21 protein-coding genes (1 of these 21 running past the window's edge) are annotated in these 57,671 nt (G+C 50.8%); 2 read left to right on the top strand and 19 right to left on the bottom strand.

Going from position 1 to position 57,671, the window contains the following annotated elements; translation table 11 throughout:
- The 3 genes from J7439_RS08510 to J7439_RS08500 form a co-directional block, all read right to left on the bottom strand.
- Positions 1-1,372, bottom strand: the 5' portion of a protein-coding gene (locus J7439_RS08510; protein ID WP_209201404.1) for a DUF1601 domain-containing protein. Its footprint begins 1,355 nt before the window's first position; 1,372 of the gene's 2,727 nt are visible here — the first part of the coding sequence; it begins with the start codon at positions 1,370-1,372; its stop codon lies beyond the left edge, outside the window.
- A 156-nt stretch (positions 1,373-1,528) separates the two neighbouring features.
- Entirely contained in the window at positions 1,529-4,264 is a 2,736-nt protein-coding gene (locus J7439_RS08505) for an RAP domain-containing protein (RefSeq protein WP_209201403.1), read from the bottom strand.
- Positions 4,171-4,386 (bottom strand): hypothetical protein, encoded by a 216-nt coding sequence (locus J7439_RS08500; RefSeq protein WP_209201402.1) that lies wholly within the window; start codon positions 4,384-4,386, stop codon positions 4,171-4,173. Before J7439_RS08500 ends, J7439_RS08505 begins: the two co-directional genes overlap by 94 nt.
- Before the next feature lie 186 nt (positions 4,387-4,572).
- On the opposite strand from J7439_RS08500, the gene J7439_RS27005 reads away from it, so the two are divergent.
- The gene (locus tag J7439_RS27005) at positions 4,573-4,797 is read left to right on the top strand and encodes a transposase family protein (RefSeq protein ID WP_353623023.1); all 225 of its coding nucleotides are present in this window, start codon (positions 4,573-4,575) and stop codon (positions 4,795-4,797) included.
- A 759-nt stretch (positions 4,798-5,556) separates the two neighbouring features.
- Here the strand turns inward: J7439_RS27005 and J7439_RS08490 are convergent.
- The 10 genes from J7439_RS08490 to J7439_RS08445 all read right to left on the bottom strand — a co-directional run bounded on the left by J7439_RS08490 (position 5,557) and on the right by J7439_RS08445 (position 39,338).
- Entirely contained in the window at positions 5,557-8,679 is a 3,123-nt protein-coding gene (locus tag J7439_RS08490) for an RAP domain-containing protein (protein ID WP_209201400.1), read from the bottom strand.
- Positions 8,680-8,835: 156 nt separating this feature from the next.
- Positions 8,836-11,955 (bottom strand): RAP domain-containing protein, encoded by a 3,120-nt coding sequence (locus J7439_RS08485; RefSeq protein WP_209201399.1) that lies wholly within the window; start codon positions 11,953-11,955, stop codon positions 8,836-8,838.
- 156 nt (positions 11,956-12,111) lie between these two features.
- Positions 12,112-15,498 (bottom strand): RAP domain-containing protein, encoded by a 3,387-nt coding sequence (locus J7439_RS08480; protein ID WP_209201398.1) that lies wholly within the window; start codon positions 15,496-15,498, stop codon positions 12,112-12,114.
- A 102-nt stretch (positions 15,499-15,600) separates the two neighbouring features.
- A complete protein-coding gene (locus tag J7439_RS08475; protein ID WP_209201397.1) occupies positions 15,601-19,023 on the bottom strand; it encodes an RAP domain-containing protein in 3,423 nt (1,140 codons plus the stop codon).
- A 106-nt stretch (positions 19,024-19,129) separates the two neighbouring features.
- Positions 19,130-22,678: an RAP domain-containing protein gene (locus J7439_RS08470; RefSeq protein WP_209201396.1), complete on the bottom strand. Its 3,549-nt coding sequence runs from the start codon at positions 22,676-22,678 to the stop codon at positions 19,130-19,132.
- Between the two features lie 106 nt (positions 22,679-22,784).
- Positions 22,785-25,253, bottom strand: coding sequence for an RAP domain-containing protein (locus tag J7439_RS08465; RefSeq protein WP_209201395.1), 2,469 nt, complete (start codon positions 25,251-25,253; stop codon positions 22,785-22,787).
- A 106-nt stretch (positions 25,254-25,359) separates the two neighbouring features.
- Complete coding sequence (locus J7439_RS08460; protein WP_209201394.1) at positions 25,360-28,521, bottom strand: RAP domain-containing protein; 3,162 nt, start codon at positions 28,519-28,521, stop codon at positions 25,360-25,362.
- A gap of 239 nt (positions 28,522-28,760) precedes the next feature.
- Positions 28,761-32,573: an RAP domain-containing protein gene (locus J7439_RS08455; protein WP_209201393.1), complete on the bottom strand. Its 3,813-nt coding sequence runs from the start codon at positions 32,571-32,573 to the stop codon at positions 28,761-28,763.
- Between the two features lie 212 nt (positions 32,574-32,785).
- Positions 32,786-35,695, bottom strand: coding sequence for an RAP domain-containing protein (locus J7439_RS08450; protein WP_209201392.1), 2,910 nt, complete (start codon positions 35,693-35,695; stop codon positions 32,786-32,788).
- A gap of 238 nt (positions 35,696-35,933) precedes the next feature.
- The gene (locus J7439_RS08445; protein ID WP_209201391.1) at positions 35,934-39,338 is read right to left on the bottom strand and encodes an RAP domain-containing protein; all 3,405 of its coding nucleotides are present in this window, start codon (positions 39,336-39,338) and stop codon (positions 35,934-35,936) included.
- Between J7439_RS08445 and J7439_RS08440 the strand changes: the two genes are divergently transcribed.
- Positions 39,333-39,551, top strand: coding sequence for a hypothetical protein (locus J7439_RS08440; RefSeq protein WP_209201390.1), 219 nt, complete (start codon positions 39,333-39,335; stop codon positions 39,549-39,551). The genes J7439_RS08445 and J7439_RS08440 overlap by 6 nt on opposite strands.
- Before the next feature lies 1 nt (position 39,552).
- Here the strand turns inward: J7439_RS08440 and J7439_RS27475 are convergent, their stop codons facing one another.
- The 6 genes from J7439_RS27475 to J7439_RS08410 form a co-directional block, all read right to left on the bottom strand.
- Positions 39,553-42,978, bottom strand: coding sequence for a DUF1601 domain-containing protein (locus tag J7439_RS27475; RefSeq protein WP_209201389.1), 3,426 nt, complete (start codon positions 42,976-42,978; stop codon positions 39,553-39,555).
- Between the two features lie 233 nt (positions 42,979-43,211).
- Positions 43,212-46,097, bottom strand: coding sequence for an RAP domain-containing protein (locus J7439_RS08430; RefSeq protein WP_209201388.1), 2,886 nt, complete (start codon positions 46,095-46,097; stop codon positions 43,212-43,214).
- Positions 46,098-46,148: 51 nt separating this feature from the next.
- Positions 46,149-48,797 (bottom strand): DUF1601 domain-containing protein, encoded by a 2,649-nt coding sequence (locus tag J7439_RS08425; protein ID WP_209201387.1) that lies wholly within the window; start codon positions 48,795-48,797, stop codon positions 46,149-46,151.
- A 76-nt stretch (positions 48,798-48,873) separates the two neighbouring features.
- A complete protein-coding gene (locus J7439_RS08420; protein ID WP_209201386.1) occupies positions 48,874-52,134 on the bottom strand; it encodes a DUF1601 domain-containing protein in 3,261 nt (1,086 codons plus the stop codon).
- 157 nt (positions 52,135-52,291) lie between these two features.
- On the bottom strand, positions 52,292-55,972 hold the full coding sequence (locus J7439_RS08415) for an RAP domain-containing protein (protein WP_209201385.1): 3,681 nt from the start codon (positions 55,970-55,972) through the stop codon (positions 52,292-52,294).
- Between the two features lie 500 nt (positions 55,973-56,472).
- Positions 56,473-57,671 (bottom strand): DUF1601 domain-containing protein (locus tag J7439_RS08410; RefSeq protein WP_209201384.1); only part of this gene is annotated, 1,199 nt, incomplete at its 5' end.

The raw sequence follows: 57,671 nt of genomic DNA, 5'->3' as shown, positions 1-57,671 counted from the left end.
CGTGGGGCAACAGCGCGGCCACGGCCACGTTGAGCCCTGGTGTCCGCTCCTGCCCGTTGTCCACCAGTTTCGCCATGGCCCACAGCAGGTTGGCGATACACTGGGCATTAAATTGGTCTTTCTGTGCGTTCACGTGGGGCAACAGCGCGGCTACGGTCTCTTTAAGCTTTGGCGTCTGCTCCTGGCCGTTATCCACCAGTTTCGCCATGGCCCACAGCAGGTTGCCGATATCCTGGGCATTAAATTGGTCTTTCCATGTGTTTACGTGGGGCAATAACGCGGCCACGGCCTCTTTGAGCCCTGGTGTCTGTTCGTGCCCGTGGTTCACCAGTTTCGCCATGGCCCACAGCAGGTTAGCGATACCCTGAGGAATAAATTGATCTTTTTGTGCGTTCACTTGGAGCAACAGCGCGGCCACTGCCTCTTTGAGCCCTGGTGTCCGCTCCAGCCCGTTGTTCACCAGTTTCGTAATGGCCCATAGCAGGTTGGAAATGTCCCGGGCGTTAAGTTGGTTTTTCTGTGTGTTCACGAGGGGCAACAGTGTGGCCACAGCCTCTTTGAGCCCTGGTGTCCACTCCCGCAAGTTGTCCACCAGTTTCGCCATGGCCCACAGCAGGTTGGCGATATGCAGAGGAATAAATTGGTCTTTCTTTGCGTTTACGTGGGGCAACAACGCGACCACGGCCTCTTTGAGCCCTGGTGTCTGCTCCTGCCCGTTGTCCACCAGTTTCGCCATGGCCCACAGCTGGTTGGCGATTCCCCGGGCATCAATGTCCCTGGCTTGAGGTTTTTGGTTGCACTTGAATATTATTGCGTCAAGCAGAGTGGACAATAAGGATGCTTGAGTTAGCTTGACACGCTCATCCATGGGGTTATGAGGGGTAAAAAAACCCGCTGAAGTCAATGAATGTAGTGTTGTCGTAAGGCTTCGCCAGTCCCAACGCCGTGTTACGGTAAAATTTTGCAGCAAACGTATCAGCTGGCTTTGTTCAGCTTGATTTAACGGTCTTTTAGCAGCTGATGTGTATCTTTTAATTGAATCAGTATACAGACCGTGATGTCTCCCATCATAGCGATCACCGAAACGATAAGATTTATTCACCAGATCATCCATTATTTCCTGTTTGATGAGCGCATTAAAATCTTGAGCAGGGTTTACTGAGCGGCGCTGTAGATGTTGAGAAGAGCGTGCGCCAGAAGAATGGTAAAATTCATTACGCCCCGGGGTAGTGCGGGGGGTACTATGCCGCTGTCTGACTGTACTCTGTCTATATCGCCCATGCCTTGAAGAAGTGGCATGGTTATCCGGTTGGGTGTAATCATTACCAGGTCTTGCGTATTTGCCACTGAAACCAACAGAGGTTCTATCCATAATTATATTTCATTAATTCATGAGAATATAAAAAGCAGACTGCGGTTCTGTTCAGAAGTTCATTTTGCTGAACGGCTTATAAACGCCAATGGTTGGAGAAGAACATCTACTCTGAATTGAGAAAACGGTTCTTGAGTCTTGATGGCAGGGAGACCATTACTGGCTGTTTGTTCTCCTCTTTATTTGATCAATAAATGGTTTCATTAAATCCAGGTTCCAAAGCCTGTTAACCGGGATTTCAATGACCTCAAATCCTGATTTCTGCAGCAGTGCGATTTTCAGCAGCGTCGAACCCTTCCTGGTTTTGAAATCACCACCCACGTAATGAGACGGTCCCTGAACTTCAATCACTATGTTGTGATCTGGCAGAAGCAGGTCAACCGGAGGTAATGAGTTCAAACTCTTTTCTTCTTCAATCTTCAAAGAGGGCATACATGATTGGAGCTGATCGCGGAAGCCGGATTGAGGCTTTGAAGTGATTGTCTGGTAATGGGGGACGACCGGACACGCTCTGCCAAGCCAACTGGCGGCCATGATCATGATGGATTGATCCTCTTCATTGTCTGGGGATGTATTTTTCAGGCGGGTAAACAGGTCATTAATATGCTTTTCAAGCCAGTTATTTTTGTTGGCATTGGAGACCAGAGACAACCTGGCACAGTATACCATTACTCCCCAGAGGGTCATCAATATGTCTTGCTGAGAGAGCCGGGGGGTTTCACTGATTTTGTAGACAAGCGATTCGAACGTAGAGGTAAGCACGTTCAGCTCAACAAGCTCACCCAGTTTCGCCAAGGCCCACAGCAGGTTGGCGATATGCTGAGGAATAAATTGGTCTTTCTGTGCATTCACGTGGGGCAACAGCGCGGCCACGGCCTCTTTGAGCCCTGGTGTTTGCTCCTGCCCGTTGTCCACCAGTTTCGCCATGGCCCACAGCAGGTTGGCGATACCCTGACCATTAAATTGGCCTTTATGTACGTTCACGAGGGGCAACAGCGCGGCCATGGCATCGTTGAGCCCTGGAGTCTGCTCCAGCCCGTTGTCCACCAGTTTCGCCATGGCCCACAGCAGGTTGGCGATTTCCTGAGGATTAAAGCTAGCTTTCTGTGTGTTTACGTGAGGCAATAGCGCGGCCATGGCCTCGTTGAGTTCTGGTGTCTGGTCATGCCCGTTGTCCACCAGTTTCGCCATGGCCCACAGCATGTTGGCGATACCTTGTGGTTTAAAGGTAGCTCTCTGTGCGTTCACGAGGGGCAACAGGGCGGCTAAGGCCTCTTTGAGCCCTGGTGTACGCTCCAGCCCGTTGTCCACCAGTTTCGCCATGGCCCACAGCAGGTTGGCGATATTCTGAGGAATAAATTGGTCTTTCTGTGCGTTCACATGGGGGAACAGCGCGACCATGGCCTCTTTAAGCCCTGGTGTACGCTCCAGCCCGTTGTCCACCAGTTTTGCCATGGCCCACAGCAGGTTGGCGATTCCCTGGGCAGTAAATTGGCCTTTCTGTGCGTTCACATGGGGTAACAGCGCCACCACCGCCTCTTTGAGCCCTGGTGTCCGCTCCAGCCCGTTTTCCACCAGTTTTGCCATAGCCCACAGCAGGTTGACAATGCCCTGGGGATTAACTTGGTTTTTCTGTGCGTTCACGAGGGGCAACAGGGCGGCCACGGCCTCTTTGAGCCCTGGTGTCTGCACCTGCCCGTTGTCCACCAGTTTCGCCATGGCCCACAGCAGGTTGGCGATACCCTGGACTTTAAACTGGGCTTTCTGTGCGTTCACGCGCGGTAACAGTGCGGCTACGGTCTCTTTGAGTTCTGGTGTCCGCTCCTGACCGTTGTCCACCAGTTTCGCCATGGCCCACAGCAGGTTGGCGATATGCTGAGGAATAAATTGGTCTTTCTGTGCGTTCACGTGGGGCAACAGCGCAGCCACGGCCTCGTTGAACTCTGGTGTCTGCTCCTGCTTGTTGTCCGCCAGTTTCGCCATGGCCCACAGCAGGTTGCCGATATGCTGAGGAATAAATTGGTCTTTCTGTGCTTTCACGTGGGGCAACAGCGCAGCCACGGCCTCGTTGAACTCTGGTGTTTGCTCCTGCTTGTTGTCCACCAGTTTCGCCATGGCCCACAGCAGGTTGGCGATTTCCTGTGGTTTAAAGTGAGCTTTTTGTGCGTTCACGTGGGGCAACAGCGCAGCCACGGCCTCTTTGAGCCCCGGTGTGTGCTCCTGTCCGTTGTCTACCATTTTTGCCATGGCCCACAGCAGGTTGGCGATAGCCTGAGGAATAAATTGATCTTTCTGTACGTTTACCTGGGGCAACAGCGCGGCCACGGCCTCGTTGAGCTCTTGCGTCCGCTCCTGCCCGCTGTCCAGCAGTTTCGCCATGGCCCACAGCAGGTTAGCGATTTCCTGAGCACCAATATTACTGGCTTCAGGTTTTAGGTTGCAGTTAAATATTATTGCATCAAGTAGCGTTGACAATAAGGCAGCTTGAGTGAGCTTAACATGCTCATTCATGGGTTTATGAGGGGTAAAAACACCTGCTGAAGTAAATGAGTGCAGTGTTGTCGTCAGGCTTCGCCAATTCCAGCTCCGTGTTGGGGTAAAATTTTGCAGCATACGTATCAGCTGGCTTTGTTCAGCTCGATTTAACGGCCTTTTAGCAGCTGACGTGTATTTTTTAATTAAACTGGCATATTGCCCGTGATTTCTCCCATCATAGCGATGACCGAAATGATCCGATTTACTCACCAGATCATCCATTATTTCCTGTTTGATGAGGGCATTAAAATCTTGAGCAGGGTTTACTGAACGGCCCTGGAGATGTTGAGAAGAACGTGTGCCAGAAGAATGGTAAAATTCATTGCGACCCGGGGCATTGCGGGGGGATGATCCCATTGTCTGACTGTGGCATATCTATATCGCCCACGCCTTGAAGAACGGGCATGGTCATTCGGTTGGTTGTAATCATTACCTGATCTTGTGTATTTACCACTGACACCAGCAGATCTGCTATCCATAATCATATTTCATTAATTCATGAGAATATAAAATGCAGACTGCTGTTCTGCTCAGAAGTTCATTTTGCTGAACGGTTTATAAACGCAAATGGTTGGACGAGAATATCTACGCTGAATTGTGAAAACAGGGCGGTAGCATGAGATGTACATATGTACTATTAACATACCTCAGATGTAACCCGAGGTATGACAATGTCCAGCTACACACCAATGGTCGTAAGGATTAAATCACTGGCTGAGCCTCGTAGCGAAGATCACGTTACGTATCCACTTCCGGAAGTCATATTTATCGTTTATGTCAGTATTTTGAATGGTTATACGACATGGCAAGGCATGGAGCGATTCGCCAAGTATAACCATTGCTGGTTTCGTATGTTTTTTCCTTACCAATTTGGTTTTCCTTCCCATTAAACTATTGCAACAGTGTGCAAACTGCTTGATCCAGAAGCTTTTACGCAGTTATTTGTTGATTGGGTAAGCGACACATTATCGGTGATAAATGCTCATAAAATGGGGCCTCATCCAGAAAAAAACGACAATGTTATAGCTATTGATGGCAGGCACTACGTGGCTCTCGCCCAGCTAAAGGCAAGAAGCTGGTTCATATGGTCAGTGCATACAGCTCAGAGCTTAAGCTTATATTAGGATTTACCCCCATTGATACTAAGTCCAATGAGATTACTGCTATCCCCGAAATTCTCGATGTGCTTTAAAGAAGACGCCTCTAAAATCCATACGAACAGCGGCAAAGAACGTTGCGACAGTAAGGCGGTGGTGTTTCAATGCCCACAAACAAAGTAACCGCTTTGAGAAAGAGAGTATGGCAGCCCGGATCCAACTGGCAGGATTAGATCAGGACTATCGAACTGAGCTGGTGCTGGAGAAATTTTATCCTGACTAAACAGTTGGTTTAAATCAAGATAACAGAAGCAACAAATGGTACAAGCTTTGTAAAAGGCCTGTAGATTTTTGTGCAAATTATCCAAGCGTTGGCTTCTTTTTTCAGAATTCGGCCTGAATTGTGTTCTGAATTGTCTGGGAATGTACGGTCAACAACGCTGGCAATCATGAGTAGAACAAAAATATAAACTATCGTACATCAGGTGCAACCGCCCTGCATCTACTCTGAATTGTAAAAACGGTTCTTGAGTCTTGATGGCAGGGAGACGATTACTGGCTGTTTGTTCTCTTCTTTATTCGATCAATAAATGGTTTCATTAAACTCTGGTTCCAAAGCCTGTTAACCGGGATTTCAATGACCTCAAATCCTGATTTCTGCAGCAGTGCGATTTTAAGCAGCGTCGAACCCTTCCTGGTTTTGAAATCACCATTGACGTAATGAGACGATCCCTGAACTTCAATCACCATGTTGTGATCTGGCAGTAGCAGGTCAACCGGAGGTAATGAGTTAAGACTCTTTTCTTCTTCAATCTTCAAAGAGGGTATGCATGATTGGAGTTGATTGCGGAAGTTGGCCTGATGTTTTGAAATGGTTGTCTGGTAATGGGGGTTGAACGGACACGCTCTGCCAAGCCAACTGGCGGCCATGGCCATGGTGGTTTGATCCTCTTCATTATCCGGTGATGTATTTTCCAGGCGAGTCAATAGGTCATCCATGTGCTTTTCAAGCACGTTATTTTTATTGGCATTGGAGTCTGGAGACAACCTGGCACAGCATACCATTACGCCCCATAGAGACATCGATATAACTTGCCTGGAGAGCTGAGGGTTTTCACTGATTCGGTAGACAAGCGATTCGAATGTAGAGGTAACCACATTCAGCTCAACGAGTTCACCCAGTTTCGCCATGGCCCACAGCAGGTTGGCGATACCCTGTGGTTTAAAGTTAGCTTTCTGTGCCCTCACGTGGGGTAACAACGCAGCCACGGCCGCTTGGAACTCTGGTGCCCACTCCTGCCCGTTATCCACCAGTTTCGCCATGGCCCACAGCAGGCTGGCGATGTGCTGAGGAATAAATTGGTCTTTCTGTGCGTTCACGTGAGGCAACAGCGTGGCCACAGCCTCGTTGAGCGCTGGTGTCTGTTCCTGCCCGTTGTCCACCAGTTTCGCCATGGCCCATAGCAGGTTGGCGATCTCTTGTGGTTTAAAGGTAGCTCTCTGTGCATTCACGTGGGGCAAAAGTGCGGTCACGGCCTCGTTGAGTTCTGGTGTCGACTCCTGCCCGTTGTCCACCAGTTTCGCCATGGCCCACAGCAGGTTGGCAATGGCCTGGGCATTAAGTTGGTTTTTCTGTGAGTTTACGAGGGGCAACAGCGCAGCTACGGCCTTGTTGAGTTCTGGTGACCTCTCATGCCCGTTGTCCACCAGTTTCGCCATGGCCCACAGCAGGTTGGTGATACCCTGTGGTTTAAAGTGAGCCTTTTGTGCGTTCACGTGGGGCAACAGGGCGGCCAAAGCCTCTTTGAGCACTGGTGTCTGCTTCTGCCCGCTGTCCACCAGTTTCGCCATGGCCCACAGCAGGTTGGCGATATCCCGGGCTTTAAATTGGTCTTTCTGTACGTTCACGTGGGTCAACAGTGCGGCCACGGCCTCGTTGAGCTCTGGTGTCCGATCCTGCCCGTTGTCCACCAGTTTCGCCATGGCCCACAGCAGGTTGGCGATTCCCTGGGCATTAAATTTATTTTTCTGTACGTTCACGTGGGGCAACAGCGCGGCCACGGCCTCTTTGAGTCCTGGTGTCCACTCCTGCTCGTTGTCCACCAGTTTCGCCATAGCCCACAGCAGGTTGGCGATACCTTGTGGTTTAAAGGTAGCTCTCAGTGCATTCACGTGGGGCAACAGGGCGGCTACGGCCTCGTTGAGTTCTGGTGTCGACTCCTGCCTGTTGTCAATCAGTTTCGCCATGGCCCACAGCAGGTTGGCGATTTGCTGAGGAATAAATTGGTCATTCTGCGCGTTCACGAGAGGCAACAGGGCGGCCACGGCCTCGTTGAGCCCTGGTGTCCGCTTCAGCCCGTTTTCCAGCAGTTTCGTAATGGCCCACAGCAGGTTGGTAATGTCCCGGGCATTAAGTTGGTTTTTCTGTGCGTTCACGAGGGGCAACAGGGCGGCCACGGCCTCGTTGAGCCCTGGTGTCCGCTCCAGCCCGTTGTCCACCAGTTTCGTAATGGCCCACAGCAGGTTGGTAATGCCCTGGGCATTAAGTTGGTCTTTCTGTGCGTTCACGAGGGGCAACAGTGCGGCCATGGCCTCGTTGAACCCTGGTGTCCGCTCCAGCCCGTTGTTCACCAGTTTCGTAATGGCCCACAGCAGGTTGGCAATGTCCCGGGCATTAAGTTGGTTTTTCTGTGCGTTCACGAGGGGCAACAGTGCGGCCACGGCCCCGTTGAGCCCTGGTGTTCGCTCCAGCCCGTTGTCCACCAGTTTCGTGATGGCCCACAGCAGGTTGGTAATGCCCTGGGCATTAAGTCGGTCTTTGTGTGCGTTCACGAGGGGCAACAGGGCGGCCACGGCCTCGTTGAGCCCTGATGTCTGCTCCAGCCCGTTGTCCACCAGTTTCGCAATGGCCCACAGCAGGTTGGCGATACCCTGAGGATTGAATTGGTCTTTCTGTACGTTCACGTGGGGCAGCACGGCGGCCAAGGCCTCGTTGAATTCTGGTGTCTGCTTCTGGCCGTTGTCCACCAGTTTCGCCAGGGCCCACAGCAGATTGGCGATACCCCAGGCATCAATATCCCGGGCTTCAGGTTTTTGGTTGCAGTTAAATATTATTGCATCAAGCAAAGTTGACAATAAGGCAGCTTGAGTCAGCTGAACACGTTCATGCATGGGTTTATAAGGGGTAAAAACACCCGCTGAAGTAAATGAATGAAGTGTTGTCGTCAGGCTTCGCCAATCCCAGCGCCGTGTTGGGGTGAAATTTTGCAGCATACGTATCAGCTGGGTTTGTTCCGCCCGGTTTAACGGTCTTTTAGCAGCTGACGTGTATTTTTTAATTGAAATGGCATATTGACTGTGATTTTTCCCATTATAGCGATGACCGAAACGATCCGATTTACTCAACAGATCATCCATTATTTCCTGTTTGATGAGGGCATTAAAATCCTGAGCAGGGTTTACTGAACGCCCCTGTAGATGTTGAGAAGAGCGTGTGCCTGAAGAATGGTAAAATTCATTGCGATCCGGTGCAGTACGGGGGGGATTATTCCATGGTCTGACTGTGGCATGTCTATATCGCCCACGCCCTGAAGAAGGGGGATGGTTATTCGGTTGGGTGTAATTATTACCTGATCTTGTGTATTTACCACTGATACCAGCAGATCTTCTATCCATAATTATATTTCATTAATTCATGAGAATTTAAAAAGCAGACTGCGGTTCTGTTCAGAAGTTCATTTTGCTGAACGGTTTATAAACGCAAGTGGTTGGCGAAGAGCATCTACTCTGAATTGTGAAAACGGTTCCTGAGTCACGATGGCAGGGAGGCGATTACTGGCTGTTTGTTCTCTTCTTTATTTGATCAATAAATGGTTTCATTAAATCCTGGTTCCAAAGCCGGTTAACCGGGATTTCAATGACCTCAAATCCTGATTTTTGCAGCAGCGCGATTTTAAGCAGCGTCGAACCCTTCCTGGTTTTGAAATCACCATTGACGTAATGAGACGATCCCTGAACTTCAATCACCATGTTGTGATCTGGCAGTAGCAGGTCAACCGGAGGTAATGAGTTCAGACTCTTTTCTTCTTCAATCTTCAAAGAGGGCATGCATGATTGGAGTTGATTGCGGAAGACGGCCTGATGTTTTGAAATGGTTGTCTGGTAATGGGGGTTGAACGGACTCGCTCTGCCAAGCCAACTTGCGGCCATGACAATGATGGTTTGATCCTCCTCATTATCTGGGAATGTATTTTCCAGGCGAGTCAACAGGATATCCATGTGCTTTTCAAGCACGTTATTTTTATTGGCATTGGAGTTTAGAGCCAACCTTGCACAGCATACCATTACGCCCCAGAGAGACATCGATATATCTTGCCTGCAGAGCTGAGGGTTTTCACTGATTCGGTAGACAAGCGATTCGAATGCAGAGGTAACCACATTCCGCTTAACGAGTTCACCCAGTTTCGCCATGGCCCACAGCAGGTTGGCGATACCCTGTGGTTTAAAGTTAGCTTTCTGTGCGCTCACGTTGGGTAACAGCGCGGCCACAGCCGCTTTGAACTCTGGTGTCCACGCCTGCCCGTTATCCACCAGTTTTGCCATGGCCCACAGCAGGTTGGCGATGTGTTGAGGAATAAATTGGTCTTTCTGTATTTTCACGTGGGGCAACAGAGCGACCACGGCCTTGTTAAGCGCTGGTATCTGCTCCTGCCCGTTGTGCGCCAGTTTCGCCATGGCCCACAGCAGGTTGGCGATCTCTTGTGGTTTAAAGGTAGCTCTCAGATCATTCACGTGGGGCAACAGTGCGGTCACGGCCTCGTTGAGTTCTGGTGTCGACTCCAGCCCGTTGTCCACCAGTTTCGCCATGGCCCACAGCAGGTTGGCAATGGTCTGGGCATTAAGTTGGTTTTTCTGTGAGTTCACGCGGGGCAACAGCGCAGCTACGGCCTTGTTGAGTTCTGGTGACCTCTCATGCCCGTTGTCTATCAGTTTCGCCATGGCCCACAGCAGGTTGGCGATACCTTGTGGTTTAAAGGCAGCTCTCTGTGCATTCACTTGGGGCAACAGTGCGGCCACGGCCTGGTTGAGTTCTGAGGTCGACTCCTGCCCGTTGTCCACCAGTTTTGCCATGGCCCATAGCAGGTTGGCAATACCCTGTGGTGTAAAGTTGGTTTTCTGTGCGCTTACTTGCGGCAACAACGCGGCCATGGCCCCGTTAAGCTCTGGTGTCCGCTTTTGCCCGTTGTCCACCAGTTTCGCCATGGCCCACAGCAGGTTGGTGATTTCCTGTGGTGTAAAGTTAGCTTTCTGTGCGATCACCTGGGGCAATAGCGCGGCCACGGCCTCGTTGAGTCCTGTTGTCCGCTCCAGCCCGTTGCCCACCAGTTTCGCCATGGTCCACAGCAGGTTGGTGATAACCTGGGCATGAAATTGGTTTTTCTGAGCTTTCACCTGGGGCAGCAGTGCGGCCACGGCCTCTTTGAGCCCTGGTGTCCACTTTTGCTCGTTGTCCTCCAGTTTCGCCATGGCCCACAGCAGGTTGGTGATATCCTGGACATTAAATTGGTCTTTCTGTGCGTTCACCCGGGGCAACAGTGCGACCAGGGCATCGTTGAGTCCTGGTGTCCGCTCCAGCCCGTTTTCAACCAGTTTCGCCATGGCCCACAGCAGGTTGGCGATATGCTGAGGAATAAATTGGTCTTTCTGCGCGTTCACGAGAGGCAACAGGACGGCCACGGTCTCGTTGAGCCCTGATGTCTGCTGCTTCGTATTTTCCACCAGTTTCGCCATGGCCCACAGCAGGTTGGCGATACCCTGTGGTTTAAAGTTAGCTTTCAGTGAGTTCACGAGGGGCAACAGGGCGGCTACGGCCTCGTTGAGCCCTGGTGTCCGCTCCAGCCCGTTTTCCAGCAGTTTCACCATTGCCCACAACAGGTTGGCAATGTCCCGGGCACTAAGTTGGTTTTTCTGTGTGTTCACGAGGGGCAACAGGGCGGTCAGGGCCTCGTTGAGTCCTGGTGTCTGCTCAAGCCTGTTGTCCACCAGTTTCGTAATGGCCCACAGCAGGTTGGTAATGCCCTGGTCAGTAAGTTGGTCTTTCTGTGCGTTCACGCGGGGCAACAGGGCGGCCACAGCTTCTTTGAGCTCTGGTGTCCACTCCCCGTTGTCCACCAGTTTCGCCATGGCCCACAGCAGGTTGGCGATAGCCTGGGCGTTGAATTGGTCTTTCAGTACGTTCACGTGGGGCAGCAGGGCGGCCATGGCCCCTTTGAACTCTGGTGTCTGCTTCTGCCCGCTGTGCACCAGTTTCGCCATGGCCCAAAGCAGGTTGGCGATTCCCTGGGCATCAATATCCCTGGCTTCAGGTTTTTGGTTGCAGTTAAATATTATTGCATCAAGCAGAGTTGACAATAGGGCAGCTTGAGTCGACTGAATACGCTCATGCATGGGTTTATAAGGGATGAAAGCACCCGCTGAAGTCAATGAATGAAGTGTTGTCGTCAGGCTTCGCCAATTCCAACTCCGTGTTGGGGTAAAGTTTTGCAGCATACGTATGAGCTGGCTTTGTTCCGCACGGTTTAACGATCTTTTTGCAGCTGACGTGTATTTTTTAATTGAACTGGCAAATTGACTGTGATTTTTTCCATTATAGCGATGACCGAAACGATCCGATCTTCTCACCAGATCATCCATTATTTCCTGTTTGATGAGGGCGTTAAAATCTTCAGCAGGGTTTACCGAACGGCGCTGTAGATGTTGAGAAGAGCGTGTGCCAGAAGAATGGTAACATTCATTGTGATCCGGTGCAGTGCGGGGGGGATGATCCCATTGTCTGACTGTGGCATGTCTGTATCGCCCACGCCCTGAAGAAGGGGCAGGGTTATTCGGTTGGTTGTAATCATTACCCGATCTTGTGTCATTACCACTGATACCAGCTGATCTTCTATCCATAATTATATTTCATTAATTCATGAGAATATAAAAAGCAGACTGCGGTTCTGTTCAGAAGTTCATTTTGCTGAACGGTTTATAAACGCAAGTGGTTGGAGAAGAACATCTACTCTGAATTGTGAAAACGGTTCCTGAGTCATGATGACAGGGAGACGATTACTGGCTGTTTGTTCTCTTCTTTACTTGATCAATAAATGGTTTCATTAAATCCTGGTTACAAAGCTGGTTAACCGGGATTTCAATGACTTCAAACCCTGCTTTTTGCAACAGTGCGATTTTCAGCAGAGTCGAACCTTTCCTGGTTTTGAAATCACCATTCACGTAATGAAACGGCCCCTGAACTTCAATAATAATGTTGTGATCTGGCAGTAGCAGGTCAACGGGAGGCAATGAGTTCAGGCACTTTTCTTCTTCAATCTTCAAAGAGGGCATGCATGACTGGAGTTGATCGCGGAAGAAAGTTTGAGGTTCTGAAATGGTTGTCCGGTAATGGGGGTTGAGCGGACACGCTCTGCCAAGCCAACTGGCGGCCATGATAACAATGTGTCGATCCTTTTCATTGTCCAGGGATGTATTTTCCAGGCGAGTCAACAGGTCATCCATGTGCTTTTCAAACACGTTATTTTTATTGGCATTGGAGACCAGAGACAACCTGGCACAGCATACCATTACGCCCCAGAGAGATATCAATATATCTTGCCTGGAGAACTGAGGATTTTCACTGATTCGGTAGACAAGCGATTCGAATGTAGAGGTAAACACATTCAGCTCAACCAGTTCACCCAGTCTCGCCATGGCCCACAGCAGGTTGGCGATGCCCTGTGGTTTAAAGTTAGCTTTCTGTGCGTTCACGTGGGGTAACAGCGCGGCCATGGCCGCTTTGAACTCGGGTGTCCACTCCAGCCCGTTGTCCACCAGTTTCGCCATGGCCCACAGCAGGTTGGCGATGTGCTGAGGAAGAAATTGGTCTTTCTGTGCGTTCACATGGGGCAACAGCGTGGCCACAGCCTCGTTGAGCGCTGGTGTCCGCTTTTGCCCGTAGTCCACCAGTTTCGCCATGGCCCACAGCAGGTTAGCAATATGCTGGGCATTCAATTGGTCCTTCTGTGCGGTCACGTAGGGCAACAGGGCGGCCACGGCCTCGTTGAGCGCTGGTGTCCGCTCCAGCCCGTTGTCCACCAGTTTTGCCATGGCCCACAGCAGGTTGCTGATCTGCTGAGGAATAAATTGGTCTTTCTTTGCGTTCACGCAGTGCAACAACGTGGCCACGGCCTCGATGAACTCTGGTGTCCGCTCCTGGGCGTAGTCCGACAGTTTCGCCATGGCCCACAGCAGGTTGGCGATAACCAGTGGTTTAAAGTCAGCTTTCTGTGCGTTCACATGGGGCAACAGTGCGGCCACGGCCTCTTTGAGCTCAGGTGTCCGCTCCTGCCCGTTGTTCACCAGTTTCGCCATGGCCCACAGCAGGTTGGTGATATCCTGTGGTTTAAAGTTAGCTTTCTGTACCTTCACGTGGGGCAATAGTGTGGCCACGGCGTCGTTGAGCCCTGGCGTCTGCTTCTGCCCGTTGTTCACCAGTTTCGCCATGGCCCACAGCAGGTTGGCGATATCCTGGACATTAAATTGGTCTTTCTGTGCGTTCACCCGGGACAACAGCGCGACCAGGGCTTCGTTGAGCGCTGGTGTCCGCTCCTGCCCATTGTCCACCAGTTTCGCCATGGCCCACAGCAGGTTGGCGATATGCTGAGCAATAAATTGGTTTTGCTGTGCGTTCACATAGGGCAACAGGGCGGCCACGGCCATGTTGAGCCCTGGTGTCCGCTCCAGCCCGTTGTCCACCAGTTTCGCCATGGCCCACAATAGGTTGGTGATTCCCTGGGCATTAAATTGGTCTTTCTGTGCGTTCACGTAAGGTAGCAGCACAACTACCGCCTCTTTGAGCCCTGGTGTCCGCTCCAGCCCGTTGTCCACCAGTTTCGCCATGGCCCACAACAGGTTGGCAATGCCCTGGGCATTAAGTCGGTTTTTCTGTGTGTTCACGAGGGGCAACAGGGCGGCCACGGCCTCTTTGAGCCCAGGTGTCCGCTCCAGCCTGTTGTCCAACAGTTTCGCCATGGCCCACAGCAGGTTGACCATGCCCTGGGCATTAAACTGGTCTTTCTGTGCGTTAACATGGGGCAACAGGGTGGCCACGGCCTCGTTGAGCACTGGTGTCCGCTCCAGCCCGCTGTCCACCAGTTTCGCGATGGCCCACAGCAGGTTGGCAATTTTCTGGGCATTAAATTGGTCTTTTTGTGCGTTCACGAGGGGCAACAGGACGGCCACGGCCTTGTTGAGCCCTGGTGTCTGCTCCAGCCCGTTGTCCACCAGTTTCGCCATGGCCCACAGCAGGTTGGTAATGCCCTGGGCATTAATTCGGTTTTTCTGTGCGTTCAGGAGGGGCAGCAGGGCGGCCAGGGCCTCTTTGAGCTCTGGTGTCCGCTCCAGCCCGTTGTCCACCAGTTTCACCATGGCCCACAGCAGGTTGGCAATGCCCTGGGCATTAAGTTGGTCTTTCTGTGCGTTCACGAGGGGCAACAGGGCGGCCACGGCCTCGTCGAGCCCAGGTGTCCGCTCCAGCCCGTTGTCCACCAGTTTCGCCATGGCCCACAGCAGGTTGGTAATGCCCTGGGCATTAAGTTGGTTCTTTCGTACGTCCACGAGGGGCAACAGGGCGGCCACGGCCTCTTTGAGCACTAGTGTCCGCTCCAGCCCGTTGTCCACCAGTTTCGCCATGGCCCACAGCAGGTTGGTGATACCCTGGGCCTTAAATTGGTCTTTCTGTGCGTTCACGCGTGGCAACAGCGCGACAACGGCCTCGTTGAACTCTGGTGTCCGCTCCAGCCCGTTGTCCACCAGTTTCGCCAAGGCCCACAGCTGGTTGGCGATACCCCGGGCATCAATATTCCTGGCTTCAGTTTTTTGGTCGCAGTTAAATATTATTGCATCAAGCAGCGTTGACAATAAGTGAGCTTGAGTAAGCTTAACACGCTCATCCATGGGGTTATGAGGGGTAAAAACACCCGCTGAAGTCAATGAATGAATTGTGGTCGTCAGGCTTCGCCAATCCCAACGCCGTGTTGGGGTAAAATTTTGCAGCATACGTATCAACTGGCTTTGTTCCGCCCGGTTTAACGGTCTTTTAGCAGCTGACGTGTATTTTTTAATTGAACTGGCATATCGACTGTGATCTCTCCCATCATAGCGATGACCGAAACGATCCGCTTTTCTCACCAGACCATCCATGATTTCCTGCTTAACGAGGGCATTAAAATCTTGAGAAGGGGTTACTGAACGGCCCTGTAGATGTTGAGAAGAGCGTGTGCCAGAAGAGTGGTAAAAGTCATTGCGACCCGTTGCAGTGCTGGGGGGATTATCCCATTGCCTGACTGTGGCATGTCGGTATCGCCCACGCCCTGAAGAAGGGGCATGGCCATTCGGTCGGTTGTAACCGTTATCTGATCTTGTGTATTGACCACTGATACCCGCAGAACTTTTATCCATAATTATATTTCATTAATTCATGAAAATATAAAAAGCAGACTGCGGTTCTGCTCAGAAGTTCATTTTGCTGAACTATAAACGCAAATGGCTGGAGAAGAACAACTACTCTGGATTGTTAAATGATTCAGAGCCATGCCCTTGTGGCGTGGTGTTTATCCTGGTCTTTATTTTATCAATATATGGTTTCATTAAACCCGGGTTCCAAAGCTGGTTGACCGGGATTTCAATAACCTCAAATCCTGCTTTTTGCAGCAGCGCGATTTTTAGCAGAGTCGAACCATTCCTGATTTTGAAATCATTACTTACGTAATGAGACGGTCCCTGAATTTCAATAACCATGTTGTGATCTGGCAGTAGCAGGTCAGCGGGAGGCAATGAGTTCAGGCTCTTTTCTTCTTCAATCTGCAAAGAGGGCATGCATGATTGGAGTTGATCGCGGAAGTCGGATTGAGGTTTTGAAATGGTTGTCTGGTAATGGGGGACGATCGGACACGGTCTGCCAAGCCAACTGGCGGCCATGGCAATGATACGCTGATCCTTTTCATTGTCCGGGGATGTATTTTCCAGGCGAGTAAACAGGTCATCCATGTGCTTTTCAAGCACGTTATTTGTAGTGGCATTGGAGACCAGAGACAACCTGGCACAGCATACCATTACGCCCCAGAGAGACATAAATATATCTTGCTGAGAGAGCTGAGGGGTTTCACTGATTTTGTGGACAAGCGATTTGAAGATAGAGGTAACCACGTTCAGCTCAACGAGTTCACCCAGTTTCGCCATGGCCCACAGCAGGTTGGCGATACCCTGTGGTTTAAAGTTAGCTTTCTGTGCTCTCACGTTGGGTAACAGCGCGGCCACGGCCGCTTTGCACTCTGGTGTCCACTCTTGCCCGTTGCCCGCCAGTTTCGCCATGCCCCACAGCAGGTTGGCGATGTGCTGAGGAGTAAATTGGTTTTTCTGTGCGTTCACGTGAGGCAACAGCATGGCCACAGCCTCGTTGAGCGCTGGTGTCTGCTCCAGCCCGTTGTCCACCAGTTTCGCCATGGCCCACAGCAGGTTGGCGATACCTTGTGGTTTAAAGTTAGCTTTCTGTGCATTCAGGTGGGGCAACAATGCGCCTAAGGGCTCTTTGAGCTCTGGTGTCTGCTTCTGCCCGTTGTCCACCAGCTTCGCAATGGCCCACAGCAGGTTGGCGATATGCTGAGGAATAAATTGGTCTTTCTGTGTGTTTAAGTGGTGCAACAGCGCGGCTACGGCCTTGTTGAGTTCTGATGACCTCTCTTGCCCGTTGTCCACCAGTTTCACCATTGCCCACAGCAGGTTGGCGATATGCTGTGGGTTAAAGTCAGCTTTTTGTTTGTTTACGTGGGGCAACAGCGCGGCTACGGCCTTGTTGAGTTCTGGTGTCGACTCCTGCCGGTTGTCCACCAGTTTCGCCATGGCCCATAGCAGATTGGCAATACCCTGTGGTGAAAAGTTGGCTTTCTGTGCGCTCACGTGGGGCAATAACGCTGCCATGGCCTCGTTGAGCTCTGGTGTCCGCTCCTGCCCGTTGTCCACCAGTTTAGCCATGGCCCACAGCAGGTTGGTGATTTCCTGTGGTTTAAAGTTAGCTTTCTGTGCGATCACTTGGGGCAATAGCGCTGCCACGGCCTCGTTGAGTCCTGGTGTCCGCTCCAGCCCGTTGCCCACCAGTTTAGCCATGGCCCACAGCAGGTTGGCAATATGCTGAGGAATAAATTGGTTTTTCTGTGCGCTCACATGGGGTAACAGTGTGACCATGATCTCTTTGAGACCCGGTGTCCACTCCTGCCCGTTGTCCAGCAGTTTCGCCATGACCCACAGCAGGTTGGTGATATCCTGGACATTAAATTGGTCTTTCTGTGCGTTCACCCGGGACAACAGCGCGACCAGGGCCTCGTTGAGTCCAGGTGTCCGCTCCAGCCCGTTGTCCAGCAGTTTCGCCATGGCCCACAACAGGTTGGTAATGCTCCGGGCATTAAGTTGGTCTTTCTGTGCGTTCACGAGGGGCAACAGGGCGGCCACGGCCTCGTTGAGCCCTGGTGCCTGTTCCTGGCCGTTGTCCACCAGTTTCGCCATGGCCCACAGCAGGTTGGCGATATCCTGGACATTAAATTGGTCTTTCTGTGCGTTCACCCGGGGCAACAGCGCGACCAGGGCTTCGTTGAGGCCTGGTGTCCGCTCCAGCCCGTTTTCCACCAGTTTCGCCATGGCCCACAACAGGTTGGCAATGTCCCGGGCATTAAGTTGGTTTTTCTGTACGTTCACATGGGGCAACAGCGAGGCCACGGCCTCGTTGAGCCTTGGTGTCCGCTCCAGCCCGCTATCCACCAGTTTCGCCATTGCCCACAGCAGGTTGGCGATTTCCTGTGGTTTAAAGTTAGCTTTTTGTGCGTTCACCCGGGGCAACAACGCGGCCACGGCCTCGTTGAGCTCTGGTGTCTGCTCCTGGCCGTTGTCCACCAGTTTCGCCATGGCCCACAGCAGGTTGGCGATACCCTGCGGTTTAAAGTTAGCTTTTTGTACGTTCACCTGGCGCAGCAGCACGGCTAAGGCCTCGTTGAGCTCTGGTGTCCGCTTTTGCCCGTTGTCCGACAGTTTCGCCATGGCCCACAACAGGTTGGCAATATTCTGGGTATTAAATTGGTCTTTCTGTGCGTTCACATGGGGCAACAGCGTGGCCACAGCTTCTTTGAGCTCCGGTGTCCACTCCCCGTTGTCCACCAGTTTTGCCATGGCCCACAGCAGGTTGGCGATGCCCAGAGGAATAAATCGGTCTTGCTGTGCATTCACGTGGGGCAGCAGGGCGGCCACGCCCTCTTTGAACTCCGGTGTCTGCTTCTGCCCGTTGTCCACCAGTTTCGCCATGGCCCACAGCAGGTTGGAGATTCCCAGGGCATCAATATCCCTGGCTTTAGGTTTTTGGTTGCACTTGAATATTATTACATCAAGTAGCGTGGACAATAAGGCAGTTTGAGTGAGCTTAACACGCGTATCCACGGGTTTATGAGGGGTAAAAACACCCGCTGAAGTAAATGAATGAAGTGTCGTCGTCAGGCTTCGCCAGTTCCAACTCCGTGTTACTGTAAAATTTTGCAGCAAATGTATCAGCTGGCTTTGCTCGGCCCGATTTAAAGGTCTTTTAGAAGTTAACGTGTATTTTTTAATTGAACTGGCATATTGACCGTGATTTCTCCCATCATAGCGATGACCGAAACGACCCGATTTACTCACCAGACCATCCATTATTTCCTGTTTGATGAGTGCATTAAAATCTTGAGCAGGGGTTACTGAACGGCCCTGTAGATGTTGAGAAGAGCTGGCTCCAGAAGAATGGTGAAATTCATTGCGACCCGGTGCAGTGCGGGGGGGATGATTCCATTGTCTGACTGTGGCATGTCTATATCGTCCACGCCTTGAAGAAGCGGCATGGCCACCCGGTTGGTTATAATAATTATCTGATCTTGCGTATTTACCACTGATACCAGCAGATCTTCTATCCATAATTATATTTCATTAATTCATGAAAATATAAAAAGCAGACTGCTGTCCTGCTCAGAAGTTCATTTTGCTGAGCTGTCTATAAACGCAAGTGGTTGGAGAAGAACAACTACTCTGGATTGTGAAATGATTCAGAGCCATGCGCCTTTGGTTGGGTGTTTATCCTGGTCTTTATTTGATCAATACATCGTTTTATTGAATCCGGGCTCCAAAGCTTGTTAATCGGGATTTCAATGACCTCAAACCCTGATTTTTGCAGCAGTGCGATTTTAAGCAGAGTTGAACCATTCCGGGTTTTGAAATCGTTACTCACGTAATGAAACGGTCCCTGAATTTCAATCACCATGTTGTGATCTGGCAGTAGCAGGTCAACTGGCGGTAATGAGTTCAGACTCTTTTCTTCTTTAATCTTCAAAGAGGGCATGCATGATTGGAGTTGATTGCGGACGATGGTTTGAGGTTTTGAAGTCATTGTCTGGTAATGGGGGGCGAATGGACACGCTCTGCCAAGCCAACTGGCGGCCATGGCAATGATGGTTTGATCCTCTTCATTATCGGGGGATGTATTTTCCAGGCGAGTCAACAGGTCATCCATGTGCTTTTCAAGCACGTTATTTTTATTGGCATTGGAGACCAGATACAACCTGGCACAGCATACCATGACTCCCCAGAGAGACATCGATATATCTTGCCTGGAGAGCTGAGGTTTTTCACTGATTTTGTGGACAAGCGATTCGAATGTAGAGGTAACCACATTCAGCTCAACGAGTTCACCCAGTTTCGCCATGGCCCACAGCAGGTTGGCGATATGCTGGGGAATAAACTGGTCTTTCTTTGCGTTCACGTGGGGCAACAGGGTGGTGACGGCCTCTTTAAGCTTCGGTGTCTGGTCATGCACGTCGTCCACCAGTTTCGCCATGGTCCACAACAGGTTGGCGATTTCCTGGGCATTAAATTGGTCTTTCAATGCGTTCACCTGGGGCAACAGCGCAGTGACGGTCTTTTTGAGCTCTGGTGTCGGTTCTTGCACGTCGTCCATTAATTTCACCATGGCCCACAGCAGGTTGGCGATAGCCTGGGCATTAAATTGGTCTTTCTGTGCGTTCACGAGGGGCAACAGGGCAACCACGGCCTTTTTGAGCGCTGGTGTCTGGTCCTGCCCGTTGTCCACCAGTTTCGCCATGGCCCACAGCAGGTTGGCGATATGCTGAGGAATAAATTGGTCTTTCTGTGTGTTTACGTGGGGCAACAGGGCGACTGCGGCTTCCATGAGACCTGTTGCCTGCTCCTGCCCGTTGTCCACCAGTTTCGCCATGGCCCACAGCAGGCTGACAATGCCCTGGGCATTGAATTGATCTTTCCGTGCGTTCACGTTGGGCAACAACGAGGCCACAGCCTCTTTGAGTTCTGGTGTCTGCTCCTGACCGTTGTCCACCAGTTTCGCTATGGACCACAGAAGGTTGGTAATTTCCTGTGGTTTAAAGTTAGCTTTTTGTGCGTTCACGTGGGGTATCTGCGCAGCCACAGCTTCTTTAAGCTCTGGTGTCCACTCCTGCCCGTTGTCCACCAGTTTCGCCATGGCCCACAGCAGGTTGGCAATCCCCTGGGCATTAAATTGGTCTTTCAATGCGTTCACAAGGAGCAACAGGGCGACCACGGCCTCTTTGAGCCCTGGTGTCTGCTCCTGCCCATTGTCCACCAGTTTCGCTATGGCCCACAGCAGGTTGGCGATTTCCTGTGGGTTAAAGTTAGCTTTCTGATTGTTCATGTTGGGCAACAACGCGACCACGGCCTCTTTGAGCCCTGGTGTCTGCTCCTGCCCATTGTCCACCAGTTTCGCTATGGCCCACAGCAGGTTGACGATTTCCTGTGGGTTAAAGCAAGCTTTTTGTGTGTTTACGTGGGGCAGCAGCGCAGCCACCGCCTCTTTGAGTTCTGGTGTCTGCTCCTGAGCGTTGTCCACCAGTTTCGCCATGGCCCACAGCAGTTTGGCAATATGCTGAGGAATAAATTGGTTTTTCTGTGCGCTCACCTGGGGTAACAGTGTGGCCGCGGCCTCTTTGAGACCCGGTGTCCGATCCATCCCGTTGTCCACCAGTTTCGCCATGGCCCACAGCAGGTTGGCGATAGCCTGAGGAATAAATTGGTCTTTCTGTACGTTCACGTGGGGCAGCAGCGCGGCTATGGCCTCGTTGAGCTCTGGTGTCTGCTCCTGCCCATTGTCCACCAGTTTCGCTATGGCCCACAGCAGGTTGACGATAGCCTGGGTATTAAATTGGTCTTTCTGTGATTTCACATGGGGCAACAGCGTGGCCACAGCTTCTTTGAGCTCTGGTGTACACTCCCCATTGTCCACCAGTTTCGCCATGGCCCACAGCAGGTTGGCAATATTCTGGGTATTAAATTGGTCTTTCTGTGCGTTCATATGGGGGAACAGCGTGGCCGCAGCTTCTTTGAGCTCTGGTGTACACTCCCCGTTGTCTACCAGTTTCGCCATGGCCCACAGCAGGTTGGCGATAGCCTGAGGAATAAATTGGTCTTTCTGAGCGTTCACGTGGGGCAACAGGGCGGCCACGGCCTCGTTGAGCCCTGGTGTCCGCTCCTGGCCGTTGTCCACCAGTTTCGCCATGGCCCACAGCAGGTTGGCGATACCCTGCGGTTTAAAGTTAGTTTTTTGCACGTTCACGTGGGGCAGCAGTAAGGCTACGGCCTCGTTGAGCTCTGGTATCCGCTTTTGCCCGTTGTCCACCAGTTTCGCCATGGCCCACAGCAGGTTGGCAATATTCTGGGCATCAAATTGGTCTTTCTGTGCGTTCACATGGGGCAACAGCGCGGCCACAGCTTCTTTGAGCTCCGGTGTCCACTCCCCGTTGTCCACCAGTTTTGCCATGGCCCACAGCAGGTTGGCGATGCCCTGAGGAATAAATTGGTCTTGCTGTGCATTCACGTGGGGCAATAGGGCGGCCACGGCTTCTTTGAACTCTGGTGTCTGCTTCTGCCCATTGTCCACCAGTTTCGCCATGGCCCACAGCAGGTTGGAGGTTCCCAGGGCATCAATATCCCTGGCTTGAGGTTTTTGGTTGCACTTGAATATTATTGCATCAAGTAGCGTGGACAATAAGGCAGCTTGAGTGAGCTTAACACGCTGATTCGCGGGTTTATGAGGGGTAAAAACACCCGCTGAAGTCAATGAATGAAATGTTGTCGTCAGGCTTCGCCAGTTCCAGCTCCGCGTTGCTGTGAAATTTTGCAGCAAACGTATCAGCTGGCTTTGTTCCGCTCGATTTAACGGTCTTTTAGCAGCTGACGTGTATTTTTTAATTGAACTGGCATATTGCCCGTGATTTCTCCCATCATAGCGATGACCGAAACGATCCGATTTTCTCAACAGATCATCCATTATTTCCTGTTTGATGAGGACATTAAAATCCTGAACAGGGTTTACTGAACGGCCCTGTAGATGTTGAGAAGAGCTGGCTCCAGAAGAATGGTAAAATTCATTGCGACCCGGTGCAGTGCGGGGGGGATGATTCCATTGTCTGACTGTGGCATGTCTATATCGTCCTCGCGCTGAAGAAGGGGCATGGCCATTCGGTCGGTTGTAATCATTACCTGATCTTGTGTATTTACCACTGATACCAGCAGAGCTTCTATCCATAATTATATTTCATTAATTCATGAAAATATAAAAAGCAGACTGCTGTTCTGCTCAGAAGTTCATTTTGCTGAGCTGTCTATAAACGCAAGTGGTTGGAGAAGAACAACTACTCTGGATTGTGAAAACGCAAGATGTTTACCCTGGCCTTTATTTGATCAATAAATGGTTTCCTTAAATCCTGGTTACAAAGCTGGTTAGCTGGAATTTCAATGACCTCAAACCCTGCTTTTTGCAGCAGCGCGATTTTCAGCAGCGTCGAACCATTCCGGGTTTTGAAATCACCATTCACGTAATGAGACGACCCCTGAACTTCAATCACCATGTTGTGATCTGGCAGTAGCAGGTCAACCGGAGGTAATGAGTTCAGACTCTTTTCTTCTTCAATCTTCAAAGAGGGCAAGCATGATTTGAGGTGATTGCGGACGACAGTTTGAAGTTTTGAAGTCATTGTCTGGTAATGGGGGGCGAACGGACACGCTCTGCCAAGCCAACTGGCGGCCATGGCAATGATGGTTTGATCCTCTTCATTATCCGGGGATGTATTTTCCAGGCGAGTAAACAGGTCATCCATGTGCTTTTCAAGCACGTTATTTTTATTGGCATTGGAGACCAGAGACAACCTGGCACAGCACACCATTATACCCCAGAGGGACATAGATATGCTTTGCTGAGAGAGCTGAGGGTTTTCACTGATTTTGTGGACAAGCGATTTGAAGATAGAGGTAACCACCTTCAGCTCAACGAGCTCACCCAGTTTCGCCATGGCCCACAGCAGGTTGGCGATACCCTGTGGTTTAAAGTTAGCTTTCTGTGCGTTCACGTGGGGTAACAGCACGGCCACGGCTGTTTTCAACTCTGGTGTCCACTCCTGCCCGTTGTCCACCAGTTTCGCCATGGCCCACAGCAGGTTGGCGATGTGCTGAGGAATAAATTGGTCTTTCTGTGCGTTCACGTGAGGCAATAGCGTGGCCACAGCCTCGTTGAGCGCTGGTGTCTTTTCATGCCCGTTGTCCATCAGTTTCGCCATGGCCCAAAGCAGGTTGGCGATGTGCTGAGGAATAAATTGGTCTTTCTGTGCGTTCACGTGGGGCAACAGTGCGGCCACAGCTTCTTTGAGCTTTGGTGTCCACTCCCCGTTGTCCACCAGTTTTGCCATGGCCCACAGCAGGTTGGCGATGTGCTGAGGATTAAATTGGTCTTTCCGGGCATTAACGCGGGGCAACAGCGCGGCCACCGCCTCGTTGAGCGCTGGTATCTTCTCCTGCCCGTTGTCCACCAGTTTCGCCATAGCCCACAGCAGGTTGGCGATATGCTGAGGAATAAATTGGTCTTTCTGTGTATTCACGTGGGGCAACAGCGCGACCACCGCCTCTTTGAGCCTTGGTGTCCGCTCCAGCCCGTTGTCCACCAGTTTCGCCATGGCCCACAGCAGGTTGGCAATGCCCTGGGCATTAAGTCGGTTTTTCTGTGCGTTCACGAGGGGCAGAAGGGCGGCCACGGCCTCTTTGAGCCCTGGTGTCCGCTCCAGCCGGTTGTCCACCAGTTTCGCTATGGCCCAGAGCAGGTTGACAATGCCCTGGGCTTTAAATTGGTCTTTTGCGTTCACGTGGTGCAAAAGTGCAGCCACCGCCTCGTTGAACGCAGGGGTCGACTCCTGACCGTTGTCTATCAGTTTCGCCATGGCCCACAGCAGGTTGGCAATGCCCTGGGCATTAAGTTGGTTTTTCTGTGCGTCCACAAGGGGCAACAGGGCGGCCACGGCCTCGTTGAGCCCTGGTGTCCGCTCCAGCCCGTTGTCCGCCAGTTTCGCCATGGCCCACAGCAGGTTGGCAATGCCCTGGGCCTTAAATTGGTCTTTCTGTACGTTCACGTGGGGCAACAGCACGACAACGGCCTCGTTGAACTCTGATGTCCGCTCCAGCCCGTTGGCCACCAGTTTTGCCATGGCCCAAAGCAGGTTGGCGATACCCCGGGCATCAATATTCCTGGCTTCAGTTTTTTGGCTGCAGTTAAATATTATTGCATCCAGTAGTGTTGACAATAAGTGAGCTTGAGTAAGCTTAACACGCTCATCCATGGATTTATGGGGGGCAAAAACACCCGCTGATGTAAATGAATGAAGTGTCGTCGTCAGGCTTCGCCAGTTCCAGCTCCGCGTTGCTGTGAAATTTTGCAGGAAACGCATCAGCTGGCTTTGTTCAGCTCGATTTAGCGGTCTTTTAGCAGTTGACGTGTATTTTTTAATTGAACTGGCATATCGACTGTGATCTCTCCCATCATAGCGATGACCGAAATGATCCGATTTACTCACCAGGCCATCCATTATTTCCTGTTTAACGAGGGCATTAAAATCCTGAGCAGGGTTTACTGAACGGCACTGTAGATGTTGAGAAGAGCTTGCTCCAGAAGAATGGTAAAATTCATTGCGACCCGGTGCAGTGCGGGGGGGATTATCCCATTGTTTGACTGTGGCATGTCTATATCGCCCACGCCTTGAAAAAGCAGCCTGGTCATCAGGTCGGTTATTATCTGATCTTGTGTATTTACCACTGATACCAGCAGATCTGCTATCCATAATTATATTTCATTAATTCATGAGAATATAAAAAGCAGACTGCTGTTCTGTTCAGAAGTTCATTTTGCTGAACTGTCTATAAACGCAAATGGTTGGAGAAGAACAACTACTCTGGATTGTGAAATGATTCAGAGCCATGCCCCTTTGGTGGAGTGTTTATCCTGGCCTTTATTTGATTAATCCATCGTATTATGGAATCCCGGTTCCAAAGCTGGTTAATCGGGATTTCAATAACCTCAAATCCTGATTTTTGCAGCAGTGCAATTTTAAGCAGAGTTGAACCATTCCGGGTTTTGAAATCGCCATTCACGTAATGAAATGGTCCCTGAATTTCAATCACTATGTTGTGATCTGGCAGTGACAGGTCAACCGGGGGTAATGAGTTCAAACTCTTTTCTTTTTCAATCTTCAAAGAGGGAATGCATGATTGGAGTTGGTCGCAGAAGTCGGTTTGAGGTTTTGAAATGGTTGTCTGGTAAGGGGGGACGATCGGACACGGTCTGCCAAGCCAACTGGCGGCCATGGCAATGACGCGCTGATCCTTTTCATTGTTCGGCGGTGTATTTTCCAGGCGAGTAAACAGGTCATCCATGTGCTTTTCAAGCACGGTACTGTTATTGGCATTGGAGACCATAGACAACCTGGCACAGCATACCATTACGCCCCAGAGAGACATAAATATATCTTGCTGAGAGGGCTGAGGGTTTTCACTGATTTTGTGGACAAGCGATTTGAAGATAGAGGTAGCCACGTTCAGCTCAACGAGTTCACCCAGTTTCGCCATGGCCCACAGCAGGTTGGAGATAGCCTGAGGAATAAATTGGTCTTTCTGTGCGTTCACGTGGGGCAACAGCGCGGCCACGGGCGCTTTGAACTCTGGAGTCCACTCCTGCCCGTTGTCCAGCAGTTTCGCCATGGCCCACAGCAGGTTGACGATGTGCTGAGGATTAAATTGGTCTTTCTGTGCGTTCACGTGAGGCAACAGCGTGGCAACAGCCTCGTTGAGCGCTGGTGTCCGTTCATGCCCGTTGTCCATCAGTTTCGCTATGGCCCACAGCAGGTTGGCGATATGTTGAGGAATAAATTGGTCTTTCAGTGCGTTCACCCGGGGCAACAGCGCGGCCACAGCTTCTTTGAGCTCTGGTGTCGACTCCCTGTTGTTCACCAGTTTTGCCATGGCCCACAGCAGGTTGGCGATGTGCTGAGGAATGAATTGGTCTTTCCGGGCATTCACGAGGGGCAACAGGGCGGCCACCGCCTCGTTGTGGGCTGGTATCTTCTCCTGCCCGTTGTCCACCAGTTTCGCCATGGCCCACAGCAGGTTGGCGATTTCCTGTGGGTTAAAGTCAGCTTTCTTTGCGTTCACGTGGGGCAACAGCGCGGCCACGGTCTTTTTGATTTCAGGTGTCTGCTCCTGCCCGTTGTCCACCAGTTTCGCCATGGCCCACAGCAGGTTGGCGATTTCCTGTGGGTTAAAGTCAGCTATCTTTGCGTTCACGTGGGGCAACAGCGCGGCCACGGTCTTTTTGATTTCAGGTGTCTGCTCCTGCCCGTTGTCCACCAGTTTCGCCAGGGCCCACAGCTGGTTGGCGATATTCTGAGGAATCAATTGGTCTTTCTGTGCATTCACGACGCGGGGCAACAGCGCGGCCACGGTCTTTTTGATGTCGGGTGTCTGCTCCTGCCCGTTGTCCACCAGTTTCGCCAGGGTCCATAGCAGGTTGGTGATCCCCTGGGCATTAAATTGGTCTCTTTGTACGTTCACGTGGGGCAACAACGCGAACAGAGCCGCTTTGAACTCTGGTGTCCGTTCTTGCCCGTTGTCCACCAGTTTTGCCATGGCCCAGAACAAGTTGGCGATCCCCCGGGCATTAAATTGGTCTTTCCGTGCGTTCACGCGGGATAACAGCGCGGCGACGGTCTTTTTGATTTCAGGTGTCTGTTCCTGCCCGTTGTCCACCAGTTTCGCCATAGCCCATAACAGGTTGGTGATTTCCTGTGATTTAAAGTTAGCTTTTTGTGCGTTCACGGGGGGTAACAATGCGGCCACGACCGCCTTGATTTCGGGTGTCTGCTTCTGCCCGTGGACTACCAGTTTGGCTATGGCCCAAAGCAGGTTGGTGAGACCCTGTGGGTTAAATCTGGTGTTCTGTGCGTTCACCTGTGGCAACAGTGCGGCGATGGCCTCTTTAAACTCTGGTGTTCGCTCCTGGCCATTGTCCACCAGTTTCGCCATGGCCCATAGCAGGTTGGCGGTTTCCTGTGGTTTAAAGTCAGCTTTCTGTACGTTCACCTGTGGCAACAGCGCGACCAGGGCCTCGTTGAGATCTGGTGTTTGCTCCTGGCCATTGTCCACCAGTTTCGCCATGGCCCACAGCAGGTTGGTGATTTCCTGTGGTTTAAAGTTAGCTTTCTGTGCGTTCATGTGAGGCAACAGCGCGGCTAAGGCTTCGTTGAGCTCTGGTGTTCGCTTCTGGCCATTGTCCACCAGTTTCGCCATAGCCCACAGCAAGTTGGCGATTTCCTGTGGTTTAAAGTTGGTTTTCTGTGTGTTTACGTGGGGCCATAGAGCGGCCACGGCCTCTTTGAGCCCTGGTGTACACTCCTGCCCGTTGCCTGCCAGTTTCGCCAGGGCCCACAGCAGGTTGGCGATTCCCCGGGCATCAATATCTCTGGCTTCAGGTTTTTGGTTGCACTTGAATATGATTGCATCAAGTAGCGTCGACAGTAAGGCAGCTTGAGTACGCTTAACACGCTCCTCCATGGTGTTATGCGGGGTAAATACACCCGCTGAAATAAATGAATGGAGTGTTGTCGTCAGACTTCGCCAATTCCAGCTCCGTGTTACGGAAAAATTTTGCAGTAAACGTATCAGCTGACTTTGCTCGGCTCGATTTAATGGTCTTTTAGCAGCTGACGTGTAATTTTTAATTGAACTGGCATATAGACCATGATGTTTCCCATCATAGCGATAACCGAACCGATCAAATTGACTTGCCAGACCAGCCACTATTTCCTGTTGGATGAGGGCACTGAAATCTTGAGCAGGGTATACTGAACGGCAAAGCAGATACTGAGAAGAGGGTACGCCAAAAGAATGGGAAAACTCATTACGCCCGGGGATAGAGCGGGAGTGATTATCCCGCTGTCTGACTGTGGCATGTCTATAATGTCCACGCCCTGAAGAAGGGGCATGGTCATTCGGTTGGTTGTAATGATTACCTGATCTTGTGTATTGACCACTGATACCAGCAGAACTTCTATCCATAATTATATTTCATTAATTCATGAAAATATAAAAAGCAGACTGCGGTTCTGCTCAGAAGTTCATTTTTGTGAAATGTCTATAAAGCCAGGTGTTTGGGGATACACATCGACTCCTGGTGTCACCCATCCGTTATTTGCAAATCATCCGGGGCGAAATTCATGAACAACATGTGTTCAATGCTGGCACGCCATCCCTTGAATGTGGCAACGGTTTTTGAGTCATGATGGAAGGGGGGGGGATTACTGGCATTTTTTCTTCTTTTTTTTGCTTTTTGGTTTGCGTGGTTGCTGTTCTGCAGTTTCTTCGGCGGTGAAGTAACCTTGTTCTTCCCACCCTTCATCGGCAGTAAAGTATTCCCCATCTGTATCCCCGCTGGTAAATGATTCAGAGTCATGCCCCTGTGGCGGGATGTTTACCCTGGTCTTTACTTGATCAATACACAGTTTCATTAAGTCCCGGTTACAAATCTGTTTAAACGGGACTTCAATGACCTCAAATCCTGCTTTTTGCAATAGTGCGATTTTAAGCAGGGTCGAACCATTCCTGGTGTTGAAATCACCATTTACGTAATGAAACGGTCCCTGGATTTCAATCACAATGTTGTGATCTGGCAGTAGCAGGTCGACTGGAGGTAATGAGTTCAGACTCTTTTCTTCTTCAATCTGCAAAGAAGGAATGCATGATTGGAGTTGATTACGGAAGTTGGACTGATGTCTTGACATGATTGTCGGGTAACAGGGAGTCACCGGATAGGCTCTGCCAAGCCAACTGGCGGCCATGGCAATGATGGATTGATCCTCTTGATTGTCTGGGCAGGTATTTTCCAGCCGGGTAAACAGGTCATCCATGTGTTTTTCAAGCACGTTATTTTTATTGGCATTGGAGACCAGAGACAACCTGGCACAGCATACCATGACTCCCCAGAGAGACATAAATATCGTTTGTTGACAGAGCTGAGGATTTTCACTGATTCGGTAGACCAGCGATTCGAACGTAGAGATAACCTCGTTCAGCTCAACAAGCTCACCCATTTTTGCTATGCACCACAGCAGGTTGGCGATATGCTGAGGAATAAACTGGTCTTTCTGTGCGTTCACGCAGGGCAAAAGTGCAGCCACAGCCTCGTTGAGTTCCGGAACCCGCTCCTGGCCGCTGTCCATCAGTTTCGCCATGGCCCACAGGAGGTTGGTGATCCCCTGGGCATTAAATTGGTCTTTATGTGCGTTCATGTGGGGCAACAGTTCGGCCAGGGCTTTTTTGAACCTTGGTGTCAGCTCCTGGCCGTTGTCCACCAGTTTCGCCATGGCCCACAGGAGGTTGACGATTTCCTGTGGTTTAAAGTTACCTTGATATGCGTTCACGTGAGTCAACAGCGTGGCCACAGCAGCTTTGAGATCTGGTGTCCACTCCCCTTTGTCCACCAGTTTCGCAATAGCCCATAGCAGGTTGGCGATCTGCTGAGGAGTAAATTGCTCTTTCTGTGTCTTCACGTTGGGCAACAGCGCGGCCACGGCCTCTTTGAGCATTGGTGTCCGCTCCAGCCCGTTGTCCACCAGTTTCGCCATGGCCCACAGCAGGTTGGCGATATGCTGAGGAGTAAATTGGTCTCTCCGTGTGCTCATGTGGGTCAACAGTGTGGCCACAGCATCGTTGAGCTCTGGTGTCCGCTCCTCCCCGTTGTCCACAAGTTTCGCCATGGCCCACAGCAGGTTGGCGATACCCTGGGCCTTAAATTGGTCTTTCTGTGCATTCACACAGGGCAACAGCCCGGTTATGGCTTCGTTGAGATCTGGTGTCTGCTCAAAGCCGTTGTCCACCAGTTTTGCCATGGCCCACAGCAGGTTGGCTATTTCCTGTGGGTTAAAGTTAGCTGTCTGTACACTCATTTGGGGTAACAGGGCAACCACCGCTTCTTTGAGCCCACGTGTTTGCTCTTGCCCGTTCTCCACCAGTTTCGCCATGGCCCAGAACAGGTTGGCGATGCCCTGGGCACTGAATTGGTCTTTCTGTGCGTTCACGAGGCTCAACAGCACAGCCACAGCTTCTCTGAGCCCTGGTGTCCGTTCCTGCCCGTTGTCCACAAGTTTCGCCATGGCCCACAGCAGGTTGGTGATACCCTGGGCCTTAAATTGGTCTTTTTTTGCGTGCACGCAGGGCAACAGCGTGGCCACGGCCTGTTTGAGCCCGGGGGGCTGCTCAAAGCCGTTGTCCACCAACTTCGCCATGACCCACAGCAGGTTGGCGATATTCTGAGGAATAAACTGGTCTTTTTTTGCCTTCACGTAGGGTAACATCACGGCCACAGCCGCGATCAGGTCTGGTGCCTGCTGCTGGCCGCTGTCCACCAGTTTCCCCATGGCCCAGAGCAGGTTGGCGATCCCCTGGGCACTAAATTGGTCTTTCTTTGCATTCACATGGGGCAACAGTGCGGCCACGGTCTTTTTGAACTCTTGTGTCTGCTTCTGCCCGTTGTCCACCAGTTTCGCCATGGCCCACAGCAGGTTGGCGATTTCCTGTGGAGTAAAGTGAGCCTTCTGTGTGTTCACGCGGGGTATCAGCGCGGCTACGGCCCGGTAGAGCCCTGGTGTTCGCGCCTGCCCGCTGTCCGCCAGTTTCGCCATGGCCCACAGCAGGTTGGCGGTTTCCTGTGGGTTAAAGCGAGTTTTCTCTCCGCTCACATGGGGTACCAGCGCGGCCACAGCCTTTTTGAACGCTGGTGTCCGCTCCAGCCCGTTGTCCACCAGTTTCGCCATGGCCCACAGCAGGTTGGCGATACCCTGACCCTGGTGACTAAATTGGTCTTTCTTTGCGTTCACTTGATGCAAAAGCAGGGTCAGGGCCTCTTTGAGTTCTGGTGTCCGCTCCTGCCCGTTGTTCACCAGTTTCGCCATTGCCCACAGCAGGTTGACGATTTCCTGTGGGTTAAATTGAGTTTTCAGTGGTTTCACTTGGGGCAACAGCGTGGCCACAGTTTCTTTGAGCTTTGGTGCTAACTCCCCGTTGTCTACCAGTTTCGCCATGGCCCACAACAGGTTGGCGATACCCTGGGTATTAAATTGGTCTTTCTGTGCGTTCACATGGGGCAGAAGTACGGCCAGGGCCTCTTTGAGTTCTGGTGTCCGCTCCTGCCCGTTGCTTACCAGTTTCGCCATGGCCCACAGCAGGCTGGCGATTTCCTGTGGATCAAAGTTAGCTTTCTGTGCGTTTACCTGGGGCCACAGCGCGGGCACAGCTTCTTTGAGCTGGGGTGTCCACTCCCAGTTGTTCACCAGTTTCGCTATGGCCCACAGCAGGTTGGCGATTCCCTGGGCATTAAATTGGTCTTTGTTTGCGTTTACGCGGGGCAACAGCACGGCCACAGCCTCTTTGAGCTCTGGTGTCAGCTCCTGCCCTCTGTCCACCAGTTTCGCTATGGCCCACAGCAGATTGGTTATGCCCTGGGGATCAATATTCCTCCTCGCTTCAGTTTTGTGGTTGCAGTTAAATATTATTGCATCAAGTAGCGTTGACAATAAGGCAGCTTGTGTACGTGTAACACGCTCATCCATGGGGTTATGAGGGGTAAAAACACCCGCTGAAGTCAATGAATGAAGTGTTGTCGTCAGGCTTCGCCAATTCCAGCTCCGTGTTGCGGTAAAATTTTGCAGTAAACGTATCAGCTTGACTTGTTCAGCTCGATTTAGAGGTCTTTTAGAAGCTGACGTATATTTTTTAATTGAACTGGCATATTGTCCGTGATATCTCCCATCATAGTGATAACCCATGTGATCCGATTTTCTCACCAGGCTTTCCATTACCTCCTGTTTGATAAGGGCATTATAATCCTGGGCAGGGTTTACTGAACGGCGCTGTAGATCTTGAGAAGAGCTTGCGGCCGAAGAATGGTGAAATTTGTTGACCTCCGGAGTATTGCGGAGGGAATTATCCCACTTTCTGACTGTGCCATGTCTGTATCGCCCACCCATTGAAGAAGCGACACGGTCATCCGGTTGGTTGTAATCATTACCTGATTTTGCGTATTTACCACTGATACCAGCAGAGCTTCTATCCATAATGATATTTCATTAATTCATGAAAATATAAAAGGCAGACTGTTATTCTGTTCAGAAGTTCATTTAACTGAAATGTCGATAAAACCAGGTATTTGGGGATACACATCGACTCCTGATGTTACCCATCCGTTATTGAAAATCATCCGGGGCGAGATTCATGAACAACATGTGTTCTGACACTCATTCCCTTGAATGTGAAAACGGTTCTTGAGTCATGATGGAAGGGGGGAGATTACTGGCTTTTTTTTTCTCTTCCTTGTTCTACTTTTTGGTTTGCCTGGTTGCTCTGCTCTATGTTCTTCGGCGGTTAAGTAACCGTGATCTTGCCATCCTGCATCGGCAGCAAAGTATGCCTCATCTGTCCCTGTGCGTGTAAATGATTCAGAGCCATGCCCCTGTGGCGGGGTGTTCACCCTGGTCTTTATTTGATTAATACATCGTTTGATTAAATCCCGGTTCAAAAGCTGGTTAACCGGGATTTCAATAACCTCAAATCCTGCTTTTTGCAGCAGTGCAATTTTAAGCAGAGTCGAACCATTCCGGGTTTTGAAATCGTTACTCACGTAATGAAAGGGTCCCTGAATTTCAATCACAATGTTGAGATCTGGCAGTAACAGGTCAACCGGAGGTAATGAGTTCAGACTCTTTTCTTCTTCTATCTTCAAAGAGGGAAAGCATGATTGGAGTTGATCGCGAAAGTCAGATTGAAGTTTTGACCTGGTAGTCTGGTAATGAGGGACGACCGGACACGGTCTGCCAAGCCAACTTGAGGCCATGGCAATGATGCGTTGATCTTCTTCATTGTCCGGGCATGCATTCTCCAGGCGAGTAAAGAGATCATCCATGTGCATTTCAAGTACGTTATTTTTATTGGCGTTGGAGAGCAGAGACAACCTGGCACAGCATACCATTACTCCCCAGAGCGACATCAATATATCTTGCCCGGAGAGTAGAGGGTTTTCATGGGTTCTGTAGACAAGAGATTCGAACATAGAGGTAACCACGTTCAACTCAACGAACTCACCCAGTTTCGCTATGGCCCACAGCAGGCTGGCAATATCCACTGGTTTAAAGTTGGCATTCTGTGCGTTTACGTTGGATAACAGCGCGTTGACAGCTTCATTGAGCCCAGGTGTTTGCTCTTGCCCGTTGTCCACCAGTTTTGCAATGGCCCAAAACAGGTTGGCAATTTCCTGGGCATTAAATTTGTTTTTCTGTGTGTTCACGTGGGGCAACAGCGCGGCCACGGCCCCTTTCAGTTCTGCTGTCCGCACCAGCCCCTTGTTCACCATCTTCACTATGGCCCACAGCAGATTGGCGATTTCCTGTGGCTTAAAGTTAGCTTTCTGTGCGTTCACGTGGGGCAACATGCCAACCACGGCCTTGTTGAACCCTGGTAACTGCTCCTGCCCGTTGTCCACCAGTTTCGCCATGGCCCAGAACAGGTTGGCAATAGCCTGGGCATTAAATTGGTCTTTATATGCATTCACGTGGGGTAACAGTGCGGTGACAGCTTCTTTGAGACCTGGCGTCGGATCCAGCCCGTTGTCCACCAGTTTCGCCGTGCCCCACAGCAGGTTGACGATACCTTTTGGCTTAAAGTTTGCAGTCTGTGTGTTTACGCAATGCAACAGCGCGGCTACGGCCGCTTTGAGCTCCGGTGTCTGCTCCTGCCCGTTGTCCACCAGTTTCGCCATGGCCCACAGCATGTTGGCAATATCCCGTGGTTTGTAAGCTTTCTGTGGGTTCACGCTGGGCAACAGCGCGGCTACCGCCTTTTTGAGCTCTGGTGTCCGTTTCTGCCCATTGTCCACCAGTTTTGCCATGGCCCATAGCAGGTTGGCGATTTCCTGTGGTTTAAAGTTAGCTTTCTGTATGTTCACGTGGGGCAACAGCGCGGCCACGGCTTCGTTGAGTTCTGGTGTTTGCTGCTGGTCAAGGTCCACCAGTTTCGCCATGGCCCACAGCAGGTTGGCGATTTCCTGTGAGTTAAAGTCAGCTTTCTGTGCGTTCATGTGAGGTAACAGCGCGGCTAAGGCCTCGTTGAACTCTGGTGTTCGCTCCTGGCCATTGTCCACCAGTTTTGCCATGGCCCACAGCAGGTTGGCGATTTCCTGTGGGTTAAAGTTAGCTTTCTGTGCGTTCATGTGGGGCAACAGAGCGGCCACGGCCCCGTTGAGTTCTGGTGTCCGCTCCAGTCCGCTGTCCACCAGTTTTGCCATGGCCCACAGCAGGTTGGCGATACCCTGGCTCTTAAATCGGTCTTTCAGTGCATTCACGCGGGGCAACAAGGCGGCCATGGCCCCATTGAGTTCTGGTGTCTGCGCCTGCACGTTGTTCACCAGTTTTGCCATAGCCCACAGCAGGTTGGCGATATGCTGAGGAATAAACTGGTCTTTCTGTGCGTTCATGTGGGGCAATAGCGCGGCAATGGCCTCTTTGAGTTCTGGTGTCCGCTCCTGCCCGTTGTCCACCAGTTTCGCCATGGCCCACAGCAGGTTGGCGATGCCCCGGGCATCAATATCCCTGGCTTCAGGTTTTTGGTTGCACTTGAATATTAATGCATCAAGTAGCGTTGACAATAAGACTGCTTGAGTAAGCTGAACCAGCTGATCCATGGGTTTATGAAGGGTAAAAACACCCGCTGAGGTAAATGAATGAAGTGTTGTTGTCAGACTTAGCCAATTCCAGCTCCGCGTTGCTGTAAAATTTTGCAGCACACATATCAGCTGGCGTTGTTCCGCTCGATTTAACGGTCTTTTAGCAGCCGACGTGTATTTTTTAATGGAACTGGCGTATTGGCCATGATGCCTGCCATCATAGCGATGACCGAGCCGATCAGATTTACTCACCAGGCCATCTATTATTTCCTGTTTGATGAGGGGATTAAAATCTTGAGCAGGTTTTACCGAACGGTACTGCATATGTTGTGAGGAGCGTACGGCAGAAGATCGGTAAAATTTATCACGCCCCGGGTTAGTGCGGGGGGGATTATCCCATTTTCTGACTGTGGCATGTCTGTATCGCCCACGCCCTGAATAAGCGGCACGGTCATCCGGTTGGTTGTAATTATTACCTGATCCTGCGTATTGACCACCGATACCAGCAGAGCTTCTATGCATAATTATATTTCATTATTTCATGAAAATATAAAAAGTAGACTGCTGTTCTGATCAGAAGTTCATTTTGCTGAAATGTCGATAACACAAACGGTTGGGGATACTCATCTACCCCTGATGCCATGCCATCAATCCGTTATTTTCAAATCATCCGGGGCGAGCTGCATGGGCAACAGGTGTTCAACGCTGGCACTGCCTTGAATGTGAAAACGGTTCTTGAGTCATGATGGAAGGGAGGAGATTACTGGTTTTTTCTCGTCCTTTTTCTCCTTTTTGATTTACCTGTTTGCTCTTCTGAAGGTTCTTTGGCAGTTAAGTAACCGTGCTCTTGCGGTCTTTTATCGGTAGTAACGTATGCCTCTTCTCTGTTAAGTGATACAGAATGATCCTGTGGCGGGATGCCTGTCCTGGTCTTTATTTGATCAATATATGATTTCATTAAATCCTGATTCCAAAGTATGTTAGCCGGGATTTCAATGACTTCAAATCCTGATTTTTTCAGCAGTGCGATTTTCAGCAGAGTCGAACCATTCCTGGTTTTGAAATCAGCACTTGCGTAATGAGAGGGTCCCTGAATTTCAATAACAATGTTGTGATCTGGCAGTAGCAGGTCAACCGGGGGCAATGAGTTCAGACACTTTTCTTCTTCAATCTTTAAAGAGGGAATGCATGATTGGAGTTGATCACGGAAATTGGATTGAGGTATTGAAATGGTTGTCTGGTAATGGGGGATGATCGGACACGTTCTGCCAAGCCAACTTGCGGCCATGGCAATGACGGATTGATCATCTTCATTGTCGGGGGATGTATTTCCCAGGCGAGTAAACAGGTCATCCATGTGTTTTTCAAGCACATTATTTTTATTGGCAGTGGCGACCAGAGACAACCTGGCGCAGCATACCATGACTCCCCAGAGAGACATCAATATGGTTTGCTGAGAGAGCCGGGGAGTTTCACAGATTCGGAAGACAAGCGATTCGAATGTGGCGGTAAACACGTTCAGCTCAATGAGTTCACCCAGTTTTGCCATGGCCCACAGCAGGTTGGCAATACCCTGAAGGTTAAATTGATCCTTCTGTGCGTTCACGTAAGGCAACAGGGCAGCTACGGACTCGTTGAATTCTGGTGTCTGGCCCTGCTTGCTGTCCACCAGTTTTGCCATGGACCAGAGCAGGTTGGTGATACCCTGAGCATTAAATTGGTCTTTCTGCGCGTTCACGCTGGGCAACAGCAAGGCCACGGCCTCTTTGAGCTCTGGTGCCTGTTCCTGCCCTTTGTCCACCAGTTTCGCCATGGCCCACATCAGGTTGGCGATTTCCTGTGGGTTAAAGTTAGCTTTCTGTGCGTTCATGTGTGGCAACAGCGCGGCCACGGCCTCGTTGAGTTCTGGTGTCTGCTCCTGCCCGTTGTCCACCAGTTTCGCGATGGCCCACAGCAGGTTGGCGATATGTTGAGGAGTCAATTGTTTTTTCTGTGAGTTCATGTGAATCAACAGTGCAGCCACGGCCTCTTTGAGGCTTGGTGTCTGCTCCTGCCCGTTGTCCACCAGTTTTGCCATGGCCCACAGCAGGTTGGCGATATGCTGAGGAATAAGTTGCTCTTTCTGTTCATTCACGTGGGGCAACAGCGCGGCCACGGTCTTTTCGAGTCCTGGTATTCGCCCCTGCCCGTTGTCCACCAGTTTCGCCATGGCCCACAGCAGGTGGGTGATTTCCTTTGGTTTAAATTCAGCTTTCTGTGCCATCACTTGAGGCAACAGCACGGCCAGAGCCCCGTTGAGCTCTGGTGTCCTGTCCTGCCCGTTGTCCACCAGTTTCGCGATGGCCCACAGCAGGTTGGCGATACCCTGCGGTTTGAAATCAGCTTTCTGTACGTTCACGTTGGGCAATAGAGCGGCCTCGGCCTCTTTGAGTTCTGCTGTCTGCTCCAGCCCGTTGTCCACCAGTTTCGCCATGGCCCACATCAGGTTGGTGATATGCTGAGCAATAAACTGGTCTTTCTGTGCTTTTATCCGGGGCAACAGCGCGGCCACAGCCTCGTTGAGCTCTGGTGTCCGCTCATACCTGTTGTCCACCAGTTTCGCGATGGCCCACAGCAGGGTGGCGATTTGCTGAGTAATAAATTGTTCTTTCTTTGCGTTCACGCGGGGCAGCAATGCGGTCACGACTCCGTTGAGGCTTGGTGTCAGCTCCAGCCCGTTGTCCACCAGTTTTGCCATGGCCCACAGCAGGTTGGCGATACCCTGTGGTTTAAAGTTAGTTTTCTGTGCGTTCACGTGGGGCAATAGCGCCGCTACGGCCTCGCTGAGATCTGTTGTCTGCTCCAGCCCGTTGTCCACCAGTTTTGCCATGGCCCACAGCAGGTTGGCGATTTCCTGTGTGTTAAAGTTAGCTTTCTGTACGTTCACCCGGGGCAGTAATGCAACCAGAGCCTCTTTGAGCCCTGGTGTTTGCTCCTGCCAGTTGTCCACCAGTTTTGCCATGGCCCAAAGCAGGTTGGTGATATCCTGCGCATTAAATTGGCCTTTCTGTGTGTTCACAAGGGGCAACAGCGCGGCCACGGCTTCTTTGAGCTCTGGTGTTCGCTCCTGCCAGTTGTCCACCAGTTTTGCCATGGTCCACAACAGGTTGGCAATGTCCCTTGGTTTAAAGTCAGTTTTCAGTGCGTTTACCCGGGGCAACATCGCGGCCACGGCCTTGTTGAGCTCTGGTGTTCGCTCCAGCCCGTGTTCAACCAGTTTTGTGATGGCCCACAGCAGGTTGGCGATTCCCTGTGGTTTAAAGTTCGCTTTCTGTAGGTTCACATGTGGCAACAGCGCAGCCACGGCCCCATTGAGCCCCGGAGTCCGCTCATGCCCGTTGACCGCCAGTTTTGCCATGGCCCACAGCAGGTTGGCGATCCCCAGAGCATTAAATTGATCTTTTTGTTCGTTCACGTGGGGCAGCAGCGCGGCCATAGCCTCGTTGAACCCTGGTGTTCGCTCCTGCCTGCTGTCTACCAGTTTCGCCATGGCCCACAGCAGGTTGGTGATTCCCTGGGCATCAATATCCCATGCTGCAGCTTTTCGGTTGCACTTGAATGTTATTGCATCAAGTAGCATTGACAATAAGGCAACCTGAGTGTGCCTGACACGCTCATCCACGGGTTTATGAGGGGTAAAAACACCCGCTGAAGTAAATGAATGAAGTGTTGTTGTCAGGCTTCGCCAACTCCAACGCCGTGTGGCTGTGTAATTTTGCAAAAAACGCAGCAGCTGGCTTTGTTCCCCTCGGGTTAAGGGGCTTTGAGAAGCTAACGTGTATCTTTTAATGGAGTTGGCATATTGACTGTGATTTTTCCCATCGTAACGATAACCGAAATGATCAGATTTACTCATCAAATCATCCATTACTTCCTGTTTGATGAGGGCATTGAAATCTTGAGCAGGGTTTACTGAACGGCACGGCAGGTTTTGGGTAAAATATGGGCCAGAAGAGTGGTAAAATTCATTACGCTCCGGAGTAGTGCGGGGGATATTATCCCTCTTTCTGACGGTGGCATGTCTATATTGTCCACACTTTGAATAAGCGGCATGGTCATCCGGTTGGTTGTAATTATTACCTGATCCTGCGTATTGACCACCGATACCAGCAGAGCTTCTATGCATAGTTATATTTCATTAATTCATGCAAATATAAAAAACAGACTGCTGTTCTGTTCAGAAGTTCATTTTGCTGAAATGTCGATAAAACCACACGGTTGGGGATACTCATCTACTCCTGATGCCACCAATCCGTTATTTTCAAATCATCCGGGACGAGATGCATGGGCAGCATGTGTTCAACGCTGGCACTGCCTTGAATGTGAAAACGGTTCTTGAGTCATGATGGAAGGGAGGAGATTACTGGTTTTTTTCTCGTCCTTTTTCTCCTTTTTGGTTTACCTGTTTGCTCTTCTGAAGGTTCTTTGGCAGTTAAGTAACCGTGGTCTTGCGGTCTTTTATCGGTAGTAACGTATGCCTCTTCTCTGTTAAGTGATACAGAATGACCCTGTGGCGGGATGCCTGCCCTGGTCTTTATTCGGTCAATATATAATTTCATTGAATCCTGATTCCGAAGCATGTTGGCCGGGATTTCAATGACTTCAAATCCTGATTTTTTCAGCAGTGCGATTTTCAGCAGAGTCGAACCATTCCTGGTTTTGAAATCAGCACTTGCGTAATGAGATGGTCCCTGAATTTCAATCACCATGTTGTGATCTGGCAGTAGCAGGTCAACCGGAGGCAATAAGTTCAGACACTTTTCTTCTTCAATCTTTAAAGAGGGAATGCATGATTGGAGTTGATCACGGAAATTGGATTGAGGTATTGAAATGGTTGTCTGGTAATGGGGGATGACCGGACACGTTCTGCCAAGCCAGCTTGCGGCCATGGCAATGATGGATTGATCATCTTCATTGTCGGGGGATGTGTTTCCCAGCCGAGTAAACAGGTCATCCATGTGTTTTTCAAGCACATCATTTTTATTGGCAGTGGCGACCAGAGACAACCTGGCGCAGCATACCATGACGCCCCAGAGAGACATCAATAGGGTTTGCTGAGAGAGCCGGGGAGTTTCACGGATTTGGTAGACAAGCGATTGGCACGTGGTGGTAAACTCGTTCAGCTCAATGAGTTCACCCAGTTTTGCCACGGCCCACAGCAGGTTGGCGATACCCTGAGGATTAAATTGGTCCTTCAGTGCGTTCACGTGGGGCAACAGCGCAGCCACGGCCTCGTCGAACTCTGGTGTCTGGTCCTGTCTGGTGTCCACCAGTTTTGCCATGGCCCAGAGCAGGTTGGTAATACCCTGAGTATTAAATTGGCCTTTCTGCGCCTTCACATGAGGCAACAGCACGGCCACAGCCTGGTTAAACTCCGGTGTTTGCTCCAGCCCGTTGTCCACCAGTTTCGCCATGGCCCACAGCAGGTTGGTGATATGCTGGGGAGTTAATTGGTCTTTCTGTGCGTTTACCATGGGCAACAGCACGGCCACAGCCTTGAAGAGCCGTGATGTTTGCTCCAGCCCGTTGTCCACCAGTTTCGCCATGGCCCACAGCAGGCTGGCGATATGTTTGGGAATAAATTGTTTTTCCTGTGGGTTCACGTGAATCAACAGTGCCGCCACGGCTTGGGTGAGCTCTGGTGTCCGGTCCTGTCCGTTGTCCACCAGTTTTGCCATGGACCACAGCAGGTTGGCAATATCCTGTGCATTAAATTGGCTTTTCTGAGCGTTCACATAAGGCAACAACGCGGCCACGGTCCTTTCGAGTGCTGTTGTTCGCTCCTGTTTGTTGTCCACCAGTTTCGCCATGGCCCACAGCAGGTTGGCGATTTCCTTTGGTTTAAATTCAGCTTTCTGTGCCATCACGTGAGGCAACAGCGCGGCCAGAGCGCCGTTGAGCTCTGGCGTCCTTTCCTGCCCGTGGTCCACCAGTTTTGCCGTGGCCCACAGCAGGTTGGCGAGACCCTGTGGTTCAAAATCAGCTTTCTTTGCCTTCACGTTGGGCAATAGCGCGGCCACCCCCTCTTTGAGTTCTGCTGTCTGCTCCAGTCCGTTGTCCACCAGTTTTGCCATGGCCCACATCAGGTTGGTGATATGCTGGGCCATAAACTGGTCTTTTTGTCCGTTCACATGGGGCAACAGCGTGGCCACAGCCTCGTTGAGTTCTGGTGTCCATTCCTGCCTGTTGTCCACCAGTTTCGCGATGGCCCATAGCAGGTTGGCGATTTGCTGAGGAATAAATTGTTCTTTCTGTGCGTTCACGCGAAGCAGCAACGCGACCACGGCCTCTTTGAGTTCTGCTGTCTGATCCAGCCCGTTGTCCACCAGTTTTGCCATGGCCCACAGCAGGTTGGCGATACCCTGAGAATTAAATTGGTCCTTCTGTGCGTTCACGTGGGGCAATAGCACGGCTATGGTCTCGCTGAGATCGGTCGTCTGCTCCAGCCCGTTGTCCACCAGTTTTGCCATGGCCCACAGCAGGTTGACGATACCCTGTGGTTTAAAGTTGGTTTTCTGTGCGTTCACGAGGGGCAATAGCGCCGCTACGGCCTCGCTGAGATCTGTTGTCTGCTCCAGCCCGTTGTCCATCAGTTTCACCATGGCCCAGACAAGGTTGGCGATATCCTGCGCATTAAATAGGCCTTTCTGTGCGTTCACACAGGGCAACAGCGCGGCCACAGCTTCTTTAAGCTCTGGTGTCTGCTCCAGCCCGTTGTCCACCAGTTTCGCCATGGCCCACAGCAGGTTGGCAATTTCCCGTGGTTTAAAGTCAGTTTTCTGTGCGTTTACCTGGGGCAACAACGCAGCCAGGGCTTTGTTGAGTTCTGGTGTTCGCTGCTGTCCGTGTTCAACCAGTTTGGTTATGGCCCACAGCAGGCTGGCGATTCCCTGTGGTTTAAAGTTCGCTTTCTGTAGGTTCACATGCGGCAGCAGCGCAGCCACGGCCTCATTGATCCCCGGAGTCCGCTTCTGCCCGTTGACCACCAGTTTCGCCATGGCCCACAGCAGGTTGGTGATCCCCTGAGCATTAAACTGATCTTTTTGTGCGTTCACATGGGGCAACAGCGCGGCCATAGCCTTGATGAGGCCTGGTGTTCGCTCCTGCCCGCTGTCGACCAGTTTGGCCATGGCCCACAGCAGGTTGGTGATTCCCTGGGCATCAATATCCCATGCTGCAGCTTTTCGGTTGCACTTGAATACTATTGCATCAAACAGCGTTGACAATAAGGTGCCCTGAGTGTGTCTGACACGAACATCCACGGGTTTATGAGGGGTAAAAACACCCGCTGAAGTAAATGAATGAAGTGTTGTTGTCAGGCTTCGCCAACTCCAACGCCGTGTGGCGGTATAATCTTGCAAAAAAATCATCAGCTGGCTTTGTTCCGCTCGGGTTAAGGGGCTTCGCGAAGCTAACGTGTATCTCTTAATTGAATTGGCATATTGACTGTGATTTTTCCCATCATAACGATAACCGAAATGATCAGATTTACTCACCAGTTCATCCATTACTTCCTGTTTGATGAGGGCATTGAAATCTTGAGCAGGGTTTATTGAACGGCACGGCAGGTTTTGGGCAAAGTATGGGGCAGAAGAGTGGTAAAATTCATTACGCTCCGGAGTAGTGCGGGGGATATTATCTCTCTTTCTGACGGTGGCATGTCTATACTGTCCACGCTCTGAATAAGCAGCATGGTTTTCCGGTTGGTTGTAATTGTTATCTGATCTTGCGTATCTACCACTGATGACAGCGGAGGTTCTGTGCATAATTATATTTCATTAATTCATGAGAATATAAAAATCAGACTGCTGCTCTATTCAGAAGTTCATTTTGCTGAAATGTCTATAAAACCAGATGTTTGGGAATACACATTGACTCCTGGTGTCTCCGTTATTTTCAAATCATCCGGGGCAGGACGCATGGGCAACAGGTATTCAACGCTGGCACTCTTTCCCGGGAATGTGCAAATGGTTCTTGAGTCATGATCGAAGGGCAGAAATTACTGGCTGTTTTTTCTCTTCCTCTTTGCTGGTTTGCCGTTTTGCTCTTCTGAAGGTTCTTCGCCAGTCAAGTAACCATGATCTGAGGGTTGCCTGCCTTTATCAGCAGTAATGTATGCCTGATCTGCCCACCTTCTTTTGAGAGAGCCATGCTCCTCTGGCAGGATGCCTGCCCTGGTCTTTATTCGATCAATATATGGTTTCATTAACTCCTGATTCAAAAGCCTGTTAACCGGAATTTCAATGACCTCAAATCCTGCTTTTTGCAACAGTGCGATTTTCAGCAGAGTCGAACCCTTCCTGGTGTTGAAATCACCACCCACATAATGAGAGGGGCCTTGAACTTCAATCACCAGGTTGTGATCTGGCAGCAGCAGGTCAACCGGGGGTAATGCGTTCAGACTCTTTTCTTCTTCAATCTGTAAAGAGGGAACGCATGATTGGAGCTGATCGCGAAAGTCGGATTGACGTTTTGATACGGTAGTCTGGTAATGGGGGACGACTGGGGACGCTCTCCCAAGCCAACTTGCGGCCAGGGCAATGATGGATTGATCATCATTATTGTCGGGGGATGTATTTCCCAGGCGAGTAAACAGGTCATCCATGTGTTTTTCAAGCACATTATTTTTATTGGCAGTGGAGACCATAGACAACCTGGCACAGCACACCATTACTCCCCAGAGAGACAACAATATTGTTTGCTGAGAGAGCTGGGGGGTTTCACTGATTTTGTAGACAAGCGATTCGAACGTGGATGTAGCTACGTTCAGCTCAACGAGCTCACCCAGTTTCGCCATGGCCCACAGCAGGTTAGCGATTTCCTGTGGGTTAAAGTTAGCTTTCTGTGCGTTCACCTGGGGCAACAGCACGGTCACGGCCTTGTTGATCTCAGGTGTCTGCTCATGCCCGTTGTCAACCAGTTTCGCCATAGCCCACAGTAGGTTAGCGATTTCCTGTGGAATAAATTGATCTTTCTGTGCACTCACGTGGGGTAATAGCGTGGCCACGGCTTCGTTGAGTTCTGGTGTCCACTCCTGCCCGTTGTCCACCAGTTTCGCCATGGCCCACAGCAGGTTGGCGATATGCTGAGGCGTACATCGGTCTTTCGGTGGGTTCACGTAGGGCAACAGCGCGGCCACGGCCCCTTTGAGACTTGGTGTCTGCTCCTGCCCGTTGTCCACCAGTTTCGCCGTGGCCCACAGCAGGTTGGCAATACCCTGGGCATTAAATTGGTCTTTCTGTGCGTTCACTTGGGACAACAGCGCGGCGACGGACGCTTTGAGTTCTGGTGTCCGCTCCTGCCCGTTGTCCACCAGTTTCGCCATGGCCCACAGCAAGTTGGCGATATCCTGCGCATTAAATTGGCTTTTCTGTGCGTTCACATGAGGCAACAGCGCGGCCACGGCCTCATTGAACTCTGGCGTCTGTTTCTGCCCGTTGTCCACCAGTTTTGCCATGACCCACAGCAAGTTAGCGATTTCCTGTAGTTTAAATTGAGCTTTCTGTGTGTTTACGTATGGTAACAGCGCGGCCACGGCCTTTTTTAGCTCTGATATCCTATCCAGCCCGTTGTCCAGCAGTTTCGCCATGGCCCATAGCAGGTTGGCGATACTCTGGGCATTAAATTGGTGTTTCTGTGCGTTCACGAGGGGCAATAGCGCAGCCACGGCCTCGTTGAGCTGTGGTGTTCGCTCCTGCCCGCTGTCTACCAGTTTCGCCATAGCCCACAGCAGGCTGGTAATGCCCTGGCTATTAAATTGGCTTTTCTGTGCGTTCACGAGGGGCAACAGCTCGGCCATAGCTCCCTTGAAAACAGATGTCCGCTCCTGATTGTTGTCCACCAGCTTCGCCATGGCCCACAGCAGGTTGGCGATATGCTGAGGTATAAATTGGTCTTTCTGTGCACTCACGAGGGGCAACAGCACGGCCACGGCCCCTTTGAGTTCTGGTGTCTGCTCCTGCCCGAGATCCACCAGTTTCGCCATGGCCCACAGCAGGTTGGCGATATGCTGAGGAATAAATTGGTCTTTCTGTGCGTACACGAAAGGCAACAGCGATGCCACGGCCTCGTTGAACTCTGGTGTCTGCTCTTGCCCGTTGCTCACCAGTTTCGCCATGGCCCACAGCAGGTTGGCGATTTCCTGTGGTTTAAAGTCAGCTTTTTTTGCATACACGTGGGGCAACAGCGCAGCCGCGGCCTCTTTGAGCCCTGGTGTCCGCTCGTGCCCGTTGTCCACCTGTTTTGCCATGGCCCACAGCAGGTTAGTGATTTCCTGAGCACCAATATCACTGGCTTCTCGTTTTTGGTTGCCGTTAAATATGATTGCATCAATTAACGTTGACAATAAGGCAGTTTGAGTACGCTTAGCACGCTCATCCAGGGATCTATGAGAGCTAAAAACACCCGCTGAAGTAAATGAATGAAATGTTGTCGTCAGACTTCGCCAATTCCAGCTCCGCGTTGCAGTAAAATTCTGCAGCAAACGCATCAGCTGGCTTTGTTCTATTCGATTTAACGGTCTTTTAGCAGCTAACGTGTATTTTTTAATTGAACTGGCATAATGACCGTGATATCTCCCATCATATTCAGGACCGAAACGATTCGATTTATTCACCAGAGTATTGATTGTTTCTTTTTTGATGAGGGAATTAAAATCCTGAGCAAGGTTTACTGAACGGCTCAGTAGATTTTGAGGAGGGCGTGCGCCAGAAGAATGGTGAAATACATTACGCCCCTGGATAGGCCGGGGGGGATTATCCCACTGTCTGACGGTACACTCTCTGTATCGTCCACGCCTTGCAGAAGCGGCATGCTTATCCGGTTGGTTGTCATCACTTCCTGATCTTGCGTATTGTCCACTGATATCTGCAGAGGTTCTATGCATAATTATATTTCATTAATTCATGGCAATATAAAAAGCAGACTGCGGTTCTGTTCAGAAGTTCATTTTACTGAAATGTTTATGAATTTTTTTCCTTTTCTTTTTTCTGTTTTTTGGTTTGTCTGTTTGCTTTTCTAAATGTTCCTCGGCGGCTAAGTAACGTTGATCTGAGGATTGACACTCTTTGTCGGCGGTAACGTTTGTCTCATCTACGCACCCGATTTTAACTGATGCACTGCCATGGCCCTGTTGTGGGGTGTCCACCCTGGTCTTTATTTGATCAATAATTAAATCCGGGTTACAAAGCTGGTTAACCGGGATTTCAATGACCTCAAACCCTGCTTTTTGCAACAGTGCGATTTTCAGCAGAGTCGACCCATTCCTGGTTTTGAAATCACCACTCACGTAATGAAACTTTCCCTGAATTTCAATCACCATGTTGTGATCTGGCAATATCAGGTCAACCGGCGGTAATGAGTTCAGGCTCTTTTCTTCTTCAATCTGCAAAGATGGAATGCATGATTGGAGCTGATCGCGAAAGTCGGATTGATGTTTTGATATGAGAGTCTGGTAATGGGGGACGACCGGGGACGCTCTCCCAAGCCAACTTGCGGCCATGGCAATGATGGTTTGTTCTTCTTCATTGTCCGGGGATGTCTTTTCCAGACGAGTAAACAGGTCAACTATGTGCTTTTCAAGCACGTTATTTTTATTGGCATTGGAGACCATAGACAATCTGGCACAGCATACCATTACTCCCCAGAGAGATATCAATATCCCTTGCTGAGAGAGCTGCGGGATTTCACTGATTTTGTAGACAAGCGATTCGAACGTAGAAGTAACTACGTTCAGCTCAACGAGTTCACCCAGTTTCGCCATGGCCCACAGCAGGTTAGCGATTTCCTGTGGTTTAAAATTAGCTTTCTGTGCGTTCACCTGGGGCAACAGCACGGTCACGGCCCGGTTGAGCTCTGGTGCCTGTTCTTGCCCGTTGTCACCCAGTTTCGCCATGGCCCACAGCAGGTTAGCGATTTCCTGTGGAATAAACTGGTCTTTCTGAGCACTCACGTGGGGTAACAGCGCGGCCACGGCTTCGTTGAGTTCTGGTGTCCGCTCTTGCCCGTGGTCCACCAGTTTCGCCATGGCCCACAGCAGGTTGGCGGTATCCTGGGGATTAAATTGGTATTTCTGTGTGTTCACGAAGGGCAACAGCGCGGCCACGGCCTTTTTGAGTCCCGGTGTCTGCTTCAGCCCGTGGTCCACCAGTTTCGCCATGGCCCACAGCAGGTTGGCGATCCCTTGTGGTTTAAAGTTAGCTTTCTGTGCGTTCACCTGGGGCAACAGGGCGTCCACGGCTGCTTTGAGATTTGGTGTCTGCTCCTGCCCGTTGTCCACCAGTTTCGCCATGGCCCACAGCTGGTTGGCGATGCCTTGTGGTTTAAAGTTTGTTTTCTGTGCGTTCACTTGGGGCAACAGGGCGTCCACGGCTTCTTTGAGATTTGGTGTCTGCTCCTGCATATTGTCCACCAGTTTCGCCATGGCCCACAGCTGGTTGGCGATGCCCTGTGGTTGAAAGTTTGCTTTCTGTGCGTTCACGTGGGGCAACAGCGCGGCCACGGCCTCGTTGAGCACTGGTGTCCACTCCTGTCCGTTGTCCACCAGTTTTGCCATGGCCCACAGCAGGTTGGCGATACCCTGTGGTGTAAAGTTAGCTTGCTGTGCGTTCACGTGGGGCAACAGCGCGGCCACGGCCTCGTTGAGCGCTGGTGTCCGCTCCTTCCCGTTGTCCACCAGTTTCGCCATGGCCCATAGCAGGTTGGTGATACTCTGGGCATTAAATTGGTCTTTCTGTGCGTTCACGCGGGGCAACAGCGCGGCTATGGCCTCGTTGAGCGCAGGTGTCCGCTCCCGCCAGTTGTCCACCAGTTTCGCCATGGCCCACAGCAGGTTGGTGATATTCTGAGGAATAAATTGGTCTTTATGTGCGCTCACCAGGGGTAACAGCGCGGCCACGGCCTCTTTGAGTCCTGGTGTCCGCTCCAGCCCGTTGCCCACCAGTTTCGCCATGGCCCACAGCAGGTTGGCAATTGCCAGGGCTTCAATATCCATGGCTTGAGGTTTTTGGTTGCAATTGAATATTATTGCATCAAGTAACGTTGATAATAAGGCAGCTTGAGTAAGCTTAACACTCTGATCCATGGGGTTATGAGGGGTAAAAACACCCGCTGAAGTCAATGAATGAAGTGTTGCCGTCAGGCTTCGCCAATTCCAACTCCGTGTTGCGGTAAAATTTTGCAGCAAATGTATCAGCTGGCTTTGTTCAGTCCTGTTTAACGGTCTTTTGGCTGCTAACGTGTATTTTTTAATTGAACTGGCATATTGCCCGTGATTTCTCCCATCATAACGATGGCCGAAACGATACGATTTATTCACCAGATCATCCATTATTTCTGGTTTGATGAGCGCATTAAAATCCTGAGCAGGGTTTACTGAACGGCACTGCAGATGTTGAGAAGGGCATGCATCAGAAGAACGGTAGAATTCATTACGCTCCGGGTTTGTGCGGGGGGGATTATGCCACTGTCTGACTGAACAATGTCCATATCGACCACGCTTTGAAGAAACGGCATGATCATTCGGCTGATTATAATCATTATCCGATCTTGCGTATTTATCACTGATGCCAGCAGAGCCTCTGTCCATAATTATATTTCATTAATTCATGAAAATATAAGAAGCAGACTGCTGTGCAGTTCAGAAGTTCATTTTGCTTGAATGTTTATAAATTTAAGCGGTTATTGGCTTTTTTCTTCCTTTTTCTTTTTTTGGGTTTGCCTGTTTGCTTTTCTAAATGTGCTTCGGCGGTTAAGTAACGGTGATCAGAGGATTGCCACCCGGTGTTAAGTGATACACAGCCATGATCCTGTGGCGGGATGTCCACCCTGGTCTTTATTTGATCAATACATCGTTTTATTGAACCCGGTTTCCAAAGCGTGTTAGTCGGGATTTCAAAGACCTCAAATCCTGCTTTTTGCAGCAGTGCGATTTTCAGCAGAGTCGACCCATTCCTGGTTTTGAAATCACCACTCACGTAATGAAACGGCCCCTGAACTTCAATCACAATGTTGTGGTCTGACAGTAGCAGGTCGACTGGAGGTAATGAACTCAGACTCTTTTCTTCTTCAATCTTTAATGATGGAATGCATAATTGGAGTTGATCCCGGACGACGCTTTGGGGTTTTGAAATGATTGCCTGGTAATGGGGGACGACCGGACACGCCCTGCCAAGCCAACTGGCGGCCATGGCAATGGTGCATTGATTCTCTTCATTATTCGGGGAGGTATTTTTCAGGCGAGTAAACAGGTCATCCATATGCTTTTCAAGCACGTTATTTTTAGTATGGGATTCTAGAAACAGCCTGGCACAGCACACCATGACTCCCCAGAGAGACATCCATATCTCTTGCGCAGAGAGCTGAGGGTTGCCACTGATTCGGTAGACAAAAGATTCAAAGGTAGAGGTCACCACACCCAGCTCAACGAACTCACCCAGTTTTGCCATGGCCCACAGCAGGTTGGCGATACCCTGGGTATTAAATTGTTCTTTCTGTGCATTCACGTGGGCAAACATCGCGGCCAGGGCCGCTTTGAGCTCTGGTGTCTGCTCCAGCCCGTTGTCCGCCAGTTTGGTCATGGCCCACAGCAGGTTGGTGATGCCCTGGACACTAAATTGGTCTTTCTGAACGTTCACGCGGGGCAGCAGAGCGACGACCGCCTCGTTGAGCCCCGGGAGCCACTCCTGCCTGCCGTCTATCAGTTTCGCCATGGCCCATAGCAGGTTGGCGATATGCTGAGGAACAAATTGGTCTTTCTGTGCATTCACGTGGGGTAACAGCGCGGTCATGGCCTCTTTAAGCTCTGGTGTCTGCTCCAGCCCGTTGTCCACCAGTTTCCCAATGGCCCACAGCAGGTTGGCGATATGCTGAGGAATAAATTGGTCTTTCTGTGCGTTCACGCAGGGCAACAGTGCGGCTACGGCCTGGTTGAGCCTTGCTGTCCACTCCAGTCCGTTGTCCACCAGTTTCGCCATGGCCCACAGCAGGTTGGCGATTTCCTGGGCATTAAACTGGTATTTCTTTACGTTCACGTGTGGCAACAGCGTGGCCACGGTCTCGTTGAGTTCCGGGGTCCGTTCCTGCCCGCTGTCTACCAGTTTCGCCATGGTCCAAAGCAGGTTGGTAATACCCTGAGGGTTAAAGTTAGCTGCCTGTGCGTTCACATGGGGTAACAGCCTGGCCACGACTTCTTTGAACTTTGGCGTCCGCTCCAGCCCGTTGTCCACCAGTTTCGCCATGGCCCACAGCAGGTTGGCAATACCCTGTGGTGTAAAATTAGCCTTCTGTGCGTTCACGTGAGGCAACAGTCTGGCCACAGTTTTTTTAAGCTCTGGTGTCCACTCCAGCCCGTTATCCACCAGTTTCGCCACAGCCCACAGCAGGTTGGTTATTTCCTGTGGTTTGCTGTTAGCTTTTTGTGCGACCACTTGGGGCAATAGCACGGCCAGGGCCTCTTTGAACTCTGGTGTCCGCTCCAGCCCGTTGTCCACCAGCTTCGCTATGGCCCAGAGCAGGTTGGAGATTTCCTGTGGTTTGTTAGCCTGGGCGTTCACGTGATGCAACAGCCCGGCCACGGCTTTGTTAAGTTCTGGTGTTCGCTCCAGCCCGTTGTCCACCAGTTTCGCCATGGCCCACAGCACGTTGGCGATACCCTGGGGATTGAACTGGTCCTTATGTACGTTGACCTGGGGCAATAGCGTGGCCAGGGTTTCTTTTAGCTCTGGTGTCCGCTCCTGTCCGTTGATCACCAGTTTCGCCATGGCCCACAGCAGGTTGGCGATATCCTGGGCATTAAATTGGTCATGCTGCGCGTTGACGTGGGGCAGCAGCTCGGACACGGCTTCGTTGAGCCCGGGTGTCTGCTCCTGTCCGTTGACTACGAATTTAGCCATGGCCCACAGCAGGTTAGCGATTTCCTGTGGATTAAAGCCAGCTTTTTGTACGCTCACGTGGGGCAACAACGCAACCAGAGCCTCTTTGAGCCTTGGTATCCACTCCTGCCCGTTGTCCACCAGTTTCGCCATGGCCCACAGCAGGTTAGCGATATGCTGAGGAATATATTGATCTTTCTGTGTTTTCACGTGGGGTAACAGTGCAACCACGGCCTCTTTGAGCCCGGGTGTCTGTTCCTGCCCGTTGTTCACCAGTTTCACCATGGCCCACAGCAGGTTAGCGATATGCTGAGGAATAAGTTGCTCTTTCTGTGTGTTCACGTGGGGCAAAAGGGCGGCCACGGCCTTTTTGAACTCTGGTGTCCGTTCCTGCCCGTTGTCCACCAGTTTTGCCATGGCCCACAGCAGGTTGACGATTCCCCGGGCATCGATATCCCAGGCTTGAGGTTTTTGGTTGCACTTGAACGCTATTGCATCAAATAGCATGGACAATAAAGCAGCTTGAGTGAGCTTGGCACGCTGATCCACGGGCTTATGAGGGGTAAAAACACCCGCTGAAGTCAATGAGTGAAATGTTGTCGTCAGGCTTCGCCAATTCCAGCTCCGTGTGACTGTGAAATTTTGCAGCAAATGCATCAGCTGGCTTTGTTCAGCTCGATTTAACGGTCTTTTAGACGTTGACGTGTATTTTTTAATGGAACTGGCATATAGACCGTGATCTCTTCCATCATAGCGATGACCGAAACGAACCGATTTACTCACCAGGCCATCCATTATTTCCTGTTTGGTGAGGGCATTAAAATCTTGAGCAGGGTTTACTGAACGGCGCTGTAGATATTGAGAAGAACATGGGGCAGAAGAATGGTAAAATGCATTACGCCCCGTGGCAGTGTGGGGGGGATTATCCCATTGTTTGACTGTGGCATGTCTATATCGTCCACGGCTTGAAGAAGCGGTCTGGTCATCCGGTTTGTTGTAATTATTGCCTGGTCTTGCGTATTTACCACTGATACCGACAGAGCTTCTGTCCATAATTATATTTCATTAATTCATGAAAATATAAAAAGTAGACTGCTGTTCTGTTCAGAAGTTCATTTTACTGAAATATCTATAAAACCAGGCCGCAGGGGATACACCTCTACTTCTGATGCCACCAATCCGTTATTTTCAAATCATTTTGGGCAACTACTTATGGCCTTTTTTTTCTCTTCCTTTTTCTTTTTTCTGGTTTGCCTGTTTGTTTTTCTAAATGCTCTTCGGCGGTTAAGTAACAGTGATCTGAGGATTGCCACCCTTTATCGGCGGTAACGTTTGCCTCATCTGCCCACCCGATTTTATGTGATACAGAGCCATGGCCCTGTGGCGGGATGTCCACCCTGGTCTTTATTCGATCAATACATCGTTTTATTGAATCCGGGCTCAAAAGCGTGTTAGTCGGGATTTCAATGACCTCAAATCCTGATTTTTGCAGCAATGCGATTTTAAGCAGAGTTGAACCATTCCTGGTATTGAAATTACCACCCACGTAATGCGATGGACCCTGAACTTCAATCACTATGTTGTGATTTGGCAGAAGCAGGTCAACTGGCGGTAATGAGTTCAGGCTCTTTTCTTCTTCGATCTGAAAAGATGGAATAGATGATTTGAGTTGATCACGGAAGTCGGCCTGGGTTTTTGAAATGTTGGTCTGGTAATGGCAAACGACCGGACAGGCTCTGCCAAGCCAACTTGCGGCCATGATCATGATGGATTGTTCCTCTTCATTATCTGGCGAGGTATTTTCCAGGCGAGTGAACAGGTTATCCATGTGCTTTTCAAACACGTTACTTTTATTGGCATTGGAGTCTAGAGCCAACCTGGCACAGCATACCATTACTCCCCAGAGAGATATCGATATCTCTTGCTGAGAAAACTGAGGGTTCTCACTGATTCGATAGACAAGCGACTCGAACGTAGAGGTAACCACGTTCAGCTCAAGGAGTTCACCCAGTTTCGCCATGGCCCACAGCAGGTGGGAGATATGCTGAGGAATAAACTGGTCTTTCCTTGCGTTCACTTGGGACAAAAGCGCGGTCATAGCCTCGTTGAGCTCTGGTGTCTGCTCCTGCCCGCTGATCACCAGTTTCGCCATGGCCCACATCTGGATGGCGATATCCTGGGCATTAAGTTGGTCATTCTGTGCCTTCAAGTGGGGCAACAGCGCGGCTACCGCCGCTTTGAGTTCTGGTATCTGCACCTGCCCGTTGTCCACCAGTTTCGCCATGGCCCACAGCAGGTTAGCGATTTCCTGAGGTTTAAAGTTAGCTTTCAGTACTTTCACGTGGGTCATCAGCGTGGCTACCGCCGCTTCGAGCCCTGGTGTCTCTTTGTCCACCAGTTTCGCCATGGCCCACAGCAGATTGGCGATACCTTGTGGTTTAAAGTTAGCTTTCTGTGCATTCACGTGGGGCAACAATGCGCCTGAGGCTTCTTTGAGCCCTGGTATCTGCTCCAGTCTGTTGTCCACTAGTTTCGCCATGGCCCACAGCAGATTGGCGATATCCTGGGCATTAAATTGGACTGCCTGTGCGTTCACGTGGAGCAACAGAGCGGCCACGGCCTCCTTGAGCCCTGGTGTCTGCTCCAGCCCGTTGTCCACCAGTTTTGCCATGGCCCACAGCAGGTTGGCAGTTTCTTTTGGCGTAAAGTCAGCTTTCTGTGCGTTCACGTGGGGCAACAGCACGGCCACAGCCTCTTTGAACCTTGGTATCTGCTCCAGCCTGTTGTCCACCAGTTTCGCCATGGCCCACAGCAGGTTGGTGATATCCCTGGCATTAAATAGGTCTTTCTGTGCGTTCACGTGGGGCAACAGCACGGCTAAGGCCTCTTTGAGCCCTGGTGTCTGCTCCAGCCCGTTGTCCACCAGTTTTGCCATGGCCCACAGCAGGTTGGCAGTTTCCTGTGGTTTAAAGTTAGCTTTCTGAGCGTTCACGAGAGGCAACAGTATGGCCACGGTCTCTGTGAGCCCCGGTGTCAGCTTCTGCCCGTTGTCCACCAGTTTTGCCATGGCCCACAGGAGGTTGGCGATTTCCTGTGGGTTAAAGTGAGCTTTCTTTGCGTTCACGTGGGGTAACAACGCGGCCACGGCCTTTCTGACAACCCATGTCTGCTCCAGCCCGTTGTCCACCAGTTTCGCTATGGCCCGCAGCAGGTTGACGATTTCCTGTGGGTTAAAGTTAGCTTTCTGAGTATTCACGATGGGCAACAACGCGGCCACGGCCTTTTTGAGTTCTGGTGTCTGCTCCTGGACGCTGTCAACCAGTTTCGCCATGGCCCACAGCAGGTTGGCGATACCCTGAGGAATAAATTTGTTTTTTTGTGCGTTCACGTGGGGCAACAGCGCGGCCACAGCCTCTTTGAGTTCTGGTGTTTGCTTTAGCTCATTGTCCACCAGTTTCGCCATGGCCCACAGCAGGTTGGCGATTTCCTGTGGTTTAAAGTTAGCTTTCTGTGGGTTTACGTGGGATAAAAGTGCGGACACGGCTTCTTTAATCTCTGGTGTCCACTCCTGCCCGTTGGCCATCAGTTTCGCCATGGCCCAGAGCAAGTTGGTAATATGCTGGGCATTAAATTGGGCTTTCTGTGCGTTCACGCGGTGCAACAGCGCGGTCACGGCCTTTTTGAACTCTGGTGCCTGCTCCTGAACGTTGTCCACCAGTTTCGCTATGGCCCACAGCAGGTTGGCGGTACCCTGAGGAATAAATTGGTCTTTTTGTGCGTTCACTTGGGGCAGCAGCGCGGCCACGGCCTCTTTGAGTTCTGGTGTTTGCTCCTGACCATTGTCCACCAATTTTGCCATGGCCCACAGCAGGTTGACGATTTCCTGTGGTTTAAAGTTAGCTTTCTGTGCGTTTACATAGGACAAAAGTACGAATACGCCCTCTTTAAGCTCTGGTGTCCACTCCTGCCCGTTGGCCACCAGTTTCGCCATGGCCCACAGCAAGTTGGTAATATGCTGGGCATTAAATTGGGCTTTCTGTGCGTTCACGTGCTGCAACAGCGTGGTCACAGCCTCTTTGAGTTCTGGTGTTTGCTCCTGCCCTTTGTCCACCAGTTTTGCCATGGCCCACAGCAGGTTGGCAATATGCTGGGCATCAAATTGGGCTTCCTGTGCGTTCACGCGGTGCAACAGCGTGGTCACGGCCTCTTTGATTTCTGGTGTTTGCTCCTGCCCTTTTTCCACCAGTTTTGCCATGGCCCACAGCTGGCTAGCGATTCCCCAGGCATCAATATCCCTGGCTTGGGGTTTTTGGTTGCACTTGAATATTATCGCATCAAGTAGTGTTGACAATAAGGCAGCCTGAGTAAGCTTAACACGCCCATCCATGGGTTTATGAGGGGTAAAAACACCCGCTGAAGTCAATGAATGAAGTGTGGTTGTCAGGCTTCGCCAGTTCCAACGTCGTGTTATGGTAAAATTTTGCAGCAAACCTATCAGCTGGCTTTGTTCAGCTCGATTTAACTGTCTTTTAGCAGTTGATGTGTATTTTTTAATTGAATTGGCATACAGGCCGTGATATCTCCCATCATAGCGATGACCGAAATGATCCGATTTGTTCACCAGATCATCCATTATTTCTGGTTTGATGAGCGCATTAAAATCTTGAGCAGGGTTTACTGAACGGCGCTGTAGATGTTGAGAAGGGCATGCGTCAGAAGAACGGTCAAATGTATTACGCCCCGGGTTATTACGTGGGGTATCATCCCATTGTCTGACCGTGGCATGTCTGTATCGTCCACGCCTTGAAGAAGCGGCATGGCCACCCGGTCGGTTATAATCATTATCTGATCTTGCGTATTGACCACTGATACCGGCAGAGCTTGTATTCATAATTATATTTCATTAATTCATGAAAATATAAAAAGCAGACTGCTGTGCAGTTCAGAAGTTCATTTTGGTGAAATGTTTATAAATTTAAGCGGTTGGGGAAACCCATTTACTCCTGATGCCACCAATCCGCTATGTTCAATCAGGGGCGAGACAATCGGTTACAACCATTGATCAATCTGCCCACGGATCACTTGCGGGTAAGGTCGAAAAGCTGAAAGCCCTCCCCGGAATATGAACACAGTTCTTGAGTCATGGTGAAAGGGAAGAGGTTATTGGCTTTTTTTTCCTCTTCCTTTTTCTTTTTTTGGGTTTGCCTGTTTGCTTTTCTGAATGCTCTTCGGCGGTTAAGTAACAGTGATGTGAGGATTGCCCTCCTTTATCGGCGGTAACGTTTGCCACATCTGCCCATCCGATTTTATGTGATACAGAGCCATGGCCCTGAGGCGGGATATCGACCCTGGTCTTTATTTGATCAATACATCGTTTTATTGAATCCGGGTTCAAAAAGGTGTTAGTCGGGATTTCAATGACCTCAAATCCTGCTTTTGCAGCAGTGCGATTTTCAGCAGAGTCGAACCATTCCTGGTGTTGAAATCACCACTCACGTAATGAGACGGTCCCTGAATTTCAATCACCATGTTGTGGTCTGGCATTAGCAGGTCAACCGGAGGTAATGAGTTCAGACTCTTTTCTTCTTCAATCTTCAAAGATGGAAGGCATGACTGGAGTTGATCGCGGAAGTCGGTTTGAGGTTTTGAAATGCTTGTCTGGTAATGGGGGATGACCGGACACGTTCTCCCAAGCCAACTTGCAGACATGGAAATGATGCGTTGATCCTCTTCATTATCCGGGGATGTATTTTCCAGGCGAGTAAACAGGTCATCCATGTGTTTTTCAAGCACGTTATTTTTATTGGCATTAGAGTCTAGAGACAACCTGGCACAGCATACCATGATTCCCCAGAGAGACATCAATATCGCTTGCTGAGAGAGCTGAGGTTTTTTACTGATTCGGTAGACAAGAGATTCGAACGTGGATTTAACCACGTTCAGCTCTACAAGCTCACCCAGTTTCGCCATGGCCCACAGCAGGTTGGCGATATGCTGAGGAATAAATTGGTCTTTCTGTGCGTTCACGTGAGATAACAGCGCGGCTACAGCCTCTTTGAGACCTGGTGTCTGCTTCTGCCCGTTGTTCAACAGTTTCGCCATGGCCCACACCAGGTTCGCGATTTCCTGTGGTTTAAAGTGAGCTTTCCGTGCGTTCACGAGGGGCAACAGCGCGGCCACGGCCTCTTTGAGCAGCAGTGTCAGCTCCTGCCCGTTGTCCACCAGTTTCGCCATGGCCCAAAGCATGTTGGCGATCCCTTGAGCATTAAATTGGTTTTTCTGAATGTTCACGAGGGGCAACAGAGCAGCCACGGTCTCTTTGAGCCTTGGTGTCTGCTCTTGCCCGTTATCCACCAGTTTCGCCATGGCCCACAGCAGGTTGGCGATTTCCTGTGGTTTAAAGTTCGCTATTTGTGTGTTCACGTGGGGCAACAGCGCGGCCATGGCCTCTTTGAACTCTGGGGTCCGCTCCTGCCCGTTGTCCACCAGTTTCGCCATGGCCCACAGCAGGTTGGCGATATCCTGGGCATTACATTGGTTTTTCTGTGCCTTCACGTGAGGCAACAGCGCAGTCACGGCCTCATTGAACT

It is taken from the genome of Salinisphaera sp. G21_0, from assembly GCF_017744115.1.
In the GTDB taxonomy this organism is placed as follows: Bacteria; Pseudomonadota; Gammaproteobacteria; order Pseudomonadales; family Endozoicomonadaceae; genus Endozoicomonas.
The sequence above is the reverse complement of the archived record's forward strand: the minus strand, read 5'-3'. Positions and strand labels throughout refer to the sequence as shown.

What these genes read in the sequence shown, in the direction of transcription:
- J7439_RS08505 (WP_209201403.1), bottom strand. Translation starts at nt 4,264, where the DNA reads ATGGGATCATCCCCCCGCAATGCCCCGGGTCGCAATGAATTTTACCAT.
- J7439_RS08500 (WP_209201402.1), bottom strand. Translation starts at nt 4,386, where the DNA reads ATGGATAGCAGATCTGCTGGTGTCAGTGGTAAATACACAAGATCAGGT.
- J7439_RS27005 (WP_353623023.1), top strand. Translation starts at nt 4,573, where the DNA reads ATGACAATGTCCAGCTACACACCAATGGTCGTAAGGATTAAATCACTG.
- J7439_RS08490 (WP_209201400.1), bottom strand. Translation starts at nt 8,679, where the DNA reads ATGGATAGAAGATCTGCTGGTATCAGTGGTAAATACACAAGATCAGGT.
- J7439_RS08485 (WP_209201399.1), bottom strand. Translation starts at nt 11,955, where the DNA reads ATGGATAGAAGATCAGCTGGTATCAGTGGTAATGACACAAGATCGGGT.
- J7439_RS08480 (WP_209201398.1), bottom strand. Translation starts at nt 15,498, where the DNA reads ATGGATAAAAGTTCTGCGGGTATCAGTGGTCAATACACAAGATCAGAT.
- J7439_RS08475 (WP_209201397.1), bottom strand. Translation starts at nt 19,023, where the DNA reads ATGGATAGAAGATCTGCTGGTATCAGTGGTAAATACGCAAGATCAGAT.
- J7439_RS08470 (WP_209201396.1), bottom strand. Translation starts at nt 22,678, where the DNA reads ATGGATAGAAGCTCTGCTGGTATCAGTGGTAAATACACAAGATCAGGT.
- J7439_RS08465 (WP_209201395.1), bottom strand. Translation starts at nt 25,253, where the DNA reads ATGGATAGCAGATCTGCTGGTATCAGTGGTAAATACACAAGATCAGAT.
- J7439_RS08460 (WP_209201394.1), bottom strand. Translation starts at nt 28,521, where the DNA reads ATGGATAGAAGTTCTGCTGGTATCAGTGGTCAATACACAAGATCAGGT.
- J7439_RS08455 (WP_209201393.1), bottom strand. Translation starts at nt 32,573, where the DNA reads ATGGATAGAAGCTCTGCTGGTATCAGTGGTAAATACGCAAAATCAGGT.
- J7439_RS08450 (WP_209201392.1), bottom strand. Translation starts at nt 35,695, where the DNA reads ATGCATAGAAGCTCTGCTGGTATCGGTGGTCAATACGCAGGATCAGGT.
- J7439_RS08440 (WP_209201390.1), top strand. Translation starts at nt 39,333, where the DNA reads ATGCATAGTTATATTTCATTAATTCATGCAAATATAAAAAACAGACTG.
- J7439_RS08445 (WP_209201391.1), bottom strand. Translation starts at nt 39,338, where the DNA reads ATGCATAGAAGCTCTGCTGGTATCGGTGGTCAATACGCAGGATCAGGT.
- J7439_RS27475 (WP_209201389.1), bottom strand. Translation starts at nt 42,978, where the DNA reads ATGCACAGAACCTCCGCTGTCATCAGTGGTAGATACGCAAGATCAGAT.
- J7439_RS08430 (WP_209201388.1), bottom strand. Translation starts at nt 46,097, where the DNA reads ATGCATAGAACCTCTGCAGATATCAGTGGACAATACGCAAGATCAGGA.
- J7439_RS08425 (WP_209201387.1), bottom strand. Translation starts at nt 48,797, where the DNA reads ATGGACAGAGGCTCTGCTGGCATCAGTGATAAATACGCAAGATCGGAT.
- J7439_RS08420 (WP_209201386.1), bottom strand. Translation starts at nt 52,134, where the DNA reads ATGGACAGAAGCTCTGTCGGTATCAGTGGTAAATACGCAAGACCAGGC.
- J7439_RS08415 (WP_209201385.1), bottom strand. Translation starts at nt 55,972, where the DNA reads ATGAATACAAGCTCTGCCGGTATCAGTGGTCAATACGCAAGATCAGAT.